Annotated in this window: 46 protein-coding genes (2 of these 46 only partly in view); 18 read left to right on the top strand and 28 right to left on the bottom strand. The window is 40.2% G+C overall.

Annotated elements, in window-relative coordinates; all coding sequences use genetic code 11:
* Nucleotides 1–428, bottom strand: partial view of a response regulator gene (locus MTF67_RS06680; protein WP_248519076.1) — the 5' portion only. 64 nt of this gene lie to the left of the window's left edge; 428 of the gene's 492 nt are visible here — the first part of the coding sequence; the start codon lies at nt 426–428; its stop codon lies off the left edge, out of view.
* Nucleotides 429–546: 118 nt separating this feature from the next.
* Here MTF67_RS06680 and MTF67_RS06675 point away from each other — a divergent pair, with 118 nt between their 5' ends.
* Both MTF67_RS06675 and hemH read left to right on the top strand, forming a co-directional pair.
* Entirely contained in the window at nt 547–1,881 is a 1,335-nt protein-coding gene (locus MTF67_RS06675; RefSeq protein ID WP_248519075.1) for an HD domain-containing phosphohydrolase, read from the top strand.
* Between the two features lie 74 nt (nt 1,882–1,955).
* Nucleotides 1,956–2,975 carry a ferrochelatase gene (gene hemH / locus MTF67_RS06670; RefSeq protein WP_248519074.1) on the top strand — a complete coding sequence of 340 codons (1,020 nt, stop codon included), beginning with the start codon at nt 1,956–1,958 and terminating at the stop codon, nt 2,973–2,975.
* A 1,531-nt stretch (nt 2,976–4,506) separates the two neighbouring features.
* Here the strand turns inward: hemH and MTF67_RS06665 are convergent.
* Nucleotides 4,507–5,664 (bottom strand): benzoate/H(+) symporter BenE family transporter, encoded by a 1,158-nt coding sequence (locus MTF67_RS06665; protein WP_248519073.1) that lies wholly within the window; start codon nt 5,662–5,664, stop codon nt 4,507–4,509.
* A gap of 354 nt (nt 5,665–6,018) precedes the next feature.
* Here MTF67_RS06665 and MTF67_RS06660 point away from each other — a divergent pair, with 354 nt between their 5' ends.
* Together MTF67_RS06660 and MTF67_RS06655 are read left to right on the top strand one after the other, a co-directional pair.
* Nucleotides 6,019–6,717: a hypothetical protein gene (locus MTF67_RS06660; RefSeq protein WP_248519072.1), complete on the top strand. Its 699-nt coding sequence runs from the start codon at nt 6,019–6,021 to the stop codon at nt 6,715–6,717.
* Nucleotides 6,718–6,876: 159 nt separating this feature from the next.
* A complete protein-coding gene (locus MTF67_RS06655; RefSeq protein WP_248519071.1) occupies nt 6,877–7,620 on the top strand; it encodes a reprolysin-like metallopeptidase in 744 nt (247 codons plus the stop codon).
* 125 nt (nt 7,621–7,745) lie between these two features.
* Here MTF67_RS06655 and MTF67_RS06650 read toward each other — a convergent pair whose 3' ends face one another.
* A complete protein-coding gene (locus MTF67_RS06650; protein ID WP_248519070.1) occupies nt 7,746–8,969 on the bottom strand; it encodes an ectonucleotide pyrophosphatase/phosphodiesterase in 1,224 nt (407 codons plus the stop codon).
* Between the two features lie 191 nt (nt 8,970–9,160).
* On the opposite strand from MTF67_RS06650, the gene dgt reads away from it, so the two are divergent.
* Nucleotides 9,161–10,627 (top strand): dGTPase, encoded by a 1,467-nt coding sequence (gene dgt / locus MTF67_RS06645; protein WP_248519069.1) that lies wholly within the window; start codon nt 9,161–9,163, stop codon nt 10,625–10,627.
* A 168-nt stretch (nt 10,628–10,795) separates the two neighbouring features.
* Nucleotides 10,796–12,412: a cell surface protein gene (locus MTF67_RS06640; protein WP_248519068.1), complete on the top strand. Its 1,617-nt coding sequence runs from the start codon at nt 10,796–10,798 to the stop codon at nt 12,410–12,412.
* Between the two features lie 617 nt (nt 12,413–13,029).
* Here the strand turns inward: MTF67_RS06640 and MTF67_RS06635 are convergent.
* Together MTF67_RS06635 and MTF67_RS06630 are read right to left on the bottom strand one after the other, a co-directional pair.
* Nucleotides 13,030–14,127 (bottom strand): Fic family protein, encoded by a 1,098-nt coding sequence (locus MTF67_RS06635; protein WP_248519067.1) that lies wholly within the window; start codon nt 14,125–14,127, stop codon nt 13,030–13,032.
* A gap of 659 nt (nt 14,128–14,786) precedes the next feature.
* Nucleotides 14,787–15,854 carry a DUF1570 domain-containing protein gene (locus MTF67_RS06630; protein ID WP_248519066.1) on the bottom strand — a complete coding sequence of 356 codons (1,068 nt, stop codon included), beginning with the start codon at nt 15,852–15,854 and terminating at the stop codon, nt 14,787–14,789.
* Between the two features lie 257 nt (nt 15,855–16,111).
* Between MTF67_RS06630 and MTF67_RS06625 the strand changes: the two genes are divergently transcribed.
* Nucleotides 16,112–17,113 carry a nuclease-related domain-containing protein gene (locus MTF67_RS06625; protein WP_248519065.1) on the top strand — a complete coding sequence of 334 codons (1,002 nt, stop codon included), beginning with the start codon at nt 16,112–16,114 and terminating at the stop codon, nt 17,111–17,113.
* Nucleotides 17,114–17,144: 31 nt separating this feature from the next.
* Here the strand turns inward: MTF67_RS06625 and MTF67_RS06620 are convergent, their stop codons facing one another.
* Complete coding sequence (locus MTF67_RS06620; RefSeq protein ID WP_248519064.1) at nt 17,145–18,617, bottom strand: hypothetical protein; 1,473 nt, start codon at nt 18,615–18,617, stop codon at nt 17,145–17,147.
* 341 nt (nt 18,618–18,958) lie between these two features.
* Between MTF67_RS06620 and MTF67_RS06615 the strand changes: the two genes are divergently transcribed.
* Nucleotides 18,959–19,603, top strand: coding sequence for a hypothetical protein (locus MTF67_RS06615; protein WP_248519063.1), 645 nt, complete (start codon nt 18,959–18,961; stop codon nt 19,601–19,603).
* A gap of 361 nt (nt 19,604–19,964) precedes the next feature.
* Nucleotides 19,965–23,117, top strand: a complete 3,153-nt coding sequence (locus tag MTF67_RS06610; protein WP_248519062.1) for a DEAD/DEAH box helicase — start codon at nt 19,965–19,967, stop codon at nt 23,115–23,117.
* 164 nt (nt 23,118–23,281) lie between these two features.
* On the opposite strand, the gene MTF67_RS06605 is transcribed toward MTF67_RS06610, so the two are convergent.
* From MTF67_RS06605 to MTF67_RS06585, 5 genes are all read right to left on the bottom strand, one after another.
* Complete coding sequence (locus MTF67_RS06605) at nt 23,282–24,208, bottom strand: hypothetical protein (protein WP_054201464.1); 927 nt, start codon at nt 24,206–24,208, stop codon at nt 23,282–23,284.
* 115 nt (nt 24,209–24,323) lie between these two features.
* Entirely contained in the window at nt 24,324–25,049 is a 726-nt protein-coding gene (locus MTF67_RS06600) for a hypothetical protein (RefSeq protein WP_054201465.1), read from the bottom strand.
* Between the two features lie 93 nt (nt 25,050–25,142).
* Nucleotides 25,143–25,613 (bottom strand): hypothetical protein, encoded by a 471-nt coding sequence (locus MTF67_RS06595; protein ID WP_054201466.1) that lies wholly within the window; start codon nt 25,611–25,613, stop codon nt 25,143–25,145.
* Nucleotides 25,614–26,365: 752 nt separating this feature from the next.
* A complete protein-coding gene (locus tag MTF67_RS06590) occupies nt 26,366–29,335 on the bottom strand; it encodes a DEAD/DEAH box helicase family protein (protein ID WP_248519061.1) in 2,970 nt (989 codons plus the stop codon).
* Entirely contained in the window at nt 29,328–29,933 is a 606-nt protein-coding gene (locus MTF67_RS06585; protein WP_248519060.1) for a class I SAM-dependent methyltransferase, read from the bottom strand. Before MTF67_RS06585 ends, MTF67_RS06590 begins: the two co-directional genes overlap by 8 nt.
* Nucleotides 29,934–30,267: 334 nt before the next feature.
* Here MTF67_RS06585 and MTF67_RS06580 point away from each other — a divergent pair, with 334 nt between their 5' ends.
* The 4 genes from MTF67_RS06580 to MTF67_RS18520 all read left to right on the top strand — a co-directional run bounded on the left by MTF67_RS06580 (nt 30,268) and on the right by MTF67_RS18520 (nt 34,166).
* Entirely contained in the window at nt 30,268–31,011 is a 744-nt protein-coding gene (locus MTF67_RS06580; protein WP_248519059.1) for a transporter substrate-binding domain-containing protein, read from the top strand.
* 39 nt (nt 31,012–31,050) lie between these two features.
* Nucleotides 31,051–31,788: a transporter substrate-binding domain-containing protein gene (locus MTF67_RS06575; protein ID WP_248519058.1), complete on the top strand. Its 738-nt coding sequence runs from the start codon at nt 31,051–31,053 to the stop codon at nt 31,786–31,788.
* Between the two features lie 218 nt (nt 31,789–32,006).
* The gene (locus MTF67_RS06570) at nt 32,007–33,605 is read left to right on the top strand and encodes an ABC-F family ATPase (protein WP_010556085.1); all 1,599 of its coding nucleotides are present in this window, start codon (nt 32,007–32,009) and stop codon (nt 33,603–33,605) included.
* 297 nt (nt 33,606–33,902) lie between these two features.
* A complete protein-coding gene (locus MTF67_RS18520) occupies nt 33,903–34,166 on the top strand; it encodes a transposase (RefSeq protein WP_348983487.1) in 264 nt (87 codons plus the stop codon).
* A gap of 377 nt (nt 34,167–34,543) precedes the next feature.
* Here MTF67_RS18520 and katG read toward each other — a convergent pair whose 3' ends face one another.
* The gene (gene katG, locus MTF67_RS06565) at nt 34,544–36,721 is read right to left on the bottom strand and encodes a catalase/peroxidase HPI (RefSeq protein ID WP_248519057.1); all 2,178 of its coding nucleotides are present in this window, start codon (nt 36,719–36,721) and stop codon (nt 34,544–34,546) included.
* A 675-nt stretch (nt 36,722–37,396) separates the two neighbouring features.
* Here katG and MTF67_RS06560 point away from each other — a divergent pair.
* Nucleotides 37,397–38,281 (top strand): tetratricopeptide repeat protein, encoded by an 885-nt coding sequence (locus MTF67_RS06560; protein WP_248519056.1) that lies wholly within the window; start codon nt 37,397–37,399, stop codon nt 38,279–38,281.
* 1,164 nt (nt 38,282–39,445) lie between these two features.
* On the opposite strand, the gene MTF67_RS06555 is transcribed toward MTF67_RS06560, so the two are convergent.
* The 4 genes from MTF67_RS06555 to MTF67_RS06540 form a co-directional block, all read right to left on the bottom strand.
* Complete coding sequence (locus MTF67_RS06555; RefSeq protein WP_058429360.1) at nt 39,446–39,766, bottom strand: hypothetical protein; 321 nt, start codon at nt 39,764–39,766, stop codon at nt 39,446–39,448.
* An 8-nt stretch (nt 39,767–39,774) separates the two neighbouring features.
* A complete protein-coding gene (locus tag MTF67_RS06550; protein WP_008133082.1) occupies nt 39,775–40,443 on the bottom strand; it encodes a nuclear transport factor 2 family protein in 669 nt (222 codons plus the stop codon).
* A gap of 930 nt (nt 40,444–41,373) precedes the next feature.
* Nucleotides 41,374–42,075: a purine-nucleoside phosphorylase gene (gene deoD / locus MTF67_RS06545; protein WP_006794609.1), complete on the bottom strand. Its 702-nt coding sequence runs from the start codon at nt 42,073–42,075 to the stop codon at nt 41,374–41,376.
* Between the two features lie 14 nt (nt 42,076–42,089).
* Nucleotides 42,090–43,307, bottom strand: a complete 1,218-nt coding sequence (locus MTF67_RS06540; protein WP_008132937.1) for a phosphopentomutase — start codon at nt 43,305–43,307, stop codon at nt 42,090–42,092.
* A gap of 192 nt (nt 43,308–43,499) precedes the next feature.
* On the opposite strand from MTF67_RS06540, the gene udk reads away from it, so the two are divergent.
* From udk to MTF67_RS06525, 3 genes are all read left to right on the top strand, one after another.
* Nucleotides 43,500–44,132 carry a uridine kinase gene (gene udk, locus MTF67_RS06535; protein ID WP_006794607.1) on the top strand — a complete coding sequence of 211 codons (633 nt, stop codon included), beginning with the start codon at nt 43,500–43,502 and terminating at the stop codon, nt 44,130–44,132.
* 17 nt (nt 44,133–44,149) lie between these two features.
* The gene (locus tag MTF67_RS06530; protein WP_008132935.1) at nt 44,150–45,376 is read left to right on the top strand and encodes a NupC/NupG family nucleoside CNT transporter; all 1,227 of its coding nucleotides are present in this window, start codon (nt 44,150–44,152) and stop codon (nt 45,374–45,376) included.
* Between the two features lie 268 nt (nt 45,377–45,644).
* On the top strand, nt 45,645–46,355 hold the full coding sequence (locus tag MTF67_RS06525; protein ID WP_248519055.1) for a transporter substrate-binding domain-containing protein: 711 nt from the start codon (nt 45,645–45,647) through the stop codon (nt 46,353–46,355).
* A gap of 423 nt (nt 46,356–46,778) precedes the next feature.
* Here the strand turns inward: MTF67_RS06525 and MTF67_RS06520 are convergent, their stop codons facing one another.
* From MTF67_RS06520 to MTF67_RS06465, 12 genes are all read right to left on the bottom strand, one after another.
* On the bottom strand, nt 46,779–46,988 hold the full coding sequence (locus tag MTF67_RS06520; RefSeq protein ID WP_002959120.1) for a cold-shock protein: 210 nt from the start codon (nt 46,986–46,988) through the stop codon (nt 46,779–46,781).
* A gap of 239 nt (nt 46,989–47,227) precedes the next feature.
* The gene (locus tag MTF67_RS06515; RefSeq protein WP_008132926.1) at nt 47,228–47,941 is read right to left on the bottom strand and encodes a hypothetical protein; all 714 of its coding nucleotides are present in this window, start codon (nt 47,939–47,941) and stop codon (nt 47,228–47,230) included.
* Nucleotides 47,938–48,678, bottom strand: coding sequence for an iron transporter (locus MTF67_RS06510; RefSeq protein WP_248519054.1), 741 nt, complete (start codon nt 48,676–48,678; stop codon nt 47,938–47,940). Before MTF67_RS06510 ends, MTF67_RS06515 begins: the two co-directional genes overlap by 4 nt.
* Nucleotides 48,665–49,018, bottom strand: coding sequence for a cupredoxin domain-containing protein (locus tag MTF67_RS06505; RefSeq protein ID WP_006793322.1), 354 nt, complete (start codon nt 49,016–49,018; stop codon nt 48,665–48,667). The genes MTF67_RS06510 and MTF67_RS06505 overlap by 14 nt, the downstream gene beginning before the upstream one ends.
* Complete coding sequence (locus MTF67_RS06500) at nt 49,011–50,312, bottom strand: ATP-binding protein (RefSeq protein WP_248519053.1); 1,302 nt, start codon at nt 50,310–50,312, stop codon at nt 49,011–49,013. Before MTF67_RS06500 ends, MTF67_RS06505 begins: the two co-directional genes overlap by 8 nt.
* Before the next feature lie 62 nt (nt 50,313–50,374).
* Entirely contained in the window at nt 50,375–51,034 is a 660-nt protein-coding gene (locus tag MTF67_RS06495; protein WP_138740676.1) for a response regulator transcription factor, read from the bottom strand.
* An 11-nt stretch (nt 51,035–51,045) separates the two neighbouring features.
* Nucleotides 51,046–51,693, bottom strand: a complete 648-nt coding sequence (locus MTF67_RS06490) for a hypothetical protein (protein WP_248519052.1) — start codon at nt 51,691–51,693, stop codon at nt 51,046–51,048.
* 13 nt (nt 51,694–51,706) lie between these two features.
* Nucleotides 51,707–52,477, bottom strand: coding sequence for an SDR family oxidoreductase (locus MTF67_RS06485; protein ID WP_039037291.1), 771 nt, complete (start codon nt 52,475–52,477; stop codon nt 51,707–51,709).
* On the bottom strand, nt 52,474–53,163 hold the full coding sequence (locus tag MTF67_RS06480; protein ID WP_039037292.1) for an iron-containing redox enzyme family protein: 690 nt from the start codon (nt 53,161–53,163) through the stop codon (nt 52,474–52,476). The genes MTF67_RS06485 and MTF67_RS06480 overlap by 4 nt, the downstream gene beginning before the upstream one ends.
* Nucleotides 53,156–54,634 (bottom strand): AMP-binding protein, encoded by a 1,479-nt coding sequence (locus MTF67_RS06475; RefSeq protein WP_248519051.1) that lies wholly within the window; start codon nt 54,632–54,634, stop codon nt 53,156–53,158. Before MTF67_RS06475 ends, MTF67_RS06480 begins: the two co-directional genes overlap by 8 nt.
* Complete coding sequence (locus MTF67_RS06470; RefSeq protein ID WP_248519050.1) at nt 54,631–55,284, bottom strand: thermostable hemolysin; 654 nt, start codon at nt 55,282–55,284, stop codon at nt 54,631–54,633. The genes MTF67_RS06475 and MTF67_RS06470 overlap by 4 nt, the downstream gene beginning before the upstream one ends.
* 134 nt (nt 55,285–55,418) lie before the next feature.
* Nucleotides 55,419–56,987 carry a sensor domain-containing diguanylate cyclase gene (locus MTF67_RS06465; protein WP_248519049.1) on the bottom strand — a complete coding sequence of 523 codons (1,569 nt, stop codon included), beginning with the start codon at nt 56,985–56,987 and terminating at the stop codon, nt 55,419–55,421.
* Nucleotides 56,988–57,291: 304 nt separating this feature from the next.
* Between MTF67_RS06465 and MTF67_RS06460 the strand changes: the two genes are divergently transcribed.
* On the top strand, nt 57,292–57,671 hold the 5' portion of the coding sequence (locus MTF67_RS06460) for a glycoside hydrolase family 3 protein (protein ID WP_248519048.1). It continues 1,432 nt past the right edge of the window; the window shows 380 of its 1,812 coding nt (coding positions 1–380); its start codon is at nt 57,292–57,294; its stop codon lies off the right edge, out of view.

Genomic DNA, 57,671 nt, shown 5'->3' with positions numbered 1-57,671 from the left:
AACCTAAAAGCGCCCATAGAGCTAACAAGCGCCTGTGCTGCAGGTTGAATATCTGCGCTAATCACTATAACAATGGTTTTTTGATGCTCTTGCTGCAGCTCTTTTAGCACTTCAAAGCCATCCTTTTGTGGCATTTGCAAGTCTAAAAACAGTACCTCTGCTAACCCGGCATGCACAGCATCTAGCGCTTCAACCCCATTTTTGGCTTCGTGAATTGTAATATCCCAATCTTCAGGAAGTGCGCGTTTAATTGTTTTTCTTGAAAGTGCTGAGTCATCAGCTATTGTAACCGGTATTGGCATACAGTCCTCGCTATACAATATTAGTACGTAACCTTCTGTTTTAGAGTAGAAGTAATTAGTAATTTCTGCAAAAAAATAGCCTAAAATTCGCCTTTTATGCTGGGTTTTAATTGTTTTTTTATGCATTTTAAATTGACGCTTTAATAAAGTTTGTTGCGATTAATAAAATCCGCCAATTCAGTTGTTTATAAGCCGAGGTTAGACTAAATTTAACCGTATATCAGATTTGGCTGGCTTTACTTTTATGCAAAAAACCTCTGAACTAGAAGAATTTAACAACAGACCTGCCCACATTCTATGTCTAGACGACGAAGCAAGTGTTTTAAAGTCACTTGTACGGCTGTTACGAATGAACAAATTTAATGTGTTTGTATCGACCGACGGACACGACGCACTTCAAAAAATGACAGCCACACAGTTTGATGTGGTCATAAGTGACATGCGTATGCCCAAAATGAGCGGCGCAGAGTTTTTAGCCAAAGCAAAAAAGCTAGCTCCTGATACTCAACGTATTTTGCTAACGGGCTATTCTGATTTAGAGTCAACGGTTAGTGCAGTAAACGATGGGGGTATTAACGCCTACATTCAAAAGCCTTGGCAAAACGATCACTTAATCGGGGTTATAAAATCAGCAGTTGAAAAGTTTCGCTTAAAAAAGCACAACGAACTACTTCAAGCGCATGTCAAAAAGCAAAATGCGCAATTAACCGAACTGAATCAGTCGTTAGAACTCAGAGTAGAAAAACGTACAAAGCAAATAAAACAAGTGCTCAGGCAGCTTGAAAAAGCAAATGAACGAGAAAAAAACGAGCATAAATCTACCGTAGAGCTGCTCTACAATTTTATCAATGCAAACCCTTATCTCGATGGCAACAGAGCACAAAACATTGCCAATACCTGTACGCATATAGCCTTGTATCTAAATGCATCGCAAAAAAGTATCGAACTTGCGCCAACTGCGGGTTACCTAGCACAAATAGGATTGCTAGCCATGGACCCCGATCTTTATAAAAAACCAGTGAACAAACTAACCGAAGTACAACGCAAAACCTTTTACACACATCCAAGCACCGCGCAGCTAATGCTTATGCCTGCACTGCATTTACACGATGTATCTGATGCTATTTACTATCAATATGAGCGCTATAACGGCAACGGGTTACCTAAAGGGCTTTCGGGTAACGAAATACCCATTGGCGCCATGGTTTTAAGCGTTGCACGTGATTATTGGGAAGCCTATGAACAAAGTGTGGGCGATAACGAGGCCGAACACCACCAGCATGCACTCGACACTATAAAACTTTACAGCGGTACGTTTTATCATCCAAAAATTGTGCGAGCACTTGAAGCCAGCCACAACAAAATGAAAGAGAAGAAAAGCACAGCGGGTTCGGTCACTATTTGTAATGCTCAAGAGCTTAAAGAAAATATGGTATTAGGGAACTCGATACAAAGCCACACTGGCATTATGTTACTGCCCAAAGGCCATGTGTTTAGCCGTAAATCAATTGAAAAGTTACAACAACTTGAAGCAAAAAAACCAACCCCCTTCAGAATTATGATTAAAAGCGCTAAATGATTGATCTAAAGCAGGCTTTTTTTCGTTACAATAAGCCTAAAATATACATATAACTTTGCTTGAAGGAGCACAACGTGTCGCGATTTTCTGCCGTAACCGACAATCCCCACGACGGGCGTTTTAATCAAAAAACGGGAATATTACTTACTAATTTAGGGAGCCCAGACGCCCCAACGGCGGCGGCACTGCGTATTTACTTACGCGAGTTTTTATCTGACCCACGTATAGTAGAAATACCACGCCTTGTTTGGATGATCATATTACATGGCATTATTTTACGAGTACGTCCAAAACGTTCAGCAAAGTTATACAAAAGTATTTGGACAGAAAACGGGTCGCCCCTCACGCACATTACGCGCCAGCAAAGCGGAAAGCTCAACACATTGTTAAAGCAAAAAGGCTACACAAACACCGAAGTTGTTATGGCCATGCGTTATGGCAACCCTTCAATAGAAGCTGGCCTTGAAGAGCTAAGAGACAAAGGCCTCACGCGCATAATTATCATGCCAATGTATCCGCAGTATTCAAGCCCTACAACAGGGTCTACATTTGACGCCGTATCAAGCGTGCTACGCAAATGGCGCTGGGTGCCTGAGCTTCACTTTATAAACGGTTACCACAAAAACACCACTTATATTGAATCGTTAGCTAATAGCATAAGCGAAGATCTAGCAGCCAACGGGATGCCGCAAAAAATTGTTTTTTCGTACCACGGTATGCCAAAACTATTTTTAGACAACGGCGACCCGTACCATTGCCTGTGCTTACAAACAACGCGACTTGTTGTTGAAAAGCTTGGCCTTGATAAAGACAATGTCATTAGCACTTTTCAAAGCCGATTTGGTAAAGCAGAATGGTTAAAGCCCTACACAGATGCAACGCTAGAAAGCCTGCCAGCCGAAGGAATTAAAGATGTGGCAATTATAAGCCCTGCTTTTAGCGCCGACTGCCTTGAAACACTAGAAGAGTTAGAAGGCGAAAACCGCGAAATATTTGAAGAAGCTGGCGGCGAAAAATACCGCTACATCCCAGCTTTAAACGACAGAGACGACCACATTGAAGCCATATTTGATGTGTTAAAACCAATGTTGTAATCAACTCAATATAAAAAAAGCGTTAATATTAACGCCTTTTTTTATGCCCATTATTCACAAAGAGGTTAAGAGGCGCTGCGCTTTTAGAGTTAGTGAAAAGCCCATCATTTACAATGCCATGGCTGAATTTACCTGTAGACGCTCAGCTTGCTGGCGTTTAAAAGCAACGCTTTTACATTTAGTCGATTTATTCGTAAACGTAACTAACTTAACACCGAGAAGTGACTAATAACTATTTTTTTAACTCTGTGTAGCGCAAAGCGCCTCGGTGTGCTCTGTGGTTATATTTATTTTTAAATAACAAGAAGCTGCCGCTTCTAACGTGAGCAAGCTCTACGTCTACAAAAATAAACTAAACATTGGTATTGCCCGGCTCATTTACTTCTCATTTTATTCTCTTTGTGCATTACAGTTTTGAAAGTCCATTATTCACAAAGAGGTCAAGAGACGCTGCGCTTTTAGAGTAGTAATTAAGTGACTCGTTGTTAAAACCAATAACTTAAATCAAGTAGCTTTGCTCTTCTCATTTACTCCTCATTCACTCCTCTTTGTGTATTACAGTTTTATAAGCCCATTATTTCTAAATTTACTGGTAGACGCGCAGCTTGCTGGCGTTTAAAAGCAACGCTTTTACGGGGTATAAAGTAATTAACTCACCACCGAGAAGTGAAGGCCAGGAGAAGTGACTAATAACTACTTTTTAAACTCTGTGTATCGCAAAGCGCCTCGGTGTGCTCTGTGGTTATATTTATTTTTAAATAACAAGAAGCTGCCGCTTCTAACGTGAGCAAGCTCTACGTCTACAAAAACAAACTAAACATTGGCTTTGCCCTGATCATTCACTTCTCTTTGTGCATTACGATATTAAAAGCCCATTATTCACAAAGAGGTCAAGAGACGCTGCGCTTTTAGAGTAGTAATTAAGTGACTCGTTGTTAAAACCAATAACTTAAATCAAGTAGCTTTGCTCTTCTCATTTACTCCTCACTCACGCCTCTTTGTGCATTACAGTTTTATAAGCCCATTATTTCTAAATTTACTGGTAGACGCGCAGCTTGCTGGCGTTTAAAAGCAACGCTTTTACGGGGTATAAAATAATTAACTCACCACCGAGAAGTGAAGGCCAGGAGAAGTGGCCAAACCAATATTTTTTAACTCTGTGTAGCGCAAAGCGCCTCAGTGTGCTCTGTGGTAATATTTATTTTTAAATAACAAGAAGCTGCCGCTTCTAACGTGAGCAAGCTCTACGTCTACAAAAATAAACTAAAACACCGCTTGTCACTTTAGCTGCTCATTTACTCCTCATTCACTCCTCTTTGTGCATTACAGTTTTGAAAGTCCATTATTCACAAAGAGGGTAAGAGACGCTGCGCTTTTAGAGTAGTAATTAAGTGACTCGTTATTAAAACCAATAACTTAAATCAAGTAGCTTTGCTCTTCTCATTTACTCCTCTTTGTGCATTACAGTTTTGAAAGCCCATTATTCACAAAAAGATTAAAAGGCGCTGCGCTTTTAAGTAACCCACCGTCATTAACCTTTACGAGTGATCATTACTGTACATACGCCCGCTATAATTCCCCAAAAAGCAGATCCTACTGAAAACATCGTTAAATCAGACGCCGTAACCAAAAACGTCACTATTGCAGCCTCGGTATATTGCGAACCCGTTAACGCTTGCTGCAAACTATTTGCAATAGTGCCAAACAAAGCGATACCCGCCAGCGCCAAAATAAGTGCCTGCGGCAAACTAGCCACCAAACCGACTAAAGTTGCAGCACACAACGCCATTAAAATGTAAAAAACACCGCCTGAAATACTTGCCCAATAGCGTTTATCCGGGTTTTTATCAGCCTCATCACTCATACAAATAGCCGCCGTAATCGCAGCTAAATTAATTGAATACGCCCCAAACGGCGCACAAAGTACATTTACCAGCCCCGTCACATTAAGCGATGCCGAAATAGGCGCTTTGTAATTATGCGCCTTTAACACAGCAATACCTGGCAAGTTTTGAGAGGTCATTGTCACAATATATAAAGGTAAACCAATGCTTATACAGGCTTGTAAATTAAACGAAGGCGCAATATAGGTAAAGTGACTCATTTTCCACTGCAATGCGCTTGTATCTACATGGCCAAATTGCCACGCTAATAACACCCCCACAATCAGCACGCTTAGCATGGCAAAGCGCGCAAAAAAGCGCTTACCTACAAAATAAACCAATACCATTAACCCTATAACTAAGGGCATATCATTCATAAAATTAAATACATCAATACCAAAAGTAACCAGCACGCCCGCTAACATGGCACAGGCAAGTTCGCTGGGTATTCGGTTCATTATTTTTTCAAACCAACCCGTTATACCCGACAAAAAAACCAACAACGCGGCAAACATAAATGCTCCAACCGCCTCGTTTAGGTTATATCCCTGTGCGCTTGATATAAGCAAAGCAGCCCCAGTGGTCGACCATGCAATTAAAACAGGAACTTTGTAATAGTAAGATAAACCAATTGAGGTTGTTCCCATTACTAAACCTAGCATTAAAATCCAGCTCGCAACTAAATCAGGCGTCCCCCCTAGAGTGATCACAACCTGATAAATTAATGCAATGGAACTTGCAAAACCAATGATCACAGCCACTAATCCAGCGGTTGCTCGGTTAAGTAATTGATCTGAAAACGCCATATATCCCTCTTGCATTTATTTTTATGCACACAACATACGTTGCTCATTTTTACAATGCAATTAACTATTAGTGTAAGAATCGTGAATTATTTTCATTTTTATTTTAAAAAATTTTGAGCCTTTAAATTATTGCATTTTAAAAAACAAACCAGTACCTATAAAAGCGCCACAGGCCGCATAAAGCCTACAAAAAGCAATACCTAAAATGTACTAAAAACAAGCTAACCATTACTTTACAACAACTTAAAAAATTAAAAAACAATACATTAATACTATAAAACCAAACTTGATCTAATTACTCACTTAGTATAAAACGTAACAAATAGTTAACCAAAAACACCAAAAGAGAAACAAATGAAGCGTTTAATCATTGCTGCCATTGCTACTGCGGTACTCGCATTTGCCATTTACAAAGGAATAATTGAGACCAAAAAAGCCGAGGAGCCTACTGCTCCAATAGCGATCGATTTTGTTCCTATTGATCTGCAAAAAACACGCACAACCAAAGCGCCTGCGCCTATTGATATGAGTAAAGACCCTATAAAAGCCACGCCTAAAATAGAACAAACAGCTCCATTTGAAAGCTTTGACGCGGTAAACCGCTTATCAGATCGTGCCAAAGCAGTACTTACCAATGCCAAAGTACTGCCTACCGATCTTAATAACGAGGCCTACATAGAGTTTGATTTAGCCACTTTACAAGCACTAAAAACAGGTGAAAACTTTGATTTAGCTATTCCACAAACAACCGAAACTTATACAGCCGAAGTCACTAACGTTATTGAGTCGGCCAATGGTGACAAAAGCATTTTTGGAAAAGTACTTGGCGTTGACGGACGTATGCACAACACGGTACTTACCGTTGGGAAAGACGCTATATACGGCCAATTTACCGCACCTTCTGGTAACTACGTATTTGAAAGCAGAGGCCAATACGGCTGGATAGCCGCTAAACGCGATTTATATAAAAGCCATATTGAGCACGACGTAAGTGCCCCACAACCAAAAACTGATAACACTGGCGATATGTTTGCGCCTAAAACCGACGGCTAATCACTTATTCCGCCCGCTTAATTAAGTGCTATCGCGGATTGCTATTACCTAAATTTTTATATTAAGCCCCATTAAATGGCTGCTTAAGCGTGCTCGTTATGCTTAAGCAAAATTTAATAATAACTATATTAACCACTACAAGAGTAAGGAAATACAACAATGAAGAATGCAATCATCAAAACAGCAGTAGCAGCTGCATTGTGCGCTGCAAGCACAGCTCAAGCAGAAACAATCGATATTGGTATTTTATATACCGACCAGTCGGCTGCAGCAACCAGCAATATTAATACAAAAATTAACCAGCTTATTGCGTTTAGTAATCAAGTTTACAGCCAAAATGGCGTAGACATTACGCTGCGTTTAGTGGGCTCGCAAAACTTAGGCGACTACGCAATTACTCCATCTGAAGATTGGCTTAATGCAGTAACAAACAGCAGCTACGTAGATAACCTACGCACAGGCTGGAAAGCCGATATGGTAGCAGTGCTAGGTATGGGTCAAAGTGCAGGTGCTGGCTTAATTTCATGTGGTTTAGCGTGGGTTGGGCAAGGTACAAACGGCAACCTTTACAGCTCAATGAGCGATCGTATGTACTCAATTACAGCGATTGATTGTGGCGCAAGCACATTTGTACACGAGCTAGGCCATAACCAAGGCTTAGCGCATTCACGTAAACAAGGTGATACGTCGGGTGGTGTTTACACTGACGGCATGGGCCACGGTGTACAAAACGAGTTTGCAAGTATCATGGCGTACCCACAAGTATTTGGTAGCGCAACACAGTACGATTACTTCTCTAACCCAAATTGGAGCGTAAACGGTATTCCTTACGGTATTACAAACCAGGCATACGCAATTCGCACTGTAACGGCTACAAAAACAAGTATTGCTAACTTTAAATAAATGAGCACAAAAAAGCGGGCATATGTAATGCCCGCTTACGTTATTTTGTTAGTCTAATCCGTTTAATTAAGTGATATATTTTGCGGATTAGCATTAGCCCCTTTGGAGCGCGTTATGCGCTCTTTTTAATGCACAACAACCTTTTGCTTAATAGCCGGCATTAACGTTTTGCCATCGCCATCTACCTTATTTAATAGCTTTAAGCCCATTACTTTTGCAAGCACTGGGTATATGTCGAGGTTATTTACTTTTTTAAGGCTTACACCTTGTTTAAATGCAGGCCCAGTTGCAATAAACGTGGCTGCCATGTCGTCTGTGTAAGCGTAACCGTGTGTGCCAACATAAGTCGACTTACCCTTACCGGTAAATACAGCAGGCGCGTTAGTTTGCACAATAATATCGCCCACACGGCTCCCTTTATTATAATGATACCCAGCCAACTGCTCATCAGTTAACACTGTATAACGGCCATTTGCCGCCTCGCTTAAACGCGCTTTGTAATTGGCTATGTCGGCTATGCTGGTTTCGGGTTTTGCATATATTAGTAAACGCGGCCCCGTATTTTTAACTATAAAACCGTCATCACTAGGTAACGTGTTCAACAAAATGCTTTTATCAGGATCAACAACCGCCATACCATGGTCCGACACAATCACTAAGTTCACATCTTGTTCTAATTTATTTAAACGCGCGTGTAACTGCCCCATTAACGTATCGAGCTGTTTAACTGCATCGCGTGTTTGTGGTGCGTCGGGGCCAAATTCGTGCCCCATGCTATCGACTAACGAAAAATAACTCGCAACAAAGCGAGGGCGCTGCGCTTTAGGTAAGCTCAACCACTGAATAATTTGATCAACCCGGCCTTGGTACTCACTATGCTTAGAGTAATGATAAAAATAGTCGGGAGTCATACCATTAAACCGCGCATCCGACTCAGGCCAAAAATACGCCGCCGACTTAAGCCCCTGCATTTTAGCTAAGTTCCACAGCGGAATGCCTTTTACCCACGTACTGTCGCCTAATGCTTTACCCATGCTGTAACATTCGTTATTACGCGCTTTGTCACAAAATTTGTTATCAACAATGCCGTGATTCACTGGCAATAACCCAGTCACAATAGAAATATGATTAGGAAACGTTTTTGTGGGGTAAACCGGTATTAACTTTTGTGCCCTTACGCCTTTATCGGCCATAGCTTTTAAATTAGGTGCACCGTGTTTTTCAATGTAGTCCCACCTAAAACCGTCAATCGACACAAGTACTACCGTTTGCTCTTTTGCTGCAAACGCAGTATGGCTGGTTAACACCAAAAGTGCCCACATCATCGCCTTTACAAATCCATACTTCATTACAAATACTCGCCTACATTAAAATACGTTAAATACTGAAAAATATAACTTTATAATACAATTGCCAGGCCTTAAATGATACAAGCACCTGTACCTAACTCCTCTAGGTGTATATATTAACTAGTAAGTATTAAAAACGAATGACAACGCGCATTTACCTCGCCAGTCATCGCCACTAAACAAGGACACCGATGACTATCGACTTTAGTAAAAAAATAACCCCCGCGCGTATGTACAGAACCACCTCTAATTTACAAATGGCGCTCGAAAGCGACCGTGGCCGCATAATGAACAGCGCCGCTATTCGTCGCTTGCAACAAAAAACACAAGTATTTCCGCTTGAGCGAAACGCCGCTGTGCGTTCAAGGTTAACCCACTCGCTTGAAGTGCAACAAGTTGGCCGCTTTATTGTACAGCGTATTTTTGCCAACCTAAGCTTTGAGCAACAAAAAAATTATGGCTTAACCGACCTAGAGCGCCCACTCGAAAGCCTAGTAGAAATGGCTTGCCTAATGCACGACATTGGCAACCCACCTTTTGGCCACTTTGGCGAAGCCGCAATAAACCACTGGTTTAATACTAATTTAGCCAGTGTAACGCCCGAGCGATGCCGCGAGCCAAACACTGGCATAGGCGTTATTTTTAAGCACCTAGCGCAAGACATTTGCAACTTTGAAGGCAACGCCCAAGGCATTCGTATTATTCACTCGTTGCAAACCCTTAACCTAACCTACAGCCAAAGTGCAGGTATTTTAAAATACACCCGCCCAGCAGGGCTTGATGTAAAAGACATACCCCAAAATAAAAACTATTTAATGAAAAAAGTAGGCTACTACTACAGTGAAAAAGCCTTTATTGAAGCATTACAAAACGAGTTAACCATAGAGCCCTACTGTCGCCATCCGGCCAGTTACATAATGGAAGCCGCCGACGATATATCGTACTGCCTAGCCGACATAGAAGACGCAGTAGAAAAAGGCATAATAACCATTGAGCTACTGTGCACCGTGCTTAAAAATCACTATCAAAAAGTACTTATAAACCTAACCATTGACGACACCGAACACCAAGACTTTGTTAGCAAAGCGGTAAACTACGCACTAGAGCGTGGCAAAGCACAACCATATAACTTTAATAGCGAATTTTTTATATACCTGCGTGTAGCCCTGCTGCACCCGCTGGTTAACCATGCCGCAAAACGCTTTATAGAAAACATAGAACCCATTTATCACGGCGACTTTAACCATGCCCTACTAGAAGACCGAAGCCACTTGCACGCCGTAACACAAACGCTTAAACAAGTTGCCCAAGCGCATGTGTTTTCAGATAAAGAAGTAGAAAAGCTTGAGCTACAAGGCTACAGAATTATTAACGGCCTACTCGACAGCTACAAACCACTACTGCAATTAACAAGCGACGACTTTAAACGCGCACTAAATGGCGACAAACGCCTACTAATAGAATCAAGGCTTGTTAAAAAGCTCTCTAAAAAGCACCTAAACAGCTACCAACATGCCATAGACGCTATGCAAGAAGAGCCAGACCACTTTGCAGCCTACGAATTTTATTACCGATGCCGGTTAATTCAAGATTACATTAGCGGCATGACCGACCAATTTGCCTACGACGAATACCGCAGCCTAATGGTAATAAGCTAATAAAATAGCGCTCACTCAGCGCGATTTATTAACTGCCTGGCTAAGCTTTAGTATTAAAGCAAATAAGCTTAGCCATAATCGCCCGCCATTAAGCGTAATACTCCCCTAGATAATTTTTAATTTTACGCTTAAAATCAACTTATTAATGTTTAAACGCTAACCGCCCTTATGACCACTTTACTCACACGCCTGACGCTTTGTTTTGCCTTATTTTATAGTGTTAATAGCGCTGCTTATAACGAAGCAATGTGCATACTTATAAAGCAAGAAGTACAGCAATACAGTAATAACAAAACAAGCGAAAAATACCGTAAAGCGGCGCGTGACTACAAAAAACATTGCAACAAACCTAAGCAAGTACTTACTCAGCCTAAACCAGTAGTAAAAGAGCCAGAGCCAAGCGTAATAGTAACCCAACCACAACCAAACAATGTGCAACCTGCTCCGGTTATTGAGCCCACCAACCAAACCACCGATGGGCTAATTGACGAAAAAACACTTAACTTAACCGATGAGCAAAAACAGCAAATTAGCGACATGATTGACGCTAACGCAAGTGAAGTGACCATAAATGTAGAGCCTACACAACCTACACCTACTGAAAAAAACGAGCCTAACAACACAGCTAACAACCAAACGCTAGCAGAGCCAATAACAACTCAAAAACGAGAACAAGCTTCAGCACAAGTGCTTGAGGAAGAATCAAAAAAAGTACAAGAGCCAGCGCAAAGCCAAGTAACAGAGCAAGCGACACCGGTTATACAACCCACAGAGCCAACAGTAGCGCCAGTGATAAAACCAGCGCCAGTGATTACCCCACAACCAGCGCGCGAGCAACCTAGCTCGCTATTATTACCAAGTTTTGTACTAGTACTGGTTGTGCTTATTGGCGCAATGGTGATCATTCGTTTGCGCCGCGCAAAACAAACCAATGCCAGCGCAGCCGTTACAGCAGTTAGTACGCAAACACAAAATACACAAAGCGCCGAAAAACAAACAGCTAATGTAACCTCAGAGCAACAGCAACCAAAAACCACACAAAAAATACCGGCACCCAGTGAGCAATCGGCTACAGAAACAGCCGAGCCAAAAGCCCCTACTAACAACGCCGTTACTAATGACAAACCAAGCGAAGAAAAACCACAACCTAATACCGCCGAGTTTGAAGCCGCAGCTAAAACTACGTTAGAGCGTATTAAAAACGCCAGCAGCTTTAACGAACCGCAAGTACGCGACTTTGATCCGGATGCAAAACCAGTAAAAAAACAGCGTAAGCACAGCCCAGTAAAACCAGAGCCAACACCAGCAAAGCCTATAGAAAAAACTGAACAACCAGCAGAGCAAGCACCTGAGCCGCTACCAACAAGTACACCTGCAAATTTAGATAAACCCGAGCCAGAAGCGCCTGCATTTAAAACCGAACACGACTTTAAAGAGCCCGAAGTACGCACGTTCGATCCTAATGCACCACTGCCCGGCAAAAAGAAAAAACCACGTAAAACAGAGCCAACACAAACTGAGCCGGAGCCACCAGCACCACAAAACACCCCTGAAACAATTCAACCAGAGCCAAAAGCATCTGAAACAAAAGCAGAGCCTAAGACCCCTGCAGCTGAGCCTAAAAAAGCAGATAACAGCAACCCATTTGCCAACCTATCACTTGACGCAAGTTGGGACCCAAACTCAGCCGAAAAACCCAAAATAGAAGAAAAACAACGCGCCCCTAAATCACAAGCACTAATAGACGCAGAAGAACGCGCTAAAAAGCTACAAACAAAAGAGTAACAACCCTACTCCTCTTTGTGCATTACAGTTTTATAAGCTCATTATTTCTAAATTTACTGGTAGACGCGCAGCTTGCTGGCGTTTAAAAGCAACGCTTTTACGGAGGTTAATAAAATGATTGTGTTACCACGGAGAAGTGAAGGAGAAGATCAAAAAAAGTGACCAACCCAATATTTTTTAACTTTGTGTAGCGCGAAGCGCCTCGGTGTACTCTGTGGTGATATTTATTTTTTAGCAAGAAGCTGCGCTTCTAACGTGAGCAAGCTCTACGTCTACAAAACCAAGCTAAAAATAGCCCTACTCACTTTGGCTCCTCATTCGCTTCTCTTTGTGCATTAAAACCCTTAAAAACCATTATTCACAAAGAGGGTAAGAGACGCTGCGCTTTTAGAGAAGTGATCAAGTGACTCGTGATTAATAAGCCAATAAATCAAATGGCTTGGCTTCTCATTTACTCCTCATTCGCTTCTCTTTGTGCATTAAAGCCCTAAAAGCAAAGCTTTTAATTTATGGACGAAAGTTTACCTTTCGCTTTAATTAAAGCATTCAGCACTACTCGTTTAACTTAAACACACCTATTTGCCTCAATTAATGAGTCAAATAGCCATTTAATTGCCTCATTGAGCAACTGTGTAACGTGTACTGCGCCCACCGGCAGCTGTTTTTGTTATGAAACCTAATGTTTGTAAATCGGCTAAATGCCGTGTGGCAGTCGCACGACTGACTTTAGCTACCTTTTGATACTGACTGGCACTAATTCCGTGCTCAAATTGGCCATCTAGTAATTTATTAATTACTTTTACTTGTTGCTCACTTAGTCTTGTTTGCTCTTTACTTGCCCAGTAATTAGTTTTAAAAACTGTTTGCTCAATATTTTTAAGCGTATGGTGTATCGCATTATTAAGCGTATTTAAAAACCATTTAATCCACTGTGTTATACAAAGCCCGCCACGCTGCGTGGCTTCTAGCACCTCGTAGTAGCTTTTTCGATCGTCTAAAATAGCCACCGACATAGCATAAAACCGAATAGACTCTGCATACTTTTGTGCTAAAGCCAGGTCGGTTATAAGTCGTGTTATGCGCCCGTTACCATCTTCAAGCGGATGTATTGTTACAAACCACAAGTGTGCGATAGCAGCACGAATAAAAGGGTCTATTTGTAGATCGTTTTGCGTGTTGTTAAACCAATCAAAAAATAGCGACAGCTCTTTGTTTACTAACTTTTTAGGTGGCGCTGTAAAATGTAATACCGGTTTATCTAAACGCCCTGATACCACCTGCATTGGCTCACCGCCACGCAACTGCCCGCCCTCAATATTAGTAAACAAGCTTTGCTCATCTGCAAATAATAAACGATGCCAGTTAAGCACCCTTTCTAAACCAAGCGCTGAATCTGTGTTAGTTATTGCATCAAGCATAATTTCTGCAAGATTGTCGCTTTGCACAGTTGTGGGATAAGGCTTCTCGTTAATATTGAGCTTTTTAGCGAGCGAAGAGCGAACCGAAAATGCATTAAGCTTTTCGCCCTCAATCGCACTAGAGTGAATAATATTTGCTAATAAAGTATCAAGAGCTTGCTGCTTTTGATGGGCACTTTGCACGCCCATACGGCCCACTAATAAGCCATGGTTATATGAAAGTTCACTTAGTAAGGGAGCAAGCGACGCATAATCCCACGTAAAGTTTGGCCAGTTTTGTTGTTGCCATATCCACATAGTCTTTAGCCCTTAAGTTAGTTAACTTCAGTCTATATGATTTAATTGCCTCATTCAATGAGGCGATTAATGGCATTAATTGCCTCATTGTTTTGCAAGCACCACCGCTTTTTAAATTATAGGCAACCGTAATTTAAATATTTGTAGATGCAATTTTACTTCGCGCTTTGACTACTCATTTACTCCTCATTCACTCCTCTTTGTGCATTACAGTTTTATAAGCTCATTATTTCTAAATTTACTGGTAGGCGCGCAGCTTGCTGGCGTTTAAAAGCAACGCTTTTACGGGGGTTAATAAAATGATTGTGTTACCACGGAGAAGTGAAGGAGAAGATCAGAAAAAGTTACCAACCCAATATTTTTAACTCTGTGTAGCGCGAAGCGCCTCGGTGTACTCTGTGGTGATATTTATTTTTTAGCAAGAAGCTGCGCTTCTAACGTGAGCAAGCTCTACGTCTACAAAACCAAGCTAAAAATAGCCCTATTCACTTTGGCTCCTCATTCGCTTCTCTTTGTGCATTACATCTTTAAAACCAATGATTCACAAAGAGGTTTAGAGACGCTTCGCTTTTAGAGAAGTGATCAAGTAGCCCAGCTCTTCTCATTTACTCCTCATTTTGTTCTCTTTGTGCATTAAGCTTTTAAATAACTAACACACTTTAATAAACAGGAATAAACTCGCCCTCAACCTGCTTCGACGCCTTTAACCACACTAAATACGCCTGCTCGTAATCTATAAAATAGGTAGAAAGCGCATTTAAAATCACCTCATTCTCAAGCGTATTGCATGGGTTTTTAGCCTCAGCCTGCACAATCGCCTTTAACACCCTTCTGCCCTGCTTATGCTGAATAAAAAACGCCAACCAATTATTCGCATTTGCGTATAAATCGCCACGGTAAGACTGCTGCTCCCACAACGCCTCTGAATCAATTAACGACCTAAACTCCATATACGTACGGCGTACACGGTAGGTAGGAATAGCAATAGTTCGGTTAGTTTTATAAATCAGCGTGTTTTCAAAAACCTCAGCTATTCCCTCGTTTAACCACCTAGGGGTACTGCCAATTAAATTAAAATTAATGACATGCATTGCCTCGTGAATTGCTACGCGTAAATTACTTTGCGGATCGGCTTCATCAAACCTCACTAACGCCGTATTATTTTTACCAAAGTAAATCCCCGCATTGTTGCTTGGTAAAGCCCCAAAGCGCGACACATAATCGTCGTAATAATTATTAGGTAATACAACCAAGTTCATTAAAATGGATTTGTTGGGGTATAAACCAAATAAGTTTTGATACTTTTCGTATGCTTCAAATAAACGAATACGCAGCGTTTTATGGTAATCGCTATTTACATTAGGGGTAATTAAATTAACAGAGGTGTAAGGGCCTATATCAAATTTTTCGGCTGTAAAATCGAGATTATCGTTTAACTGCGACAGCTCACTTTGCGCGTATTCAAGTTCTTCAGGATCATGAATCAACTCGCAACTATTTTGCTGCACTGGGGCAGGTTTTGGCTGAGCTTTTACTTTACTAGCTACATTATCAACACGCTTATAATTAACGGTTTCAGTAGTATACACATGCGTATAACTCTCAGCATTTTCAGCTTTGTGCGTATAGTTATTTACTTCAACCACAGCGGTATTTGGTTTATAAAAAAAGTGTAAAACCAGCAACAACACAACCAACAACAATACATGACGTGTTTTTATTTTCATTAAATTAGCCCAGCATAATAGTTAAACAACAATACTTAAAAAACAAAACTCACACTAGGGCTAACGCTAAAAATAACTAAAATGTCATTGTTATTAAATTACTAATGTAATGATTAATTGTTCTGGAGGCGTAAGGATTGCTCGCGCGAAAAGCAAAGCTTTTAAATAAAAACAGAGAGAGTAAAAACTCTTCAATGGTATTCTTTTTCGGTACTTTAATGATATTCTAAGCCTGTACATGATTGAAAGGACGCCTCATGATTCTGAAAGACAAAACCCTCATCAACAGCAACTCAGCTAAAATACAAGCAGGTCAAAAGCAAGAACTCGACGTTGCTTTTTATTTACGCCGCGCCTTTAAAGATCATAGCCAGGTATTTGTGTTTAACGATGTGAAATTTAAACACAAAGGCGAAACCGCACAAATAGACCATCTAATTGCATACACCTATGGCTTTATTCTCATCGAATCTAAAAGCATTACAGGGGAAGTAACAATTAATGAGCATCAAGAATGGAGTCGCAGTTACCGTGGGCAATGGCAAGGAATGCCATCACCAATCAAACAAGTTGAGCTACAACTTGCATTACTAAGAAGTTTGGTAATAGACAATGCGCCCCACCTACTCCCTAAGCTGCTTAGTAAATTACAGCAAAATTTTGGTGGTCGTGAATGGCATAGTATTTGTGCAATATCGAGTAATGCCATAATTAATCGAAATAACACACCAAAAACGGTTGAAGAGCGACTGGTTAAATCAGAGTTTATAGCTGATAAACTTTTAGACATAATGAAGCTACCTGCCTCAACACCAAATGCCCTGCACTTTTTTTCGACCAATACCCGTCCTTGGTTTAGTAAAGAAAGCCTAGCTAGGATCTGTGAGTTTATTTTAGAACAAAATATTGCCCCTTCCGCACCGTTAAAACCTGGCGAAAAAATATCAAGGATCAACGAACCAAGCCCGGTTTATCAAGATGAATCAACAGCTATTTCGCCAATAACTCAAGAGCAAAAAAATATTACCAATGAAATAAATTTACAGTGTAAGCAGTGCAATAATCAAACGACGCTTAAACCTCGCTCAGGTCGCTACGGCTATTTTGTTACATGTGGTGAGTGCGATACCAATACACCAATGAAAACGTCTTGCCCGCAATGTAGCAGCGCTAATACTAAAGTGAGCAAACGCAAAGAGCTCTACTCATTAGTGTGTGGTGATTGTGAAAACACTGCGTTTTTCAGACTTGATGGTTAAAGCTCGATAGCATTCAAAAATAAGAGGTATATCATTTCGGAAATTCATCTACCACTTTCACTGTTGCTATATACGATTTTAAAACGTCATTATCTGTATAGTTTATTTGAAAATACAAAGTACCATTTTTAAAAGATTGACCTTTCGCTGATGGCATCAATTTGAAACATTTATACTTATTATAAGATTGTAATTTATGTTGCTGGCTTCCATCAAGCAAAGGCAATGCTTGTGTCAATTTAAATCGTGTAGGAATATCCAAGCAAATAGCTCCACTAGTTGACCCTTTTAAAATATACTGCGTGTTTTTTGAGGAGTTATTTGAAACTAGTTTTATACCATTTTGCTTCATTGCTGCTAATTGCTTTTGAGCCTTATTTAAAGAAGCAATAGGTGCAGTAAGGTTATCACTTTTAATACCAGTTGAGCTTTTTAGTAACCCATTTATTTCAGCCTCTATTGGGTAAAGTAGTTTTCGCTTTTCCCATAGCTCTGGGTCCCCACCTTTGAGAATAGATAATCTAAGCCAAGTTTTATCAGTAAAATAATTAAGTTTATCCGTGCTTCCATCTGACTTTTCATCTGACTTTGACTTATGAACTAACCCTTCGCTACGCACTTCAAGTGTTTGTGGCTCCACATCTGATAAAGATGACCCAGTGGGTGTATCAGTTAAACCAATTGTCATTGCTGTAATTGGAGAAAGTAATATATCTGTAGCGTAACCAACAGGGTTGCGTATCCCTTCTTCTTTACTGAAATAGTCGTAACATCGCCCAATAGCACACACTTCTTTCTTTATAAGCACTATTTCACCAGCTTTTAAAGGCAGAACATTTACATTATTGTTACCGCTATGTTCATATAGCGAATTACCTGCAACAAAGTCCAAATCTAGCTGGAATACTAAGTCATTATCATTTGTACCTGTAACAGACTTTGCGATCTCTTTAGCTACTTTTATTTCTTCTGTGGTTACAGGATTAGATAGACTTAGAGCCTCTCCTGCTGCGGCGATAAAATCAATAATACTTCCGGCTTTATCATTTTCATCTAAATCGTACTCATAAATTTTTAATTTGAGACTTAATAAGTCACTCTCCATTCGTTTAGGACCATATAGCGCTTTATGGAAAAATGGAGCTTTCGTAGCATCTGCAATTGAATCATACGGGCCTAATATTTTGGTAATAGTATCGCTTGATGTTCCTGTTACAACCTCTTCAAATTCAGCGACAATCAAAACTTCATTATCTCCGCCAATATCTGGTAGGTATCTTAGGTAGGTATCAGTTAAATAAATACTAAACGTATCATCGCCGTTTAACGCATGAGTTTCATCAGTTTTATATATCATCCCATCAGCACTATACAATTCTTTGGCAGTAACAAGAGGAGAGGTAAGGTTTTTAGCTGAATCGACGGAATAAATGGAGATATCACCGGTGCTTGCAGTGCAACCACATAAAAGTGAACATAAAACAATGAATAATAAAAGCCTCATCAGAAATTCCTTTTCAACAAACTTAATGACAGACTAAAACTTAGACCAAACCACATCAATGTCAACTTACCATTAACAATTGTTACTTTTATAATCTCACGGCTTTGATTGCATTGCCTAAAGGGGTTTAGGTACTTGGATTTTGTCGGGAACAAAATTTCGCCTTGCTGTAAATTACTTATCATTAGTTTAATTTCGGGTGTGGTTACGGGGATCTACCTTGCCATCGGCCTTTATCTATAATTTGTCGATCTACGTTGAGTTATGTATATTAAGTTGAGTCTTAAAGTATCAAACATTTAAAAGGTTAAAGAGCGCTTAAAGTTAAGGAAAGTTAAAATATGGATATATTTCAATATTGGGACAGTATGGAACAAACTTCAGGTTATAAGCACCCTGAGGATCTGGTTGTTTTAAAGGAACTTGAAGATGATATCAAAGGAGATATTAATTTTGACTTTCCCCCTGGTCCTTATTGGGGTCCTATTAAAAGTGCCAAAATAGTACTTTGTTATGCAAACCCAAGTATTAACTCTCCATCTCTCGATACATTAAAATCTAAACATAATACAGTTACACTCATCAACCAATTAAAAGGAACTGAAAAATATCCTTATGAGTTGAATGGCTGGAGAAAGTGGTTTGAGCAAAAAGCAAATAGCTTATTTCCTGATATAAATAAGGATCAAAGGTTAGAGCAGGCCAGCCATCAAATGGCTGTAATAAACCTAATCCCCTATGCTTCAGAAAATATGGATAATTTAGCAAGTATCGCAAATTGTTTACCAAGCTCGTGGGTAGCACAACGGTTTTTAAGAGAACATTTAATACCTAAGGCTAAGAAGGGCGATATTTTGCTTATTATGTGTCGTTCAGCCCATCTTTGGGGATTAAAATCCTCCCATGGTTCAGAAAATATATTAATTAATAAAACTCGTATGGGTTTTACAACTGAAGTTAAAGACAAAGTGCTAGCTTGGAGATGAGGCAACTTGTAGTCATGAATGTTCTACTGAAAAATATTTTTATCTAGCTAATGTCGCGTTGGCGATGGCAACCAAGGGGCGGATAACGCCGACCGCCCCTTGGAACCCCACGGCGCCCCGAGTATTTTGCAATTACCTCAAAGTCTAAATCGATATGAACGTAACTGCCGTGTATTCGCGTCCATGGCGAAGTCACGGCTTCGATTGCTTCCATGCAATCAATTACTCATCAATTGAGTCTTTTCGGGCAAAATGACGGGGGAATTGTCTTAGCATTAGTCTTTAATTCAATAATGAGTTAATGCTTGTTTACAATGCACTTTTTAGTAAACTAACTACTCGCAAACAAGGAGTGGTTTCAATGCAGCAAATTGGTATTTACGAGCAGTTAATTACAAAAGTAATTGAGCAAAATTTAAATCGTGACCAATTTTATGTGGGCGAACGCCAACTAGAATCGGCTGAGGCGGCTACGTGGCTCTCGCGCTTTTTAGGTAAACTTGTTGAACATGCGATTGATGCAATCCCTAATTCAAGCGAGCGTTTGCACGAGCAAATAAACCTCGCAAACAACCTTGTACTTTGGCTTAAAGATCATATTCGCGATGACAAGCTGATCGACGAAAACCTTATCGATAGCCAAGGCCGAATACTTACTGCGCTGTTTAATACTCAAAACCCAATTGCAGCTAACCTTAAAGATTACTCAAGCGATATATTCCCACTTACAGGCCTCACACAAAGCGAATTATTTAGCGGTGCTAATGCAGGTATATCGCTCGAAACCGAGCTAAAGCGCGAGATTAAATCGTCTGATACTATTTACTGGCTTGTCTCATTTATAAAATGGACAGGGCTGCGCATATTTAAAAATGAGCTTGAAGCATTCACCAAAAGTGGCAATAAACTCAAAGTAATTACCACCTCGTACATGGGTGCAACGGATGCCAAAGCCGTTGAGTTTTTAGCAAACTTACCAAATACCGAGGTAAAGCTAAGTTACAATAACCAGCAAGAGCGCCTACACGCTAAATCTTACTTATTTATGCGTAATACGGGTTTTCATACTGGTTATATTGGCTCGTCTAATTTATCGCATTCGGCACTTACCAGCGGCCTTGAGTGGAACTTAAAAATTACAGCGCAAGAAATCCCGCACATAATAGCCAAAACCAAAAGTACCTTTGAAACCTACTGGCAGTCACCCGATTTTGAGCTATTTACAGGCAAAGCTGAATGTAAAGAAAAGCTCATAAATTCACTTAACGAGCAGCGCGGTGTTGGGCAATCAAGCAGCCAGTTTTATTTTGATATAACACCAAAAACGCATCAGCTCACTATTTTAGAAAAGCTAAGCGTTGAGCGCAGCGTACATAATCGTTTTAAAAACTTAGTAGTTGCCGCAACCGGCACGGGTAAAACCATCATATCGGCGTTCGACTTTAAAAATGTTTACGATAAAAACCCAAACGCACACTTTTTATTTGTCGCCCACCGAGAAGAAATACTAAAACAAGCGCAAAGCGCTTACCGTGGCGTGCTTAAAAATAACGACTTTGGCGAGCTGTGGGTAGGTAACTACAAACCACAACGCTATAACCAATTATTTGCATCCATCCAAACGCTAAACAGCCAAATTGAATCGCTTAATTTAACGCATGATTACTACGACTATATAGTAATAGACGAAGTACACCACGTCAGCGCTACCAGTTATCGCGCCATTTTAAACCACTTTACGCCCGCAATATTACTTGGCTTAACCGCTACACCAGAGCGACAAGATGACGCAAATATACTCGATGACTTTTGCGGTGTAATAGCCGCCGAAATACGCTTGCCAGAGGCAATAAACCAGCGCCATTTATGCCCATTTCAATACTTTGGATTGGATGACGATACCGATCTAAGCCAAATAACATGGCGTGGTGGCCGTTACGATATAAGCGAGCTAAGTAACCTTTATACAGGGGAGAACAGCCGCGCAAACAAAATTATATCCAGCCTTGCTGATATCGTAACCAATGTTCACGATATAAAAGCGCTGGCATTTTGCGTAAGCCAAAAACACGCAGAGTTTATGGCATCTAAGTTTAACTTAGCAGGCATAAACGCCGATGTGCTTACTAGCAAAAACACCAATGAACGCGCGGCCAAACAACAAGCGCTGCGCCAAGGTGAAATACAAATACTGTGTGTAGTTGATATTTTTAACGAAGGTGTCGATATTCCAGAGGTTGATACCTTACTATTTTTACGCCCAACGGAAAGTCTAACCCTGTTTTTACAGCAACTCGGCCGTGGCCTGCGCCTGCCCGACAACAGCCAAAAGCAATGCTGTACGGTACTCGACTTTGTAGGCAATGCCCGCACAGAATACGACTTTGCCAGTAAATTCCGCGCGCTAATTGGTAAAAGTAACCAACCAATAAAAACCGAGATTGAAAACAACTTCCCGCATTTACCACTGGGTTGCCGCATTGAGCTACAAAAGCGTACGCAACAAACAATATTAAAAAATATTCAGCAAGCTATAAACTCTAAACGCCGTTTACAGCAGCTTATAAATAGCTATTCGCAACACACTAACGACGCACTTACGCTAAGCAACTTTTTACGCATAAACCCGCAAGTTACGCTTGAAGATATTTACAAACCAAAAGATAAAAAACTCGGTGGCTGGCACTGGCTAAAAGGCGATGAAGTACCCGCAGAGCAAGCCGACATTTACGTCGCATATTACCGCGCAATCAACACCCAGTTACTCGGCTGCAACTCGCTTAGCTACTTATGCTTTTTACGTGATTTGTGTAATAACGATTTTAGCTTTACGCCAATACCACAAAGCCAACAGTACGCGCTTATGGCGCATTACAACTTTTGGGGTAGCACAGGCACGACTTTAGGTTTTAAAACGCTTGAGCAAAGCTTACAAGCCCTCAAACACAAAGAGCTACAGCATGAACTTGCCCAAGTGATCGTGCTTTTAATAAACCGTATTCACCAACAAGAAAGCGATTTAACGTGTTTACCTAATCACGCAATAAAATTACACAGCCGCTACACGCGCCAGCAAATACTCGCCGCGTTTGGGGCGCACTCGTTTGATAAAAAATCGACCGCCCGCGAAGGCGTTTTAGAATTTAAAAACCAAAACCTCGAGCTGTTATTTGTAACACTCAATAAATGCGAAAAAACCTACTCGCCCACCACGCTATATCACGACTACGCAATCAGCCCCACCCTGTTCCATTGGCAAACGCAAAACAGCGCCCGACCAGAACACGGCCGCGGCCTAAGTTATATTGAGCATCAAAAAACAGGTAAAACCATCCTATTATTTGTACGCGAACAAGGTAAAGACGAAAACGGCCGAACCATGGGTTTTGTAAACTACGGCGAGGTTAAATACCAAAGCCACAACGGCAGCCAGCCGATGAATATAACGTGGGAATTAACCAACCCCATGCCAAGTGAAATGTGGCATGAGGCAGGGAAGTTGGCAGTTGGGTAGTGGATTTAAATTCAATAGCTTGAATGCTATGTGCGGTTGACAGCAAATACTATTTTTAATATCTAGCTGGTAATGACACATATAGTCTGTGGTAACGCCACAAGCAACGCCAAGCTTGGAAAGTGATCATCATCCGATAAAGTGGACACCATCAGCATTACACGCTAGGCTGCATTTTGTGTCTTACGAATAAATTTTAGTAACTCGCTAACGTCAGCTTCTTTTATAGCTTCCAATATTGCTTTTTTAGAGCGTCGATCTGCCATAATATTAAATTCATCTGCTAATATTTTTAACTCAGAATGCGGCAGCGATGATAATAGTTCCCCGATATCTATTGAGGTGATTTCAACGCTTTGCTCTGAAATTTGTTCAGGCTCAGCTTGAGGAATTTGAGTATTCTTAAGTGATTCTTTTTTAGCTTCTCTATAGTAAAAAAGTGCTCCTCCCAATACAGCTAAAGAAATGAAAAGTGAACCAACAGATGCCCCATATGCAATCGGATACGACGCATAAAAATCAAGAAAAGTAATACTTTGGAGAAATTGACTGAGCTGCATAACCCAAACTGGCTCAAGCCAAACAAACAATGCGAATGACAATATGTAGCTTAAAACAGATATTCGAGAAGCAATATTCATAGAAGCGTAAAATGCCCAATTATTCAGACGTTTTTCAGGCAAGGCTTCTAAGTCCGCAAGTGATTGTTCAAAATTATCAGCTTCAGGGGCCAAATTATCAACTTCTCGATTGAATTCTTTCCCTTTTTTGCTGCGTTCGTTAAATTTTCCATCTTGCCTTTTAGACAATGACCTTCCTTCGTAAGAAATTTGGTCTAGCCTGTTGTAAATGTTTTCCAATTGATTTTCCTGCCTGTTTATTTCTACTAACTCGCTGCTTGTATGAGCAAAATCTTGGATAGATTTAGGTTTTATTAAGAGCGCTTTTTTTCGTTCAAAATAAAACCATGCAGCAAACAACAAAAAACTACCGATCATCACTAATATAATAAACAGAGAACCAAAAGCCTTGAATAGTAAATCACCACCAACACTACCTTGTTTATTTCTTCTACTTCTACGTCTTGCCACTAAAATTCACCCTTATTTTATTAAAAATATACCAAATTTGATTGATATGACTTAGCCTTTAGACGCGCTTAAGCCACTAAAATTACTTTTTATTTTTGTCCGCTTCAAGCGCTTGTTAATTCTTAAACCATGAGTAATATTGAGTAGCTATTATTAAAATAACCAAAAGTCCATTCAATGTGTGCTTACCCCAATACTTTTCCAAGACAGAACAAGCTTTTAAAACGAAAAAGCAAGTTGTAAATGCTGGTATAAAGAAAAATCCTAGAAAAACACTAGCAAAAAGCCACATTATGCTGAAAAAGATAAACATAGATAATGACACGACAATACCCATTATGAAGATATTAGGTTTAACTGGAAGATTAATGCCTTCTAATGCAAGTAAGCTCCGCATATGCTCATATGGTATTGATGTGTATTCAATACCTAAGAATAAATCGATTAATGGCATAAGCATTACCAAAGATGCCATCTGAGCCATGTCTTTTAAAAAGCTTAACGAATATTTATGAGGCTTGGTGTACCATTTTGTTGCTACAAATCCAAACATTGAAAATAGAAGCGCTTTCGCCACTATTGCATTTTGGGCAAGCTTTACACCAAATACCACATTAGAAATTAGCGAAACTATAATTAGTATTCCACAGGCTAGCCCCATAACATTTCCAAGGTAATCTGCTCCTTCTACCGTTTTTAGCTTAGTCAGTTTAGAAAATTGCACCCTAAATTTTTCATCAAATATTTCTACCTTACTTTGATATTCATGCTTTAAATTTAAAGATGAACGAGCTAATGCTATAGGAAGAAAAACGTACAATGTCGCTAAAATAAAATCCATATTGCTAAAACTACCTCAACCTTTAATTAACAATTAACGCCTCACGCAACGGCGCGTGTTTTTTGCGCCTCGACTAGCTTTAATTATTAGCTATTATTTTAGCTTCACTATAATTGGCTTGTTTTTATAAGAAGCTGTTACTCGAATTTCCGGTTCTCCATAATTATTTAAATGGTACAAGTCTTCCATTTCAATTCTACAACTCCAATGTTGACCCGGTGAAATGAACACAGGAATATTCTGTTCTGAGTGACTTTGGAACTGTTGTTGAGTCACAAATATACGAACTCCTTTTTTATGGGCGTGAGTTGCCTCAATGTTTGTAATCGTCGCAGGTTGCTTTCCTATGTTTGTAATTTCAATGTGACAATACTTAGCTCTTTCTTCTTGGATTCCGTGCTCATTTATTTCAGTTCTAATAACCCTTGCATCCAAGTAAGTTATATCTGGTGTTAATTTTACTTTTAACCTTGGCGTATTACTTAACGAATTATATACATTCCATGCAAATGCGATGGTCGCAAGTATTGCACCCCACCATTTTACGATGTCTATTTCTTCCATAGGATTCCAATTGTATTTTACAGCTAACAATTTAATAGTGCGCTCATCGCGAATATCTCTACAAACACCACGCCCTTTTTTCTACCTTATATAGTTTTAAAAAATAACCTAAGGTATTACTATGACATAGTTTTCTATAACTTTAAGCAAAGTTAAATGAGGAAAAATGCGCGCGTCTCTCATTTGCTTAATGTTAAGGATAGCGTTGCACTCACCAGTTGAGTTCACAGCTCTTTAACGACAAAAGCAAAACATGTCTTATTTTCGAAGAGAGCAAAATAGCTTCATTACTTAAAACTTGCTTTCCCACTTACAACGTAATAGCACAGAGTAAAACTCCCGCCTACATTCATAAACAACAATCTACCAACACACTCCAATTCCCCGTGATCACACCCGAAAGTTATAAACTGATGAGTAATCAATTGCATGGATGCAAGTTAAGCCGTGACTTCGCCATGGATGGCGAATACACGGCGCTTACGTTCACATCAATTTTTAACTTGAGGGCACAGTGTGATCCTCGGGCGCGCCGTGGGATTCCAAAGGGCGGTCGGCGGCAGCCGCCCTTTGGTTGCCATCGCCAACGCGATAAAACCTCGAATAGAGGTTATTAAATCCCTTTTCCCGAAACCATGTAAAAATCACGGCAAAAGCCAATTCCTACACTTTAAAAGCGCGAGGTAAACTCCCGCCTACGCCACAACCTACAAACTTAAAAGCTTCGCTTTTCGCGCGAGCAAGCTCTGCGCCTACAAGTTAAAGCGCGACTCCGCAACCACTTGTTTAAACCGTGCGAACGTTCGCATGCTGTCATCAGCAATCATTACCTCGTAATCTGGGTTTTGGGCAATTAGCTCATATTGCCCATTAGATAATTTATTAACTTTGCGCAGTAAATACTGCCCTTTCCCGCCTATATCATCCCGCTCTATCGCCACTATTTGGCCGCGTAGCGATCCTGCTTTATCGGGGGTTATAAGCTCAAGTAACAGTAAATCACCATCAAGTATTGGGTGTTTACCGCCATTCATTGAGTTACCCGATGCGTGTGCTAAAAAATGCACTTGTGGGTCGAGTTTGCCCGCGCCAAGTGGCGCGTCCACTAATTCCATATCGCTTTCATCCCCTGTTTTAAAATGCCCACAAGCTATTTTTATATTGGGGAAATACGGCAGCTTTAATGCGTTATCTTGCTCTTTTGCTGTATCGGCACGATCTTTAAACGCTAGCTGAGTCACATTGTCAGCTTGTTGCTCGGCATTTTGTTCAGTTGTTGCTACGTTTACTTTTAGCCGTTGGCTGTATTTAGCTAAGCTGTATTCAACCAGCTCTAACACGGCGTTGTTTAGTAATTCGAGTTTATCTGCGGGTACATCAAACGTGGCTTTTACTGTATCGTTTTCTAGCGTAAACCACTGCGTGCCATCTTTATTTTTATTGGTGTAAGCTTTGATTGGGTTTTTACGCCAGTAGCTTTGCCATGTTTGTGAATCAGCGGCAGCTTGCTGCTCTTTGGCTGATAAATCGTGTTGTTTTAAATTTGGATGGCGCGCTAATACTTTAGCACTCATGGCTGCAAGCTCTGCAACAGTTGGGGGAATAGCAAAACCATTTAATGCCACATAAGCTTCAAGCAAAATCGCTTTAAAGCATTTGGTCATACTGGTTGTTTGTATGCCCTTGTGTAAAAAGTCGTAGAACGGCGCTAGTTGCTCAGCACCTTGTTGTGCCCCATCATCAATGTTTTGTGTTTTAGCAATTAGCTCAAACCAACTAGTGTAATTACTGTTTACCTTTTTTATATCACCGTAGTGGTAGTAAAACTCACTTAAGGTAGGTAAATGCCCAAGCTGCTCGGCAAGTTGTGTTATATCTTCAAGGCCAGTGGTGCGCTGCGCCTTAGCAAGTTGCTGCCAGAAGTCGGTGACTTTTAAATCAATATTTATAAAACACCCATCAGCTAGATTTGGCTTTTTAAGCTTTCTCACTACACCACTTGGCTTAGTTTCGTGTAGTAGTGCATAAGGTTTATTTAAAAAGCTATGGTGGTTACCAATAAAGTCGAGCACCACTAAATGCGTTTTACCTTCTAGCGTACGCAAACCACGCCCTAATTGCTGCAAAAACAGGATTTTAGAATCGCTTGGGCGTAGCATTAATATGGTATCGATGCTGGGTAAGTCTGTGCCCTCGTTGAACAGATCAACGGTAAATAGTACTTCAACTTGGCGTTGTTCTAATTGTTTAAGTGCCTCATTTCTGCGTACTTTTGATTGGCTGTGTACAGATAGTGCTTTTACACCCGCTTTGTTAAACGCATCAGCCATGTAATCGGCATGTTTGGTGGAAATACAAAAGCCCAAGGTGCGTTTTTGTTTATATTGTTGCCACTGGGCAAGCGCATGATCGGCACGTTTTTGTGTCGCAAATTTGTTTTCTAGTGATGCAGGATCAAATCGACCATTGCGCCATGGAATGGCTTGGTAGTTTACGTTTTCGTCCCAAATACCATAGTAATGAAACGGCACTAACGTTTTTTGATCTATCCCTTGGGTTAAGTTTCTCTCAAACACTAAATTGTTGTCGCACAATCCTAAAATATCGGCTTGGTCGGTGCGCTCTGGCGTGGCGGTTAAGCCAAGTAAAAACTGTGGTTCAAAATAGTTTAATAGCTGACGATAAACACGTGCGCTGGCATGATGAAACTCATCAACAATAATGTAGTCGAACGCCGTTGGTGCAAATTGCTTTAAGTGATTACTTCGGCCAATGGTTTGAATAGAGGCAAATAAACAGTCGGCGTTTTTGTCTCGGTGTTTACCGTTATAAAACCCCGTTGAAAGCGGCAGTAGTTCAGCAAAAGTTCGCTGTGCTTGTACAAGTATTTCCTCACGATGCGCGACGAATAATACCCGTTTAGCTTTGAATTGTTTAACATCAAACGCGCTTAACCATGTTTTACCCATGCCTGTTGCTAACACGACTAAGCCACGCTTAAAGCCCTCAGCGCGAGTTTGCGCTAAAGCATTGAGTGCTTCAATTTGAGCTGGCCTTGGTGTTTTTGCTTCGCTTTGTTCAATAATTTGTTCCGCTGTATCGGCATTATTTACCGCTACAAACTGCTGTGTTTTGCGCCTAGCAATGTAGTTATTAATCCATTCATGGCTTAAATTGGTGACAAACTCATGGTTGAAAATATGATTAAAAGCATTCCGAATACTCAAAAATTGCTGCGCTGCTTGGCTTGTTTTTGGCTGCATGTAATCATGTCTAAAATTCCACTCATGACCTTTAGTAAGTGCGCTGGCGCTAATGTTACTTGAGCCAATAAAGGCACAACCAGACGTAATTTCGCTGGTGTCGTTTGTTTTGACAAAAATATACGACTTCATGTGAAAGCTTTGGGTGCTCTGTGTTTGGTAAATACGCACATCAGCACCACGATCCACTAATACCATTAGCTCTCTGAGCGCATTAGGATGAGTAATATCAAGGTAATCGGAGGTTAACAGCTTTAGTGTTGCGCCACTTTGTAAAGCTTCATTGAGTGGGTCGAACAACAAAGCCAAGCCACTGGGTTGGATAAATGACACTGTAATTTCAATCTCTGTGGCATTATTTATTGCATGGACAAGATTAGGTAATAGCGGGTCATCGGCCCCCGTAATAAGCTGCTGCTTATTACTTTGCAACTGGTGCTGTTCGTTAAAACTATTCATTTATTAATTCGCTGCGCGTTAATAACGCATTGAGCCATACTTCACTCTCGCGCTCTGGCCGTTGGTCAACCGTTTGCCATTGTTTTAGTATTTTAAGCTCGGTGTGATGGGTAATTAGCGCGGTTAAGCCATCTTCATTTAAATCGGTAAATTCACGGCCATTATGCACGCGTTCTTGCGTGCCGTATTTAAACGACACATACAAAACACCGTTTGGTTTTAGGGCATTTTGCAGCTTTAAAAACACCTGCGGTAACTCTACTTTTGGCACATGCAATAAACTCGCGCAGCACCAAATGCCGTCGTATTTATTAACACACTCAAGCTCTTGAAAGCTTTTAACAGCTACAGGTTGTTGTAAGTAATTACTGGCTAACTTTGCTAGTGCTGGGCTTGCATCAAACGCGCTTACAGTAAACCCTTGGTTTTTAAAGTAAGCGGCATCGCGAGCTGAACCACAGCCAGCGTCAAGAATATGGCCGTGCTGTTTTACATGCGGTAAAAACTCAGCATATAAAGCCGACATATCAACATTAAGCGTTGAGTCGCTAAAGGTTTGTGCGTTGTTATTGTAGTAAGTGAGTGTGGTACTTGGCACGATACACCCGCTCCTTGGTTAATCGTTTAACAGCTAAGCTGCTGTTAATATTAAATTCATTGTTGTTTAATCTACAGGAACACACCACTAAAATATAGACTTAGTAGTAGAATATTTAAAATTAATACGCCCTTTTTATTAATCAAATATACGCACTGCAAATTTAACGATTACAAAAATGAACACTTTTGGCTTAGCCTTCCCAACGCATTGATTAAAAATAAATATCTTTATAAATCGCGTATTACTGTTTACCTATTTACACAAAATTTTGCTACCAAATTTTTAGGCTGGTTTATACTGTACGTATTGCGTCGCTAGCATGAGGGATATAATGCATAGATTAAAAAAATACGGTGTGTATTTGTTAGTAGCCCTCTCTTTTGGGAGTACGGCTTGCGAAAAAAGGTTTTTTGTCGCGTCGCACGACACCTATTGGCCGCCTTACGTAGTTAATGTAGACGGCCACGCACAAGGTAAAGAAGTAACGGCGCTTTGGCTTATTTTTGCGGGGTCGCCTTATTGTGTTCAGGTTGAGTTTTTACCCAATACCGAGCGCGCATTTGTTGAACAAACTAAAGGCCGAATGGATTTAGGTTGGGCTGCCAGCTTTACTGAAAAACGTGCAGAGCATGTTTATTTTTCGGATAGTTACCGCAACGAGGTGATGTGGCTGTATCAGCATAAAAATAAACACTATAAAGTTAAAAACCTGCAAGATGCGCTTGAACAAGGCTATACCGTAGCCGCTCATGTAGGGAGTTATTACGGCGAGCAATTTGAGCACTTAAAAAGTATTTATCCAAAACAAATTATTTTTACCGGTGCGGCAAAAACGCGTTTTGCTTTATTAGCTAAACAACGGGTCGATTTTATAATTGAAGACCAGTTAGTGGGTGAGTACTTCATTAGCCAGTCAAACACTATTAAGCGAGTTAATACCACAACCTATGTTAATAAGGGCTCTATTCATTTAATGCTGAGTAAAAATACGTCTACTATGCAAGATGTTATTGAGGTTAATAAATTAATACAAAGCCGTAAGGCACAATTAGCAGAACTGTTTGAAAAATTATAATTAAATACACACTAAAAACCGTTTACAAAAGGCTGTAGTTTGAAAATATTATTGTTTATAACCCTTTTTACTTTTAGTGCATTTAATGCCTGGGGATGCACTAAAACGTTAACAGTAGCTACCAACGAAAGTTACTGGCCGCCTTATGTAATTTTAAAAAACAATACGCTGGGCGGGGTTGAAATAGACGTACTAAAGGCTATTTTTAAAAGCTCACCTTATTGCTTAAATTTTAGTGTGTTACCTAGCTCGTTACGTGCATTTGAAGAGCTAAAACAGGGCCGTGTTGATTTAATTTTTGCCGCCAGCAAAACGGCTGATCGCGCTGAGTATGCCCACTTTACGTTACCCTACCGTGTTGAAAAAATGCTGCTATATAAGCACGCCAGTTCGCCTAATGTGAATAGCATTAACGCGTTATTTAAAAAATCGCTTACGGTGGGTGTAAACAGAGGAAGTGTTTTTGGCGATGCGTTTGAACAACTACGCACGCAGTATGCAAACCAAGTGGTGCTTACGGAGGAGTCTAAAAAGCGTTTTATTTTGCTTAACAAGCAGCGCATTAATTTTTTAATTGATGATTCGTTAGTGGCGCAATATTTTACAAAACAGTATTCAAACATTATGCCTGCGCCATTGGTTGAGCCTATAAACGTTAATAATGTGCATTTTATGCTGAGTAAAAAAACGGTTACTGCTGACGATATTGCGACTATTAATTCGTACATTACTAACAATAAAGCGGTTATTGATCGTATTTACCAAACCCATCAATAGTTTTTTTATTTAACCTTTATTACTTGCTAGGCAAATTTTAAGGGCTTTTGCACCGTTTAAGTGCGTTTAGGGTTGGTTATAAATTAGCTGCCTTTTACCTTTCAATAGTTGTGGCTGATCTGTATAATTCGCCAGCTAATTTACCCTATTGCTTGATGTTGTTTGTGGCCTTTTGCTACAGCAAGCTCCTGTCAGTACTCATTCTAGGATTACCCTTTTTGATCTCCACCGCAAATATTACGATGCAGTTTGGCGCAGAGCCGTTGTTTGAAAACATTTCAGCTAAATTTGGTAACGGTAACCGTTACGGTTTAATTGGCGCTAACGGCTGCGGCAAGTCGACCTTCATGAAAATTTTAAGCGGTGCGCTTGTGCCTAGCGCGGGTAATGTGTCGATTACCCCGGGGTTAAAAGTAGGTAACCTTAGCCAAGACCAGTTTGCATTTGAGCAATACACGGTGGTAGATGCGGTAATTATGGGCGACGTTGAGCTTTGGAAAGTGAAGCAAGAGCGCGAACGTATTTATTCGTTACCAGAAATGAGCGAAGAAGACGGCATGAAAGTAGCCGACCTTGAAAGCGTTTTTGCCGAAATGGACGGTTACACCGCCGAAAGCCGCGCTGAAGAAATACTAATAGAAGCGGGTATAGATAAAGAGTTTCATTATGGGTTAATGGCAAACGTTGCCCCAGGTTGGAAACTCCGTGTGCTTTTAGCGCAGGCCTTGTTTGCAAACCCAGATATACTGCTACTCGATGAGCCTACCAATAACTTGGATATTCATACCATTACGTGGCTTGCTGATGAGCTTAATAAACGTAAATGCACCATGATTATTATTTCGCATGACCGCCACTTTTTAAATTCGGTATGTACACATATGGCCGACATTGACTACGGTGAGCTGCGTATTTATCCAGGTAACTACGAGAAATTTTTAGAAGCGGCAGGCTTACAGCGCGAGCAGTTATTAGCCGAAAATGCTAAAAAGAGCGCAGAGATTGACGAGCTACAAGACTTTGTTAACCGCTTTGGTGCTAACGCGTCTAAAGCTAAGCAAGCAAGTTCGCGCGCTAAAAAAATGGATAAAATTAAGCTTGATGAAGTTAAAGCGTCAAGCCGTATGAGCCCATCGTTAAGTTTTGACGAAGGCAAAAAAATGTACCGCCAAGCGCTTGAAGTAAACAAGCTTGGCCATGGTTTTGATGGTGAAACGTTATTTAGTGGCGGTGAGTTTTTACTAGAAGCCGGTGCAAAGCTTGCGGTAATTGGCGAAAACGGTGTGGGTAAAACTACCTTTTTGCGCTGTTTAGTTAACGAGCTTAAAAGTAACGAAGGCGAAATTAAGTGGTCTGAAAATGCGAGCTTTGGTTACTGCCCGCAAGACAGCACTAAAGATTTTGATAACGATTTAACGTTATTTGATTGGATGTCGCAGTGGCGTACGGCCAAGCATAACGATTTAATGGTACGTGGCATGCTAGGCCGTTTGTTGTTTACAGCAGACGATTCAAACAAAAAAGCGCGTAACTGTTCAGGTGGTGAAAAAAACCGTTTGTTATTTGGTAAGTTAATGATGCAAGACGTGAACGTGCTTGTAATGGACGAGCCAACAAACCACATGGATATGGAAGCCATTGAAGCGTTAAATAATGCGCTTAAAGACTTTGCAGGCACGCTTATTTTTGTAAGCCACGACCGTGAGTTTGTTTCGTCGTTAGCTACGCGTATTATTGATATTAAAGATAAGCAGGTTATTGATTTTCAGGGTACGTTTGACGAGTACCTTGCAAGCTGCGAAGAGAAAAAAGCATAAACCCTTTGGTGTTTAGTGTAAAAGGCGCTTAGTTAGCGCCTTTTTTGTGCTTGGTTAAATGCATAAGTAAACAAGTAATTAGATCATCACCAAGAGGTGATTAACTATTGCTCGTGTTTTTTTGTAGCCCTGAGAAGCTTTCACTTCTAACGTGAGCAAGCTCTGCGTCTACAAAATAGTGTTTAAAGTAACTTGTAGACGCGCAGCTTGCTGGCGTGAAAAAGCAAGGCTTTTTAAAACTTGTTTTAGATTAATTCTTATCTATGTTTATACAAAGCCAAAATATATTCCTTTCCTATGCATGACTCCTCAAAATTATTAGCACATCGTTTTTCAAATAATAATCAGTTCTACTCTGTGACTATATGCTGCATAGATAGAGCACCTCTATTTAAAGAATTTGGCAATGCATGTAGTGCAGCAAAGGCTATTGTGGATATGCAAAATAAAGTAAATACAATTTGTTATGTATTAATGCCTGATCATCTCCATTGGTTATTTCAGCTTAAAGACTGCTCACTAGCTAACGTAATAAAATCTTTAAAAGTGTATCGACTGTAAAAATAAATAAGCTAAATGAAACAACAGGCAAGATTTGGCAGCAAAATTATTTTGAGTATCAGCTTCGTTCTGAAAAAGATTTAACTAATCAAGCTCGTTATATTGTTGCTAACCCACTAAGAACTGGCATAGTAAAAAGTGTCGGGCAATATCCATTTTGGGATTGTATTTATTTAAATTAAATAGCATGTAAAACAAGAAGCTACGCTTTTAACGTGAGCAAGCTCTTCGTCTACAAAAAATCAGTTTACTCTGCTTAGTATGGCTACTCATTTTCTCCTCATTCGTTTCTCTTTGTGCAATACGGTTTTAAAAGCTCAGTTTTTAAAAACAAAAAAGGAGCATTGCTGCTCCTTTTAAACTGTTACTTAGGTTTATTAAATATCAAACCTGTCGGCGTTCATTACTTTTACCCATGCATTTACAAAGTCGTGAACAAAACGGGTTTTATTATCGTCTTGTGCATAAAACTCTGCCAGTGCGCGTAAAATTGAGTTTGACCCAAATACTAAATCTACGCGTGTTGCGGTCCATTTAGTTGCACCGCTTGCGCGGTCAACAATGTTGTAAAGGCCATTACCTGTTGGCTCCCAACGGTTTGCCATGTCGGTTAGGTTTACAAAAAAGTCGTTACTTAACGTTCCTACATTATTTGTAAATACGCCATGTTGTGTGCCGCTATGGTTTGTGCCAAGCATACGCATGCCACCCATTAGTACCGACATTTCTGGCGCTGTTAAACCCATTAGTTGGCTGCGCTCAAGCAGTAACTCTTCTGCAGACACAACGTAGTCTTTTTTCAGCCAGTTTCTAAAACCGTCGTGAATAGGTTCAAGTACGTCGAACGATTCGGCGTCGGTCATGTCGTCGGTTGCGTCACCGCGCCCTGGCGCAAACGGTACGTTAACCTCTACCCCTGCGTTTTTAGCGGCTTGTTCAACCGCTGCTGTGCCGCCAAGTACAATTAAATCGGCCATACTAACAGGTTTACTTAACCCAGCTTGTACTTTTTCAAGAGCCGTTAACACACTTGCTAAGCGTTCTGGTTCATTGCCTTGCCACTCTTTTTGCGGGGCTAAACGAATACGTGCACCGTTTGCGCCGCCTCGGTGATCAGAGCCTCGGTACGTACGCGCACTGTCCCATGCGGTGTTAATTAAATCGCTGGCGCTTACGCCGCAATTAAGTAGTGTTACTTTTAAATCGGCGATTTCGGTATCTGTTAGGGTGTAATCAACGCTTGGAATTGGGTCTTGCCAAATTAAGTCTTCGCTTGGTACATCGGCACCTAGGTAGCGCGCTTTTGGCCCTAAGTCGCGGTGCGTAAGTTTAAACCATGCGCGTGCAAACACGTCTGAAAAGTATTCAAAGTCGTTATGAAAACGCTCAATTATTTTGCGGTACGCTGGGTCCATTTTCATGGCCATATCGGCGTCGGTCATAATTGGGTTTAAGCGAATTGATGGGTCTTCTACATCGACCGGCTTGTCTTCTTCTTTAATATTTACAGGTTCCCATTGGTGAGCGCCTGCTGGGCTTTTTGTCAGTTCCCATTCGTAATTTAAAAGAAGGTCACAGTAGCCGTTATCCCATTTTGTTGGGTGTGTGGTCCACGCACCTTCAATGCCCGATGTCATTGTATCGCGGCCAATGCCCCGTGTTTTGTGGTTGTTCCACCCCATACCTTGCTCTGAAATATCAGCCGCTTCTGGCTCTGGGCCAAGGTTTGACTCTTTTCCGTTACCGTGTGTTTTACCAACTGTGTGGCCACCTACGGTAAGCGCTGCCGTTTCTTCGTCGTTCATTGCCATGCGGGCAAACGTTTCGCGTACTTGTGCTGCGGTTTTAAGCGGGTCGGGTTTACCGTTTACCCCTTCTGGGTTTACGTAAATTAGGCCCATTTGAACAGACGCTAACGGGTTTTCCATTGTGTCGGGTTTATCAACATTTTGGTAGCGTTCGTCGCTTGGTGCTAACCATTCTTTTTCGGCGCCCCAGTATACGTCTTTTTCTGGGTGCCAAATGTCCTCACGGCCACCGGCAAACCCAAAGGTTTTTAAGCCCATTGATTCGTACGCCATGTTGCCCGCTAAAATAATGAGATCGGCCCACGAGAGTTTGTTCCCGTATTTCTTTTTAATTGGCCAAAGTAAGCGGCGCGCTTTGTCGAGATTGGCGTTATCGGGCCATGAGTTTAAAGGGGCAAAGCGTTGATTTGCCGTGCCACCGCCGCCACGTCCGTCAGATAAACGGTACGAACCTGCCGAGTGCCATGCCATGCGGATCATTAAACCGCCATAGTGGCCCCAATCGGCTGGCCACCAATCTTGGCTTTGGGTCATTAAGTTTTTTAAATCGGTTTTTACGGCTTCTAGATCTAGGGATTTGAATGCTTCAGCGTAGTTAAAGTCGCTACCGTATGGAGAGCTTTTTGTATCGTGTTGATGAAGGATGTCGAAATTAAGTGCATTTGGCCACCAATCTGTGTTTTGGCCTGCTGTTTGTGTATTGCTGCCATGCATTACCGGGCATTTGCCAGCGCTAGAGTTACTCATTATTTAATCCTCTTGGTCTAAAATAAAATACGTAAGCAATGGTCAATTTGTTTAGGTATTACTATTTTTAATTCATGCAAATGTTGCTTAATCAATTGTTTATATACTTGTACTTATTTTGAATTACCAATATAGGCTTATTTTTTGAGCTATACCAACAAATGCACCGTATTTAAAACGATTGGACCGATTTGTATTTTTGATTGGTATTTAAAAACGAGCCTTTAAAAATTTTTGATCTTTTTTTAAATAACGATGATCGAATTAAAAAGTAGCGGCGTAATGGTATGTGAAGGGTTTGAAAGTGGCTTTGGTTTACCACAGCGCACATAGGAATACCCCCCTTCACCATGAAATTGTAGTTATAACGTTAAAGGTGTATTACTAAGCCCAATACACCTTTACTTTATAACTCTAATTTACCTGTTTTTTGTTAGCTGATTTTTATTAGCTAACGGTAGTTAAGTTTTCCCTAACCTTTGATGTTTTAGCAGTTTCAGCCAGCTCACCCAGAGCTGGTTTTTTTTGCCTAAAATTTATTACTGCACACTGCTTTAGTGATAATAATTTATAATGTGCTGTAATCTCACCTTCAAAACAAAACCCGCCCTAGTGAGTTTAGGTTGTGCGTGTTAATATTATTTTTGCAATTTATTATTTTATTTGGGCATGTTGATGCGTTATTACTCTTATTTACTATGTATTTGTTTTACTTTATTTTTAACGTCGGCTAATGCGGCTGAGCAACAAACAGAAGCCCCCTCAAAGCTACAAGAACAGCAAGCGCTTGAACAACTTAAAGAGCCTATGTATAAACCGCTTATGGAACGCTACATTTTAGATGAGCTAAAAGCGGTTCGCCAAGATCAGCAAAAACTACGTGAAGACGTTACTAAACAAGTAACACATGCGCAATTAGATACAGCTGACAGAGCCCTTACTTACACTACCGATACTATAAATAATGTGTTTTTTATTATTACTGCGACGGCATCTATTTTGGTACTTGTTGGCTGGAACTCGCTGCGCGATGTTAAAAATAAAGTAGAAGATATTGTAAATACCCGCGTGAGTGTTATTACCGATGAGTACGAAGAACGTTTAAAAGTATTAGAAGAAAAGCTGCGCGTTCGTTCGGAAGAAATACTTAGCAACCAAGAGCGTATATCGATTACAAATGAGGTTCACTCGTTGTGGATGCGCGCAAATTTAGAAAGTGATTATGCTAATAAAATCGAGATTTTTGATGAAATTTTAAAGCGTAAACCTGAAGACGTTGAAGCTATTGCTTACAAAGCTGATGCCCTGCTTGAAATTAATCAAACCGCCAAAGCGATTGATTTATGTAACCAAGCAATTGATATAGATAGCGATTATGGTTATGCGTATTGGCAACGTGCCTGTGCGTTTGCGCTAATACACGAGCACGCCGATGCGCTGGCCGATATAAAAATGGCACTTGAGTATTCACCTAACTTACGTAATGAGTTACTCCACGAAAGTGCATTTGCAAGCCTTCACGATAATAATAGCTTTAATACTATTGTGGCAGGCGAGTAAGTTTAGCTTGCTTATATAGTTTGTAAAAAAGAGCTAAAGCTCTTTTTTTATGGCTGTAATAAAGTCCTGTGCTTTTGGATAAGTGGTTAACACGCAGCTGATTATTTAATACGGTGAGAAGCTGCGCTTCTAACATGAGCAAGCTCTACTTATACAAAACAAAGCCAAACTATGACCTGTTCACTTTGTTTTCTCATTTTCTTCTCATGCGCTTCTCTTTGTGCATTTAAATTTTAAAGATTATTATTCACAAAGAGGTTAAGAGGCGCTGCGCTTTTAGAGTTAGGAACTAAGTAATTTAATATTTGACCTGAAACAAGAAGCTGCGCTTCTAACGTGAGCAAGCTCTACGTCTACAAGACAAGGCTAAGCATTGCCCAGATCATTATGTTTTCTCATTTACTTCTTTTTGTGCATTAAGATTTAAAAGTTCATATTCACAATGCCGTGGCTAAATACAGCCTGTAGAAGCGTTTTAGTTGTGCTATAAAAGTGATTGTTTTACCACCGAGAAGTGAAGGAGAAGAACAGGAGCAGTGACTAACCAATATTTTTTAACTCTGTGTAGCGCGAAGCGCCTCGGTGCACTCTGTGGTGGTATGTATTTTTAAGTAATAAGAAGCTACGCTTCTAACGTGAGCAAGCTTTACGTCTACAAGACAAAACTCTACCCTATTTACTTTGGCTTCTCATTTTATTCTCATTCATTTCTCTTTGTGCATTTAAATTTTAAAGCCCATTATTCACAAAGAGGTTAAGAAGCGCTGCGCTTTTAGAGTTAGAGCTTATTGAACTGACATAGTTGCATGAGCAAACTCGGCGTGTAAAAACCAAATTTAGGATTGGTTTTGCTCTTCTCATTTACTCCTCATTCACTTCTCTTTGTGCATTACGTTTTTGAAAGATTATTCACAAAGAGGTTAAGAGACGCTGCGCTTTTAGAGGCTGGGACTAAGTGATTTGACAAAAAATACAATGCGCCTGTTTGCCTTGGCCACTCATTTACTCCTTATTCTGTTCTCTTTGTGCATTACGTTTTTGAAAGATTATTCACAAAGAGGTTAAGAGTCGCTGCGCTTTTAGAGGCTGGGGCAAAGTGATTTAATAAAGCATACGTGCTAAATATACCTTTAGCCGCTTTACTTTTGTTCGGAGCTTTAGCTGTTAGCGTTTAAAGTACAAGTCGATTGCTTTGGTGAGTAGCTCGTCGAGTTGCTCCTCAAAGCCATCCATATCGATTTCAAAATGACTAAAGTACTTTTTAACCTGCAATTGCGATAGGTTACGGCTTTTTACGCTGTATTGGCGTTCGTCTTTTTGTTTATCGTAACGCGGTAAAAAAACGAATTGTGCATAATAAGGTGACTTAATATGCTTATTGGCATAACGACAAAAATCTTCAATATGTTGTGCGCCTTCGGGGCCTAAACAACCGGGCTCTACTCGGTACATTAAGCGAAGTTTTTTGTCGTCAGTAATTTGCATAATAATCCTTAACGAAAAAATAATACGCGAATTATTTTTCCGTTTTTAATTTGATAGCTCGATACAAGCTCTGAGCGTTTATCTATTACGTTTTCGTCTGCTGAGCAGGTTTCTGATAGCTCATGGTCTATTACTATATCACCATGGACTATGCGTTTAATTGGCGATGAGTGAATACACTTTAGCTTTTTAAACATTAAACCATAACGTGCTATTAGTTTTTCTTTTCCTTTAAATAATAGCTCATTGGGGAAAATATAAAACTCTACATCTTCATCGTAAACACGAATAAACTCTTCAATGTTGCGCGCGTTATAAGCTTTTATAAGTTGCTCAACCACAGCAAGTGATTCGCGTGATTGCTTAGCTTTAGCTTGCTGTTTAGCTGTTAAGGCCTCTTTTGCTTGGGCTACTGCTTTTTCTGCTTCGGCTACGGCTGCTGCCTTTTCTATTTTATTTTTAGGCTTTTCAACTGGTTTTGGTGTTTCATCGCCTAACACTTTTGAGTCGTCTGGTTTGGTTGGGTCAACAACCGGTTTTTTAAGCTCAGGGGCTTTATATTCTAGTGTGTTTACTTTTTCATCCGCTTTTTGCTGTTCGGTAGTAGGCTCTGTGGCATAGCTATTTAAGGCTAGCGTAAAGGTAAATAAAGCAAAAAAAATAGATAACGATTTCATAACTTTCCTAATAAAAACACTAAGCGTGTATTGTATTGCAACATAGCAAATTTTAACGTTTTCGGGTAGCAATTAAATGAATAACCTTGGCTTTCATTGCGAAGTTTAGCTTGAGTTTAACCCAGCTTTTAAAATAATTTTGTTAAATACATAATTTTTAATGATGGTATGAAAAGTGATTGCTTCACCATCAAGAAGTAAAGGAAAGACCAGAAGCCGTGACTAATTGTTACTCCTGTTTTCTCGGTGTAGCGCGAAGCGCCTCGATGCGCTCGGTGGTGATACCTTTTTTTAAGTAACAAGAAGCTACGCTTCTAACGTAAGCAAGCCTTCGTCTACAAAATCAGTTAACCCTGCTTACTATGGCTACTCATTTATTCCTCATTTGCTTCTCTTTGTGCATTAAGATTTTAAAAGCAGTGGCTGAATGTAGCCTACAGACTCGCTTTACTTTCGTTTAATAGCAACTGCTATAAAAGTGATTATTTCACCACCGAGAAGTGAAGGAGAAGACCAGGAGTAGCGACTAACAAATATTTTTAACTCTGTGAAGCGCGAAGCGCCTCGGTGCACTCTGTGGTGATACCTTTTTTAAGTAATAAGAAGCTGCGCTTCTAACGTGAGCAAGCTCTACGTCTACAAAACAAAGCCCTAGCCAATTTATTTTAGCTACTCATTTACTCCTCATTCTGTTCACTTTGTCTGCTCATTTACTCCTCATTCGCTTATATTTGTGCATAAAGATTTCAAAAGCCCATTATTCACAAAGAGGTTAAGAGTCGCTGCGCTTTTAGAGTCTGGTACTCATTGATTTTATTATTAAAGCATAAAAAAAGCCGCATAAAATGCGGCTTTGGAGGTTAGTCTCACTTCACTTTGGGCGTGTCTCCAAAACTTAGTGAATACGTTACCAAGGAACTGTTTTATTGATTAGATAGACTCTAATGCAATTTTAACCATTTCGTTAAACGTGCTTTGACGTTCGTCAGCAGGTGTTGCTTCGCCAGTGATCACGTGGTCGCTTACGGTAAATAATGCCATTGCGTTTGCGCCGTACTCAGCTGCAACGCCGTATAAACCGGCTGTTTCCATATCTACAGCTAGCACGCCTAACTTATCTAAATCTTTATAGAAAGTGTCGTCTGCTTGATAGAAAGTGTCGGTTGTAAATACGTTACCTACTTTTGCTTTAATACCTAGCTCTTTTGCTGCATTAACGCCGTTTAAAAGTAGGTCGAAGTCTGCAATTGCAGAAAAGTCGTAACCACGAACACGTGCACGGTTTACGTTTGAATCTGTACTTGCACCTTGTGCAAAAATTACGTCACGGATTTTAATGTCGGTACCAATACCGCCACATGTACCAATGCGTATAATGTTTTTTACGCCAAAGCTAACAATTAGCTCACGTGCATAAATAGACATTGATGGAATACCCATGCCTGAACCCATAATGCTTACTGGCTTACCTTTGTAAGTACCTGTAAAGCCAAACATGTTGCGTACACCAGTTACTTGTACCGCATCATCTAAAAAGTTTTCAGCAATATATTGCGCACGTAGCGGATCGCCTGGCATTAAAACTGTTTCGGCGAAATCACCAACATTTGCATTTATATGAGGAGTACTCATTCGTTGTTTCCTTTTTATTTTGGCGCGTTTAATTGAGTTAAAAAGCTGTCGCCATATTCAAGCTCAGACAAGTTAAACCACTGTGCTAGTGTTTGACCAATATCTGCAAAACTGTTTCGTTCACCTAGCGGTGTATTATCCATACCAGGCTTATACGCTATCACAGGTACGTATTCACGCGTGTGCTCAGAACCTGGAAAGGTTGGGTCACACCCGTGGTCGGCAGTGATCATTAATACATCATCTGCATTTAACTGGTTTAGTATAGTTGGTAAATAGTCATCAAATTCTTTTAATGCTTTAGCGTAACCTACCGGGTTACGGCGATGACCAAATTTTTCATCAAAATCAACCAAGTTGGTAAAAATTAAGCTGCGATCAGGTGCTGTTGAAATAACCTCGCTGGTTTTTTCAAGCAAGTTCATAAGCCCTGGTGCTTTGTGCTTTTGGGTTATGCCTTGATGCGCGTATATGTCTGAAATTTTACCAATACTGATTACTTCGCCGCCGTCTTTTGCTAAAACATCTAACAATGTTGGTGCTGGCGGAAGTACTGAATAGTCACGACGATTACCTGTTCGTGCAAAGTCTTGACTATTTGAACCCAAAAATGGCCGCGCAATCACTCGCCCTATATTCATTTCATCAAGCAGCGCCCGTGCGATTTCGCAAACTTGATAAAGCTTCTCTAGGCCAAATGACTCTTCATGCGCGGCTATTTGAAACACGCTATCAGCTGAGGTGTAACAGATTGGTTTACCTGTTTTTACGTGCTCTTCACCTAGCTGTTCTAATATGGTTGTTCCTGATGCATGGCAATTGCCTAAAATACCAGGAATACCTGTACGAGCTATAAACTCGTCTACAAATTCTTGTGGGAAACTGGGCTGTGTTTTTGGGAAATATCCCCAATCAAATAACACAGGCACGCCAGCCATTTCCCAATGGCCTGATGGAGTGTCTTTTCCGCTAGAAAGTTCTTTAGCGTAACCCCATGCACCTTGTGGTGCTTGGCGGTCTGAAACTAAACACGTTTCTCCACCGGCGGCTTCACAGGCGTCTACTAAACCTAATTTAGATAAATTAGGAAGCGAAAGTGCGCTGCCTGTTTCGTCGTAATATGCTTTTAGTAAGTGAGCGAATGTATTGGCGCCAAGATCACCAAATTTATCTGCATCTGGTGCTGCACCGATTCCTAGGCTATCTGCCATTAAGATAATTGCTCTTGCCATTTTGACCTCACTTTGTTTCTAGGTGGTTACTTTATCTGCTGAACGATTTTTCCGTACAGGACAAAAGTCCTGTTTCATAAAACCTAAACATTATAAATTTGCGTTCTTAAGCGAAGCAAAAGAGATTAATCGTGTCTTTTTTGCTATTGTGATCTACCAACAATATATCCTTCTGTGTGGGTGAGAACTTTAGTGACACGAACAACTATTATAGCTATTGCTGGCGCGTCTGCGTCGGGCAAATCTCTGTTTAGCCAAACTATATACAACGAGTTGGTTAATGAGCTTGAACCGGGCGCAATTGCCATTATTGAAGAAGATGCTTATTACAAGGATCAGTCGCATTTGCCGATGGCTCATCGTACGCAAACGAACTACGACCACCCTGATGCATTTGAACATGAGTTAATGCTTGAACATTTAACTCAACTTCGTAGTGGAAATTCAGTAGAAGTACCAACATATGATTATGCACAGCATACCCGCAGCGATAAAACGCGACGCGTAGCCGCTGCAAAAATTTTAATTGTTGAAGGTATTTTATTACTGAGCGACAAAGCGCTAAATAAAGAATTTGATATCAAGGTATTTATAGATACCCCTTTAGATATCTGCTTAATGCGTCGTATGCAACGTGATATGGAGCAGCGAGGCAGAACGTTACAATCTGTTGTTGAACAGTATCAAGCAACTGTAAGACCGATGTTTTATCAATTTATTGAGCCTTCTAAGCATAATGCAGATTTAGTAGTGACTCGAGGCGGCATGAACCGCGTTGCGATTGATATTATAAAAAGTAAAATTAAATATTTACTACAAGAATAACAACGGGAAACATTTGTATGACAACATTTATGAGCTTGGTAGGCATGTGTGTGCTGCTGGGCATTGCCTTTGCCGCGTCAACTAATCGCAAGGCAATTAATTTAAGAACCGTTGCTATAGCATTTGCAATGCAAGTTGTTATTGGCGGCTTTGTTCTGTTTTTTGACGCAGGAAAAAACGTATTGGCAAGTATGTCAGCAGCCGTTTCATCGGTTATTGGCTACGCGAATGACGGGATTGGCTTTTTGTTTGGCCCACTGGCATCGCAGGATACGTTAGGTTTTATTTTTGCAATTCAGGTTTTGCCCGTAATTGTGTTTTTCTCAGCGCTGGTCGCTGTTTTATATCACATAGGCATTATGGACTGGATAATTAAAATTTTAGGCGGTGGTTTACAAAAGCTTTTAAAAACCTCGCGAACAGAATCACTTTCAGCGACGGCAAATATATTTGTTGGCCAAACTGAAGCGCCGTTAATTGTTAAACCTTTTATAGCAACAATGACCAAGTCTGAGTTATTTGCTGTAATGGTAGGTGGCTTAGCCACTGTAGCTGGCTCTGTAATGGCGGGTTACGTAATTATTGGTGTAGAGCTTAAGTACTTAATTGCAGCCAGCTTTATGGCGGCACCAGGTGGTTTTTTAATGGCAAAAATGATTGTGCCAGAAACCGAAACACCTAAAGATAACTTAGCTGATTTAGATTTAAACGACGATGATAAACCGGTAAACGTTATTGATGCTGCTGCATCAGGTGCGGCAAATGGTATGCATTTAGCACTTAATGTTGGTGCAATGCTACTGGCATTCGTAGCGTTAATTGCGCTTCTAAATGGTTTATTAGGTGGTGTAGGCGGATGGTTTGATCATCCAACATTAACGCTACAAGAAATTTTAGGTTATGTATTTGCTCCTGTTGCATGGTTACTCGGTGTACCGTGGGATGAAGCAATTATAGCCGGCAGTTTTATTGGTCAAAAGATAGTAGTAAACGAGTTTGTTGCTTACTTAGACTTTATAAATTATCGCGATACGTTAAGTGCGCACACACAAGCAATTGTTACGTTTGCTTTGTGTGGATTCGCTAACTTATCATCGATAGCCATTTTACTAGGTGGGTTAGGCGGTATGGCGCCTAGCAGGCGGAAGGATATCGCACGCTTAGGGCTCAGAGCAGTGTTAGCAGGATCTATGGCTAACCTTATGAGCGCAGCAATTGCTGGGTTTTTCCTCTCGCTAGCTTAGAAACTTAAGAGATGAACCGGTGTTGCAAAACAAGAAGTTAGTACTTTAAGGGGTTAAAGTGCTAGCTGACTTGAACGATACTTCACCAAGGGCCGCAAGGCCCTTTTATCGTTTTAGGGCTTTAATAAAGTTACCTTCCTTCCTATATCCTCTCTTTATTTTCATTATGAGATTTTTTACAACTCAATTAATCGCTAATACTTTGTAAATTTAACAATTTTAAACCACACTTAATTAAGTTTTTTCAAGCCTAAATAGACTAGTTGTAGTGAAATATAATCTGACCTTTTTTATCCTTTTTTTATCATTTAGTACTTTGGCTGAAGAGCCTTTACTTGTTGTTACAGAATTAGCACCACCTAATCAAGTTTTAATAGACGGTGAAGTTCAAGGTAAAGGAACACAGTACATAAGAGATATATTTAAACAGGCTGGTTTAACACCAGACATACAAATGTACCCTTGGGCCCGCGCCTACAAAATGGCAAGCGAGGAAAAAAACACGTTTATTTACAGCATTGCTCGCACGCCAGAACGTGAAGATCAATTTCAGTGGGTAGGGGAAATTGGTCGCTTTGAAATGGGGTTTGTTGGGCTATCAGACAGAACCGATATAGTAATCAATAATATTAACCAAGCAAAAAATTACAAAATAGCTATGCAACATAACGACTTCTCGACCCAAACTCTCACTAAAATGGGATTTGAGGGCGTTATAACTTCAGATATACAGCATTCTTATAAGTTACTACTAGCCAAAAAAGTAGACCTAATATTGGATGACCCGCATTACATGCTCCAATACAGTGATTACTTTAAACTTAAGCCTGGCCACTTAAAGTTTATTTTTAAAATAGATGCACTAACAACGGTTGCTTATTTAGCTGCAAATAAAGATACAGATACAGTTCTTATAGAAAAAATGCAAAAAGCACATAAAGAGATAAACAAAACTAAAAAAAGCCCTTACGGTAAATAAGCAAACTTTTAATTTGTATTGTTTACCTGTGCTGTAAACCAATAACAAGTGTTGTTACCTCATCGTATTAATTAGTACTTTAATAAGCGCTGCAAGCACTTGTCAGCTTCTTCGCTTTATACCAACCTGCAATGCAAAACGTATCATTATCTGCGTAAAAAACTCATTTAGAGCAGCTTTCACGCGCTTTTTCATCCTCAAAAGATCACTTAATTAAGGGAGTTGGTATTATTCATTAAAACTGGCTATTTCGACATTTTATTGCAACGTATTACTGCCAAAAAGTAGTGGTGTTTAGGGGGAAATAGAATCACTTAAATTGTGCTTGTGTGTAGTAGGTAGGGTTGTTACATAAGTTAGGTTTATTTTAGGCACAAAAAAAGCGCCCTAGGCGCTTTTTTTCATTTTACTTAAAAAGTAAAATTATACAGCTGTGATGTTATCAGCTTGAGGACCTTTCTGACCTTGTGAAAGAGTAAACTCTACACGTTGGCCTTCAGCTAAAGTTTTGAAACCTTCGCTTTTGATTGCTGAGAAATGTGCGAAAACGTCTGGGCCATTTTCTTGCTCGATGAAACCAAAACCTTTAGACTCGTTGAACCACTTAACTGTACCTGATACGATGTTAGACATTGTAATATCCTGATATAAAAATAAAAAATATGCTCATATGAGCGGGTGTAGCAAAAAATGAGATGGTACTTTAAAAACTTCAGGACGGTACTACAAGTATTACTTATACAACAACGAAATGGAGATTTATAGCTTACATGCTTTCTTTCTAGCTGCGGCCCACTATATAGATAACCAAATATAAGTCAAGCACTTCCTTATTTTATTGAGCAATAAATAATCAACCTGTATTTATATGCTTAAAATTCAAATTCTAGGGCAAGTCTAAAACTGTGGTTTTTTTCAGACTGGCTAATTTCACTTATAAAGCCAGCTTCCCATTTTAGCTGTTTTTGCCCTTCAAACCGGTATAGCCCAATAAACCCGGGCCCAATTCCGATAAAATCTTCCCCTGCATATAACTCAATAGAGGGTTGAAACGCAGACAAGTATCGGTAACGATATTGTGCCCTAAACTCTGTTTCCCATTCGTTCTCTATATCTTGCCCCCATTCGTATACCAAAAAAGCATTCATGGTGAGACTTGCACGACCAAACTCTTTTTCAATTACAAAACCGGAGGTTGCTTCGTATGCGTCGGCGTCATGCTGTTTTTCAAATTCAAACAAAGCGCCCCAATCGGCCCATAACCGGCCTTGCTCTATTAGTTGCCATCTAAGCTCCAATTCATACGCTTGCAAGCCAAAGTCGCCGTTATCATCTCGCTCACCCACTAAATAACCTTCGAGTGCCATAGTGTCGTTAATGGCACCACCTAAACCAATACGTTGAGCTAAAATATTGCCACTGTCGGTTTGATGCGACACAAGGCGCCACTCAAGCTCTCGTTCAAACGGCAACACATACGGGTGATAAACTTTATCTACTACTATGCCATCAGCATAAGCGAGCTTAGGTATTAATAAACAAAAACCAATTAATACAGTAGCTGCAAATAGGTTTATTGCTTTCATGATTTTTCCTTAGTGATTGATTTAGGAATAAAATAACAAGCAGATAAAAATAACACGCTGCTCAGCACATAGCTTAAAAGACTGGTTAAATTTGGCGTAGCCTCATAACCGATCAGAGCTCGCAATACTCTCCCAAACTCTGAGTTTTCGGTTAAAATGTCACGTAAATCCCATACGGTTACCGTTGTTGCTATCAAATCAATTTGGCTCGCCAAATCAAGCGCCACAACTAGTTTTGCTGCACTATTTAAAGCTAACAATACCAATAAAGGGGTAAGCCCAAAGCGCTGTTTGATTGCACTCAATAAAAAATACAACAAGACGCTAAAGCTGCTGCATATTCCCAACCCTAAAAAAGTGCCAATAAATAAACTTTGAGCCGCTTCGTTGCTTTGCCAAAAGCCAATCAGGTAAATAATGTAGTGACTTAAATAAAGTGTCATTACACTGATAATCGCAATCATAAAAGCAGCTGTTGCTTGTTTAATGGCGTAGTACAGTGCACTAATAAAAATTAAAATACACAAACCAATTTGGGCATATTCTAAACCCTGATAGTCAAACAAGGGGCTCATTAACGGCGCACTTTTTACAAACAAAAATGAAAGCCCGATCCCTAAAATAAGCCCTCCCAGCAATTTCATTAAACTTTGCTTGGCTACAACTTGGAGTAAAATAAGTAAAATGGCCACCGGCAGTAACTGGTTTAGACTCATCACTAGGCTAGTTATTAGCATTAGAACGCTCCTTTTCAGTCACTATGACAGCACCACGCGCCGTATTGGGCGAAAACTCGCCAAAAAATTCATAGCGCCCAGGGATTAATGGCCCGATATAAATAACGCTTTTGCGCTTTGGGTAAAGTACTTTCTCTCGATTGAGATCGAAACTGTCGAACTCTTCAGGCGTACTATCTTGATTTTCAATTAACAAGCGTACCTTTTTATTGGCCGGCACGACGATTTCTGCGGGGTAAAACAAATGATCTTTAAGTACAATACGATAGTCTTTACTGGCGGCGTTAAATGATAAAAATACACAACAATATAAGTAAGGCCTAATAAGTTGTTTAATCACATTTAGCTCCTGCAAAAACTACCTGTACTTTTAAGCCACCCAAATCACTATCCGTTAAGTGAATTTCAGCGCGATAAATAGCAATAATATGCTGCACTATTGCCATGCCTAAGCCCGCACCTTGTTCACCCGAAGGGTGTTGGTCACCGCCAACACGATAAAAACGGTTAAATATCCGTTGTTTTTGATCGTTCGTCATACCTGGGCCACTGTCTTCTATTTGCCAAGTACGCTGCTTGTGCATCTGCTTTAGCGTTATTTTTATTTGTCCATTGGCTGGTGCGTACTTTATAGCATTGCTAAGTAGGTTTGAAATCAGCGTCACTAAGGTAAATTCATCACCGTTAATGATAAAATCATCTCCCTCAAGGCTGATAGTGTGATTTTTAGCCTCTATTTTTTCATACAACTGGCTAACACCTTCTTGCGTGATCGCTAATAATGACTGCTCCTTAAACTGTTTTTGCCACTGCTCTGGCTGAGTACGCCCTAGTATTAGCATTTGCTCGACTATATTGGACAGTCGATTAATACCTTGGGTCATGGCTTGTAGTTCTTGGTTATCTCCTTGTTGAGCTGCCAAATTGTGCACATTAATTTTTAAACTGCTCAGGGGAGTACGTAATTCATGTGCCGCATCAGAGGCAAAAAAACGCTCTCGTAAATAGGCGGTTTCTACGCGTTTAAATAAATCGTTTAAGCGGCTGATCACCGGTTTTATTTCTTCATCTGTCACCTGCCAATTGATCGCAGTAAAATCATTTGCTTGGCGCAGAGCTAACTGTTTTGATAAACGGGTTAATGGTGCCAGTGCATATTTAACAAAAAAGCTAATAAATAGCGCAAGCAAAGGAACCGCCCAAAGCATAGGCAACATGGCTGATAAAATCACCGCCTCGGCAAGTTCAAACCGCTTAGCAATCGGCTCGGCAACAATCACGGTGCGTAAAGAAGTGACAAAAACGAATACTCGCATTCGCTGTCCTGCAATATTAAGCGTTTGAAAACCCGCTTGATACTGGCTCAAATTTAGATTCAATTCATTAGAGCCACTAAGAAGCTCACCAGCTTGCCAAATTTGATACAGTAACTGGGCGCTGTCTTGTATTTTTGGCGCCATGGCGTTTATAGATAAAGGCTGTTGCATCAACACTCCAGCGACCACTTTTAGCTCACTATCGAGTAATTGCTCACCATGGCTCATACTTTTTTGGTAGCCTTTGACTAAAGCTAAAAAGCACGTTAACACCATCATTGATAGTAAAATAAGAGTTAAACGCTTACGAATTGACATAGAGTATGGTTACCTTTGTAAATTCAAGTTTGTGCAATCTAGGGGCGTTTTAATCACGTGAACTATCTCTTTCCCACGACATAGCCAATACCACGGAGAGTTTTAATAAAATCGCTGGGGAATTTTTTTCGTAGGTGATGAATATGTACTTCAATGGTGTTGGAGCCAACTTCTTCTCCCCACTGATAGAGTTTATTTTCTAACTGCTGTTTAGATTGCACGCGACCTTGGTTTTCCAATAGTGCCTTTAGCAGCATGTACTCTTTTCGTGGCAGAGAAAGTAGCCCATCGTTGAGTGTGACACTATGCGCTGACGTGTCCATAGTCACTTCACCACACTGTAATAAACTCGACTGAGCTTGATTTACTCGGCGGCTCGCTACGCGCAAACGAGCAAATAATTCGGCTGGTTCAAATGGCTTAGCTAAATAATCATCAGCGCCCATATCAAGCCCTTGCACTTTGTCATCAATGCTACTTCGTGCAGTTAGTATAACCACCGGAATCACTTTTTTTTGTGCTTTTATGTGCTTTAAAATTTGTGAACCATCACCATCGGGTAAACCTAGATCAAGTATAACCAACTCTATTTCACCACTGCCTAAGCATTGCAATGCATGCTTAACCGTTGCGCTATGCTCTACACTGTAGCCTTCTTGGCGCAATGAGCGGCAAAGCCCTTGCGCCACAAGATGATCATCTTCAACTAATAATAAATGCATTGTTTATTTTGTTATCTCTTTAGTTTTTTATCTACTTTAGCTAATAAAGAGCTAATTGCTTGTTGACGATATTTATCAGCTTTAGCACGAGTATCACGAATACCTGCTGCTTGCGCAACTAACAAATGGACTTTAGCTTGCTCATATTCACGTTCGTCATATAAAAACTCACCATACAAGTAATTAGTATCAATGCCTTTTTTGTTAAAAGCGAGCGCTTGCTTATAAAACTTGTTGGCGGTGTCATCATCACCAAAACCAATAGGCCACCCCGGTACTTTACTGTATAAGGTTGCTAGGCTGGCATACGCTGAGCCACCTAAAGCACTGTCGTCTATTTTAAGGGCTTGCTCTAATGACGCTTTTGCATCTTTAGCATAACCCAGTGCCCCTACCCCACCCTTTGCGCCAGCAAAACTAGCCAGTACAATGCCGTTCCACGTATAGCTATTTGCTGAATCAGGGTAGTTTTCAATAAATTGAGCACTTTGCTCACTCAGTTGAGTAAAGGCTTTGATTTGTGCATCATCTTTAAGCTCATAATTAGCGACAGCCCACTGCTGTTGAATAGCGAGTAAATCGCTTTGTTCGTCTGCAAATACCGGCGATGAAAACACACTAACAATGCTTAAATAAGCTACTAAAGTAAATTTTTTCATAATAAATCCTCTATTAACCTAAAAACTGTTTTATTTTAGGAAGCTGTTTGGCAATTGCGTTATCCACAATACCTGGAAAAACGCCATTGATACGTGCAAAAAGTTTCTCAGGAAAACCAATAAATCGTCTGGTTTTATTTGAGTTTAATAATGCAACTAACTCATCAGCTACCAACTGCGGGGAGTCCATTTGATTACCAAGCGCCTTATTCATTGCTCGTATTTGTGCATCATTAATATCTGTATCGGTTGCTCTTGGTGCTAAATAACTAACTTTAACGGGTGTGTCTGAAAGCTCTCGTGATAGCGCTTCGCTAAAACCACGTAAACCGAACTTACTAGCACAGTAAAGTGTTTGATACGGGTAACCTATGCTGCCAAATGACGACCCAACATTAACTATGGAGCCTTTATTCGCGTGCAACTGCGCTAAAAACAGCTGACATAATTTCATAGGGACGGCTAAATTAGTGCTCAGTAGATTATCAATTTGCTCACTACTCGATGCACTTAAGCTTTGCATTACATTAATGCCTGCATTGTTTATGAGTAACTTAGCGCCCCCTAATTTTTTGGCTTTAATGGCTAGTGCCAACATGTTTTCGGCAACCGTTAAATCCCCCACAAAAACTATACTACCGGGACATTGGCTACTTAACGTATTGAGGGCATCACTATTTCGCCCTACCAAAAGTAACTGCCAACCTTGGCCGTGTAATGTTTTAGCAATCGCTTGACCAATTCCGCCTGCCGCACCAGTTAATACACATAAGCCGGTATTCATGCGTGTTGCTCTTGTGCTGATGCTTTAAAAAACGGCTCGTCGTCTAAAGCGCGAAAAATACCGCCGTACAAACGATAAAAACATTTTGCACCATGTAAAATAGCCTGCTGATCCGCCTCGTCTGTAATTTGATTCATTAAGTTTTCAAAAAACTTAACATGCTCTATATCAAGCGCGCCGTGAGAGGTTAAATAGCTAAATGCTTTTTTAGGAAGCCCTATTGCATTCGCTATGTTTGATGCAGCTCCATCAGCAAGCGCAATTGAGGTCCCCTCTAATACGTGAACCATGCCAAAAAAGCTAAGCGGATTTTTACGTGCAATACTATCGTAGGCATACGACACCATCATTTCAGTGGCGAATTGTGGCTGACTATGACGCACACTTTCTTTATCAAACCCACAGGCTGCAATATCGTTTAGCACCCACTCTTGATGACCAATTTCTTCTTCAATATATTCAGCTACCGCTTCTCGTAACCATTCTTGCTCATCAGTTAAACGTGCGCCTAGTGACATCATTAAAGGAACAGTGTGTTTTACATGATGATAAGCCTGCGCTAAAAACGAGGCATACTCTTCAAGCGTTGCTTGTCCGTTAAATACACGCTGTATAATTGGCGCAGCTAATAAGTACTCACGCTCGTTTTGAGTTTGTGCTTTTAATGTATTAAAAAAATCACTCATGGATCACTTCTCCAAGTCGGTAAAACTGTTCAAAAATAGGGCTGTAGTGCTGGCTAATTGCCGCTCGTTTAGGGCGATTATTAGCGGTTAATAATCCTTGCTGCTCGTTTAAAGGTTGGGCCAAACGATGCCACTTTTTAATCTGTGCGTAGTCAGGAAGTTGCTGGTTTACTGTTTTTAAATGTGCTTTTAATTGCTCATCACTAAATCTGGGAGCCGCATAAATAAGCGCGCTTAAAAATGGCTGGCTTTCACCAAACACCACCGCTTGCTGTATCGCACTTTGGCTTAAAATTAATGATTCAGGCCATTCGGCGCTAACATTACGCCCCATACTGGTGATGATCAGATTTTTTACTCGCCCTTTTATGTACAGCTTATTATTACGCTTAGATACTAAGTCGCCAGTGGCGTACCAGGTATTTGGGTTATGCGGCGCTTGATTTAAATACCCTAAAAATAACGCTCCTTTAATAAATAACTCATCATTTTCAACTTTCGTTTCAACGTGCCCTAATACTTCACCAGCACTATTTATGTCGTCATAGTTGGGGGTGTTTAAACTCACTACTGAGGCAGCCTCAGACAGACCATAACCTTGATAAACCGGTAGGTTATATTCTCGTGCAGTTAAAATTAAAGATTCACTAACCCGTGCTCCGCCAACAGCAATAAACTTAAGTGACTTTGGTGGCTGCCAGCCTTGTTTTGCAAAGGCAACTAAACACGTTAATAACTCAGGTACTAAAATAAGGGTGTTAGGTTTTACACTATCGATTGCACCAATGAGTTTGTTAGGGTTTTTTAACCCTGAGCCAACAAAACCTAATTCGTTTAGCGGCATTAAATGTACACAACCGCCACTTAACAAAGGCGCATACACACCCGCTATATTTTCCAATAGTACTGGCAGCGGGAGTAAGCATAAATGCACGGGATTACTAATGTTTATTTGCTCACATAATGATTGAGCTACCTGCATCTGGCTTTGTGTTGATAAGCACACCCCTTTTGGCTCGCCAGTAGAACCTGAAGTAAATGTAATTTTTTGCGTACCAGTAAAATAGTCCACGGGTTCAATCGCATCGAGCTGATAAATATAAAGGGTATAATGCTCAAATAATGTTACCGACAATGAATGCTTACCAAGCGAATAACGAGGCATATCACTAATAAAAAACTGCGCACCACATTGCGCTAGCACATACTGTGTTTGCTGCTGACTAAAAAAATGGGCGATAGGCACCGCAACCTTATTTGCAGCACTGGTTGCGGCATCGACAACCAGCCAAGCTGGAGTATTATCAAGCTGGAAGGCAATTGCGCCAGAGTCTAAAGCGTTAAAAATAGCTGTTAGCTTATTAGTTTCTTGTTGTAACTCCAAAGCACTAATAGGCATCACTTTATTGGCTAAGTAACTAACAACCACTGGCCCATTCGCTACCTTATTAATATTATTTAATAGGCTCATAAGCTCCCCAACGCGGTCATTAAGGCATTAATTTGTTGTGTGTTTTGCTGTTTAATATTTAACAGCATGGGTGTGTTAAGTACTTGCTGATGTGCCTGCGCTAAATTAACAATGCACACCGTAGGTTGGTTTGCATAATAACTGCCCCAACTTAATGGGTTTTCAACTACAAAGCTGTTAGCAACAGCAATTTCAGTGCAGTTAACACCCAGCATTCGAACCATCGCCCGTACTTTTTTTGTGGCGCAAAATACTAAATACTTGGCTCCAGTATTGTAAAGCGCCTCGTTAACAACAATAAAATGACCAAGCGTTGCCCTGCGATGTGAAGAGCATAAGTTACCTAGCTCAAATATTTTGCTACGCGGAGTTTGTTCTAATAAAAAGTGTTCAATGGGCTCTGCAGTGTACTGCTCAATAAATAAGGGAGAGGTAGCTTGCCTTAAACCTAACGTACATTGCCCCTCAATTGTTGTGTATTTACAAAGTAGTGGCATAAATGATTTAAGCGTTGCATTGTAAGCTACTAAAAAGCCATCTTTTACCGCAGATTCTAGTGCATTACGATGCTCATCATTCTCTCGAGCAGTTATTAAATGTGCCGAATTTGATATGTTATCTAGTGATAAATTTAACTGTGCTAATTGCATAAACATCGCCCGTTTAAGGAGTATGTTTATAAGTTAAAGAGCGAAACTTAAAAAAAACTTAAGAAACAAAAAAGCCCTTAAATAAATTTAAGGGCTTTTAAAGTAAAGTTTAATTCAAGTTAAACATGTCTATACTAACTAGGCTCTGCCACTACGCAGCGATTACGGCCATGCTCTTTAGCATGGTAAAGCGCTTTGTCTGCACATTTATATACTTGGTCTATGTCATTGCTATGGGTTGGCCAAGTTGCAATTCCGATTGAAACGGTAATGAAACCGATTGTTTCCATTTGCGTTGTTTCAACAGTGGTGCGTAATCGCTCTGCTATTTTTAGAGCGCTTTGGCTGTCTTCATGTGGCAATACAAGTAAAAACTCTTCACCACCAATACGCGATACAATATCCCCTTTTCGAGAGATCTTTTTTATAATATCGGCTAATACTTTCAGTGCTTCATCGCCTTTATCGTGCCCAAAGGTATCGTTCACACGTTTAAAAAAATCGATGTCTATTTCTAAAATAGCAAAAGGTGTTTGCTTTAACATTAGCTGGCTAAGTAAACCATTTAAGCTTCTACGATTGTGGGTGTTTGTCAGCGGATCGGTTTGGGCATCGTGCTTAAGTTGCCCTATTTGTGTTTGTAAAATATTGACGCCATTAAGCATCGCCAGCTTCAACCTCTGGCTTTCAAAGTACCACGCTTTTATTTTTTTTAGCTTTTCTATACTGTTTACTTCGTCGAGCCTATTTGCGCTACTAGCGAGTTGCTTTAATGGGCGTGAAATAAAATACGAAAATACACCTATGAGTATGAAGGTGACTAACGCCATGGGGAGCGTTCTTGCAAATACTTCCATGATTAATGTATCTAGAGACGCAAGTGTTGCTTTGATGGGCCGTTGAGCCACTACGCCCCAGTTTGAATTAATAACGGGTGAAAATCCTGCGAGCATTTTTACCCCTTTGCTGTTTACAACAACGGCTTGCCCCGCTTCTCCTGTAATAACCGCATTGATTACTTTATTATTGGCAACGCTTGTACCTATTCGTTTACTATCTGGGTGATAAAGGATTTGCTTATTAGCATCGACGACATAAAGGTGCGATCCCCCTTCGTAAAAATGTTGCTCTAGGAGATCGTTTAAAATATTTCTTTCTTTTAAATATAACGAGCCGCCCACGTAGCCTAAATAATTCCCTTCTTTGTTAAATAAGGGATGCGAGATAAATATAATTAAATTATTGGCTGCTGACATGTACGGCATACTAATAAGTGGCTTTTTTTCTTTTAAAGCCTGTGTTGCGCCGGGAGAGGAAATTGATTTTCCTATGATTTCAGGTAAATAAGGGGATGTGGCATTTATAACCCCATTCTTACTTATAACTACTGAATTAAAGCTATTTGTTTGCAAATTTAAGCGCGTTACTTCTTCTTGCAGTAATGCTGCATTATTTATGTTTTGCTCAATTTTATTTGCTGAATATGCAAGTTGTTGTTTAGCCGACTCTAAAAAGTTGTCGGTTGCTGAAGCTAATTTATTAGCGTAAGCGAAGTTACTTTCTAATGTATGGCTTATTAACTGCTCTTTTTGTACTTGGTACGTTGAATGAAAACTACTAATGAGCGTGGCTAAAGCCGCAGAAAAAGCCAATAGCACAATAAGAAGACGCAGATTAAGCACAGGAAATAATTTATTCAGCAAAAGTAAACAGCCCACAGTACACTGCTATTAAAGCAAGTACTTTGTTAAAAAGTATTTACAATTATACCCCGCCATTTATTAATTATCTAATATTTGAGCACATAGTGTATTTTTAATAACCAGCCAAATAACCTTTTATTATATTGTGACGTTACATTCCCCCTAATGACTAGGGTGCGCTTATTTTGCAGTTATATAAAAAAATAGATAAGCTGCTTTCACTTGTTCATTTTATTTAGCTTTGGAGTGTATTTTGCTAAATAAGTATGTTTTATCGTCAATTATTTTTATATCTGGGTGCTTAATGCCATCAATTAAAGCGGTTGCAAAACCGGCTCTTTCTCTTGAGGAAAAACTAGGGCAAAAGTTAATGCTCGATTTTCGCTATTATTGTGAACAAGGCACTGGTAAACAGTGCAGAACGCCAATGACAAAGCTACCAGAGTCATTAGCGCGCGTAATCAGCGACTATAACATTGGTGGCGTTATATTATTTTCAGAAAACACACAGTCAATTGAACAAACCATTACGCTTAGCCATCAACTTCAAGTGGCTGCCAGTAAATCTTCAAGTAAACTGCCACTATTTATATCAATAGACCAAGAGGGCGGAAGAGTTGCGCGTTTGCCGCGTGATGTTGCAACGTCATTCACGGGCAATATGTCTATTGGTGCAACCTATAA

It is taken from the genome of Pseudoalteromonas sp. 2CM32C, from assembly GCF_023161925.1.
Taxonomy (GTDB): domain Bacteria; phylum Pseudomonadota; class Gammaproteobacteria; order Enterobacterales; family Alteromonadaceae; genus Pseudoalteromonas; species Pseudoalteromonas marina.
Note: the sequence above shows the minus strand (reverse complement) of the source record. Positions and strands in the feature narration are given on the sequence as shown.

Coding starts and splice junctions, on each gene's coding strand:
- MTF67_RS06675 (WP_248519075.1), top strand. CDS start 547: ATGCAAAAAACCTCTGAACTAGAAGAATTTAACAACAGACCTGCCCAC.
- MTF67_RS06665 (WP_248519073.1), bottom strand. CDS start 5,664: ATGGCGTTTTCAGATCAATTACTTAACCGAGCAACCGCTGGATTAGTG.
- MTF67_RS06660 (WP_248519072.1), top strand. CDS start 6,019: ATGAAGCGTTTAATCATTGCTGCCATTGCTACTGCGGTACTCGCATTT.
- MTF67_RS06655 (WP_248519071.1), top strand. CDS start 6,877: ATGAAGAATGCAATCATCAAAACAGCAGTAGCAGCTGCATTGTGCGCT.
- MTF67_RS06650 (WP_248519070.1), bottom strand. CDS start 8,969: ATGAAGTATGGATTTGTAAAGGCGATGATGTGGGCACTTTTGGTGTTA.
- dgt (WP_248519069.1), top strand. CDS start 9,161: ATGACTATCGACTTTAGTAAAAAAATAACCCCCGCGCGTATGTACAGA.
- MTF67_RS06640 (WP_248519068.1), top strand. CDS start 10,796: ATGACCACTTTACTCACACGCCTGACGCTTTGTTTTGCCTTATTTTAT.
- MTF67_RS06635 (WP_248519067.1), bottom strand. CDS start 14,127: ATGTGGATATGGCAACAACAAAACTGGCCAAACTTTACGTGGGATTAT.
- MTF67_RS06630 (WP_248519066.1), bottom strand. CDS start 15,854: ATGAAAATAAAAACACGTCATGTATTGTTGTTGGTTGTGTTGTTGCTG.
- MTF67_RS06625 (WP_248519065.1), top strand. CDS start 16,112: ATGATTCTGAAAGACAAAACCCTCATCAACAGCAACTCAGCTAAAATA.
- MTF67_RS06620 (WP_248519064.1), bottom strand. CDS start 18,617: ATGAGGCTTTTATTATTCATTGTTTTATGTTCACTTTTATGTGGTTGC.
- MTF67_RS06615 (WP_248519063.1), top strand. CDS start 18,959: ATGGATATATTTCAATATTGGGACAGTATGGAACAAACTTCAGGTTAT.
- MTF67_RS06610 (WP_248519062.1), top strand. CDS start 19,965: ATGCAGCAAATTGGTATTTACGAGCAGTTAATTACAAAAGTAATTGAG.
- MTF67_RS06600 (WP_054201465.1), bottom strand. CDS start 25,049: ATGGATTTTATTTTAGCGACATTGTACGTTTTTCTTCCTATAGCATTA.
- MTF67_RS06595 (WP_054201466.1), bottom strand. CDS start 25,613: ATGGAAGAAATAGACATCGTAAAATGGTGGGGTGCAATACTTGCGACC.
- MTF67_RS06590 (WP_248519061.1), bottom strand. CDS start 29,335: ATGAATAGTTTTAACGAACAGCACCAGTTGCAAAGTAATAAGCAGCAG.
- MTF67_RS06580 (WP_248519059.1), top strand. CDS start 30,268: ATGCATAGATTAAAAAAATACGGTGTGTATTTGTTAGTAGCCCTCTCT.
- MTF67_RS18520 (WP_348983487.1), top strand. CDS start 33,903: ATGCATGACTCCTCAAAATTATTAGCACATCGTTTTTCAAATAATAAT.
- katG (WP_248519057.1), bottom strand. CDS start 36,721: ATGAGTAACTCTAGCGCTGGCAAATGCCCGGTAATGCATGGCAGCAAT.
- MTF67_RS06560 (WP_248519056.1), top strand. CDS start 37,397: ATGCGTTATTACTCTTATTTACTATGTATTTGTTTTACTTTATTTTTA.
- MTF67_RS06555 (WP_058429360.1), bottom strand. CDS start 39,766: ATGCAAATTACTGACGACAAAAAACTTCGCTTAATGTACCGAGTAGAG.
- MTF67_RS06550 (WP_008133082.1), bottom strand. CDS start 40,443: ATGAAATCGTTATCTATTTTTTTTGCTTTATTTACCTTTACGCTAGCC.
- deoD (WP_006794609.1), bottom strand. CDS start 42,075: ATGAGTACTCCTCATATAAATGCAAATGTTGGTGATTTCGCCGAAACA.
- MTF67_RS06540 (WP_008132937.1), bottom strand. CDS start 43,307: ATGGCAAGAGCAATTATCTTAATGGCAGATAGCCTAGGAATCGGTGCA.
- MTF67_RS06530 (WP_008132935.1), top strand. CDS start 44,150: ATGACAACATTTATGAGCTTGGTAGGCATGTGTGTGCTGCTGGGCATT.
- MTF67_RS06520 (WP_002959120.1), bottom strand. CDS start 46,988: ATGTCTAACATCGTATCAGGTACAGTTAAGTGGTTCAACGAGTCTAAA.
- MTF67_RS06515 (WP_008132926.1), bottom strand. CDS start 47,941: ATGAAAGCAATAAACCTATTTGCAGCTACTGTATTAATTGGTTTTTGT.
- MTF67_RS06510 (WP_248519054.1), bottom strand. CDS start 48,678: ATGCTAATAACTAGCCTAGTGATGAGTCTAAACCAGTTACTGCCGGTG.
- MTF67_RS06500 (WP_248519053.1), bottom strand. CDS start 50,312: ATGTCAATTCGTAAGCGTTTAACTCTTATTTTACTATCAATGATGGTG.
- MTF67_RS06495 (WP_138740676.1), bottom strand. CDS start 51,034: ATGCATTTATTATTAGTTGAAGATGATCATCTTGTGGCGCAAGGGCTT.
- MTF67_RS06490 (WP_248519052.1), bottom strand. CDS start 51,693: ATGAAAAAATTTACTTTAGTAGCTTATTTAAGCATTGTTAGTGTGTTT.
- MTF67_RS06485 (WP_039037291.1), bottom strand. CDS start 52,477: ATGAATACCGGCTTATGTGTATTAACTGGTGCGGCAGGCGGAATTGGT.
- MTF67_RS06480 (WP_039037292.1), bottom strand. CDS start 53,163: ATGAGTGATTTTTTTAATACATTAAAAGCACAAACTCAAAACGAGCGT.
- MTF67_RS06475 (WP_248519051.1), bottom strand. CDS start 54,634: ATGAGCCTATTAAATAATATTAATAAGGTAGCGAATGGGCCAGTGGTT.
- MTF67_RS06470 (WP_248519050.1), bottom strand. CDS start 55,284: ATGCAATTAGCACAGTTAAATTTATCACTAGATAACATATCAAATTCG.